This is a genomic window from Arthrobacter sp. 10N418 (genome assembly GCF_056394725.1).
Genome location: NZ_JBFTIK010000025.1, coordinates 1 through 44,349 on the forward strand (window position 1 = coordinate 1; position 44,349 = coordinate 44,349).

Sequence of the window (44,349 nt, forward strand, 5' to 3'; positions counted from 1 at the left end):
GAAGCACTCGAAACACCGTCCGTGACAACCGTGGCAGGGTTGGCCACGGGACCCTCACCGCCGGCAGCGGCGTGCGCGCCGCAGTCGGTGACCGCCGCCGGCGCCGCGGAACTGCTGGTGCGTGGGTTGGTGGCGGTGTTCATCACGGTCAGGAGGTGCTCGAACTGGTCGGTGGTCGCGAAGATCTCCAGGTGGTGCAGGCCGTGGCGCTGGCGTCGGATGAACGCGCCCTGGAGCTGGCGCAACAGCTCCTCGGAGGGCTCGGCACCGTCCTGGTCGATCGCATCCGCCCAGCGCCGCGCGACCCGGACCAGGAAGTCCGGGTCGTTCCCGGCCGCGGTGCGGGTCAGGGCGTGTTCCATCCGCGCCGCGGCCTCCGCGTCGCAGGCGTGCCGGACGCGGTCCAGGGCCAGCGTGATGATCGTCGCGGCCCGGGACGCGACTTCCCCGGCGGCGACCGCGGCACCGAGTTCCACGCGCACGGCAGGCAGCGGCTCCCCGGTGAATCCCTGCCGGGGCAGGACCTTCTCGGCGAGGGCGAGCCTGCGCCGGCCCTCGGACGCGCCGATCAACAGCCGGGCCCGCAGGAACTCCACCGTGTTCCGGTACCCGTCATCCACAGGATCGTCCGCACCCGGAGCACCCGGTGCAGCGGCGCCCGGTGCCGAGGATCCGGGCCCGGACCCGGGAGAATCGTCCCGCCACCCTGTGGTCCACGACGTGCCGGCCTTCGCGGCGTCCGCCGCAGCCTGCTTCCGGGTCCGGTCCACCGCGCCGGCCGCCACGAGCTGGAGATACTCCACATGCCTCGAGATCTCCTCCATCCGGCCGGCAAAGTCCGACGCCGCACGGAAACCAAACAACGCCGCGTCCTCCGCCGCCGTCGAGCCCACGCGTTGGAGCAGCGCGATGACGCTGTCCACACCGGACGGTTCGGCGGGGGCGGTGCCCTGCACCGGACTTTGCACCGGGCCCGGGACCGGGACCTGAAACGGAATGAAATCCCTGACGGCTTCCATGAGTCCATACTCCCAGTGGGTACCGACATTTAACGACGACTATTGGCGCCCCTTAGCGGGAGATTCACGGTTCCGTCAGCACGCGAGGCCACCCGAACTGGGTGTGAACTCCGGGGGAGAAGAGCACGGACTCGGGAGGCCCGACGACGGCGATCCCCGCCGCCGCGACCAGCTGATCCTCAAGCACCGTTAGCTCGGCGCGGAAGAGCAGCCAAGGGCTGTGGGTGTTGGGAATGTAGAGCGTCTTGCCCCGGAACCGCGAATGCAGACCGAAACGGGCCGTGAGGTGGAGGGACAGCGGATCATCAGCGACGTCGTCGGGGATTGGCGCGACGGAGAAATCACTCCGGGCGCCGTGGCGGAACCGGCGCACGGAATACCCGGTGGCACAATCCGTGCGGGCGGTGCCCGCCGCCGGCCCCACGGCTTGAGCTGCCGACGGACCGGCAGCCCCCGGACCCGCCGCCCCCGGCCCCGCGGACGCCGGCCCCACCGGCTCAGGCCCGCGGAAGTCCGCCCGCGACCACACATAGGGGATCCCCGCGGCGCGCGCGGCCAGGACCACCGCCAGGCGCGATGCGTCGAGGCTGAGGAAGACAACACCCCGCGTGCCGTCGGGTTCCCGCGAGTAGAGACGCACGTTGATCTCATTGAAATCGCCGAAATACGGTACACCGGGCCCCCTGCCGAGCCCCGCTCCCTGCATGCGGAATCCGATCAGCCCCACCCAGGCCGATTCGTCAAAGACATCCGGGACCGCGCCCGCGGGCATGAACCGGGCCGCATCGGCGTATGGGATGCGCCAGTGTAGAAAGACGGCGTCAGTCCAGCGTTGTCCCATGATGATTGGACGCGGCAGCTCAGGCGGCTCCGGCCAAGGATCCTTGCTGGTCGCAGTCATGCGCCCGAGCCTAGCCCCCGGGGCTGACGCCGAAAAGGCTGACCGCGAAAAGGGTGACCGTGAAGCGGCCGACTACGCCGAAGCCCACAGCCCGCCGGCGGAAGACTCCCGGCGCGCCGCCCTCAGCCCGCAGTCGTCGCCGGCACGGTTCCCGCCGGCTGCTTCTGCCAGGGCCACCGGCCGGTGATTTCCAGCTCGAGCGAGAAGCTCAGGAACGTACGGATGAGAACGATGATGGCCAGCACGCCCACGCTCTCGAAGGTCGGGGTGACGGCGACCGTCCGGATGATGTCGGCCGCCACCAGCAGCTCAAGTCCCAGGAGGATTGAACGCCCCAGCAATTGGCGGTAGGAGCGGTAGGTGGACAGGGGTGCGGAGCCTGGCGGAAGGCGCTCCGGCTGGTATCCCCGTAGCGCGAGCGGGATTGATACGAGGGCGCCGATCACCATGATGGCGACGCCGGCGAAGTCCATGAACGCGCCGACGGTTTCAATGATGTGCTGAAAATCCATGGTCTCCCTCAAGAGAAGCTGGGCGAAAATTCGTGCCGGGCGATGCGACGCCAAGGCAACGCGCGCCAACGGAGAGTTTACGGGTGCCGCACGCCGTCGCCGGCCAGGATGGCCCGGTACCCTTCCCGGAAGCTCGGGAACTGAAACTCGAAGCCCGTGCCGCGGAGCAATGCGTTGGAGCAGCGCTTGTTGCCGCCTCGCGACGGCTCGCCTCGCGTCGGCTCCCCACCGGCCGCCGTGCGAGCGGACGGCTCACTGCTCGAGCTACCCTCCGCAGCAGAGGTCAGCGGGGGTTCCGACGGCGGCTGGGGAAGTCCCAGCTCGGCGGCCAGGAAGCTCAGCACGTCGCCGAGTTCGGCCGGGTCATTGTCCACGCCGAGGTAGAGAGGGCCGGGTTCGGCATCCATGGTGCACAGATGCACAATCGCCGCCGCGGCGTCGTCGCGGTGGATGCGGTTCGTGAAGCGCGATTCAGCCGGGATCACAGCGGTTCCGCCACGTACCTGGTCGATTAGCCGCGTCCGTCCCGGCCCGTAGATGCCACCCAGCCGCAACACCACGGGCGTAATCCCGGAGCCGGACAGCCTGCTGTACAACAGTTCCTCCGCCTCGCGGATTATGCGGCCCGAGAACCCGCCAGTCGCCGGCGTCGTGTTTTCATCCACCCAGCCCCCTCCCGCGTCGCCGTACACGGCAGTCGAGGAGACAAAGAGCACCCGGCGGGGAACAACGCCGTCGCGCTCCCGGGCGGCCTCGAGGGCATCCAGCACGTTCGCCAGCCCATCCACATACGCCGCCCGGTAGGCCTCTTCCGTGGGTGACTCGGCCGCTATGGCGACGACGACGGCGGTGGTGTCCGCCGGGATGGGCGGGAGCTTACCGGAGCCCAGGTCAGCCTTGACGCCCTCGATGGCGGACGGAAGTTTCTCCGGGGACCGCCGCCAGCCGACCACCCGGTGGCCCGCTTCGATGAAGCGCAGACCAGCTTCGGTGCCCAAGTCGCCGCAACCGGCCAAGAGTACAGTCATGTCCCCAGTCTGCCAGTGTTGAAGGAGCGTCCAGGAACGGCTTGAGGAAAACTTGAAGTGATCTTGTTTTCGACTGTGGCCTTGCCTTGAAAGGAGCCGTGCATCGTTGTATTAGTCAGCCGCTACGGCCGGCTATCGCAACCACTTCGCCGGTCCCTGGGGCCCGGCCCCACGAAACGGATTTCTCATGGGTCTCAACCTCAAGTCCACGTCCAGCAAAGTCCTCGCATCAGCCGCGCTCCTCGCCGCAGCTGCCGGTGTAGCCGGCATGGGCACTTACGGTGGCTTCACGGCCACCACCAAGGCAGACACGGCCGTCAAGTCCGCCACCGTGAAGTTGACCGGCGCAGATACCAGCACCCTCGTACTGGCCGCAACGGGAGCCATTCCCGGCGACACGATGCAGCGTGCTGTCACGCTGGTCAACGCTGGCGATCAGGACCTCACTGGCATCACCCTTACGACGGCCGCGACGACGTCCTCTCTGCTGGACACGGACAAGACGAACGGTCTCCAGATGCAGATTGACCGTTGCCCTGTTGCCTGGACCCAGGCCGGCACGTCGCCGTCCTACACCTACACATGCGTGGGCGCCGGCAACCCCCAGGTCACGACCATCCTGGCTGGCACTCCGGTCGCTGGTACCTTCCCGTTGTCGACCCTGAACTCCAAAGTAGCCAGCGGCACAGACTTCCTTCGCGTCACACTCGCCGTCCCCGCGACTGCGGACGACAAGCTCCAGGGGCAGAACAGCGCTATTAACTTCAACTTCAGTGGTGCTATCCGCGGCACCACCAACAAGTAGCCAGACCACGAAGGGACCCGGGGCGGCCCGCATGCGGCCAGCCCGGGTCCCTCGCGTTTTTCGCAGCATCCGCACAGGCAGGAGGGACCACCCGTGAGCACGACGGATCAGCTACAACCCCGCATCTCAACCGATTTCGGTGGCCGCCGGGCCGGCGACGGCGTCCGGCACCCTGCGCCCCAGGGCCAGGGCCAGGGCCAGGGCCACGGGCGACGCCGGGCCGAGACGACGCCGGCCCGGGCGCGACGTCCGGCGTCGAAGATCGTTTCCGCTGCCGGACGGGCTGTCTTGACGCTCGCCCTCGTGCTTGCCGCCCTGGTGTTCCTCTTCCTTGCCGTGGGGCCGCGTTTCCTGAACTACCAGACTTCGACGATGCTCACCGGCAGCATGTCGCCGGGAATCAACCCGGGCGACGTTGTGGTCAGCGTGAAGACGCCGGTCTCCGAGCTGAAGGTCGGCGACGTCATCACGTACAGCATTCCGATTGACGATCACCGGATCGAAACCCACCGCGTGGCGAGCATCATCCGCGATACCTCGGGTGGGACCTCCGTGACCACCAAGGGCGACGCCAACCCCGGGCCCGACCCATGGGCCGCCGTACTTTCGGAGGACTACGTCTACACCGAGGCGGGTGTTGTGCCCCTCCTTGGCGATGGCATCCGGGCGCTCCGCCAGCCGCTCGTCCAGTCCGTACTCCTCTACGGCGCGCCCGCACTGCTCGTCGTCTTAGTGCTGCGGTCGATCTGGGCGAAGCCTGCCGGGTCTAAAACCGAGGAACCCGCACGCGAACCGACACCCGCAAGCGGAAGTGACCGGCCGTGAGGTACGGCAATGGCCTTGTCCTGGATACGGGACGGATCGACAGGCTCGCTGCTGAGCTGGATTCGCGATCCTGCGCGATGGGATTCGTCGGCCGCTTCCTCGAATGCTTGCCTGCCCGGCTGACGGGCGTCCACACCAGCCTCCGCGACGGCAAGAGCGAGGGCGCGCTGGTCGCAATCCTGAGCGTGGCGACATCGGCGGCAATGGCCGGAGCGATTCAGCTCGAAGGACAGAGCCGGGCCGTCGAGCACAGCATCCGGACCGGCGACCTGAACGCGGCGCGGGCTGCCGCGAGGACGCTGGACTCCGACGTCGCGGATTTCGCGCGGCAGGTCAGTGCGCTCCTGGTTTCGGCCAACCTCGCTGCAGCAGCCTGAGTCACGGCGCCGCCGCCGACTGCCTTCACCGGCGTTTCGTCGACTGCAGCTTCGCCGGCGGCGCCGGCGCCGGCTGCGCCGCCAGCGTCGAGGAAGGAAGCCGGAGGGTGACGACGGTGCCGCCGTCGGGATTCGAGTCGATGTCCAGCCGGCCGCCGTGGGCCTGCGCGATGCGGACGCATGTTGACAACCCCAGCCCTGAACCCGGCGGGTCGTCAGTGCGGTGCAAACGGGCCAGGGGCTCGGTGACGCGGGACCGGTCCTCCGCTGGAATGCCTTTGCCGTTGTCCGTTACCCGCAGTGCGACCCCATCGGGGACGGCCTTGGCAGTGACCCGAATCCTCGGTACCACCCCCGGGCGGCGGTAGGCCACGGCGTTGTGGATGAGGTTTTGGAGGAGGATGCGCAGCTGATCGGCGTCGCCCCGGAAACTGAAGTCCGTGACGTCGATTTCCGTGCCAGTCTCAGCGAGGACGGCAGCCAGGTCCTCTTCGACGTCGCCGACCAACGCCGCGAGGGATACCTTCCGGGGCCGGAGTGCGCCGCCAATGCTGGAAAAAGACAGCATGTCGTCCACCATGGCTAGCATCCTGCGCGACGTCCTGCCGATGATGCGGAACTCGTCCGCGCCTTCGGGGTTCTGCAGTTCCCCGAGCTCGGCGAAGCCGATAACGCTGGTCAGCGGGTTGCGCAGATCATGGCTGATGCGCCCGGCGAAGGATTCCAGGAGCTCGTTGCTGTGCCGTGCTTCCGCCAGGCTCCGGGCGAGCAGGCGGGCATGGTGCTGGAGTTCGAGCACTTCGACTACCTGTGCGGCGAGGATTTCCAGCGCCGACTGCTGGGCCGGAGCAAGTTCCGCGGGCTCGAACGAAGCGACACACAGCGCGCCGAGCACGAAGCCCTCGGCCGTGGTGAGTGGAACCGAAGCATAGAAGCGGACGGCGGCAAGCTCGCCCGTGACAAGCGGATGGTGCCGGAACAGAGCGTCCCGGGATGCATCCGGGACCACCGTCGTCTTGCCCGTGAGGAAGACCTTGCCGCACATGGAATCCTCCAGGGCGCAGGTCCCCGGATCGGTTCCAATGGCTGCAACGCAATGGAGCTCGTCGTCGCTGACGATGTTGATGATGCCGAACGGGACGCCCGTAATTGTGGTCGCCAGGACCAGCAACTTCTGGAGCTGGCCCCTCGTGTCCGGGGTGGGCGCGCCGGCGGTGGCCGGGAGCGGTTCCAAGTGCGGCAGCCCGTACTCGGCGAGAACGGGCAGTCGGGAAGTCACGGCCCGGTCGAGTGCCGCGATCGCCGAGATGTCCGCGGCCAGTTAGGCCACCGCTTCCACGGGCGCCATCCGGTATCCGACGCCGCGTACCGTGCGGATGAACCGCGGCTCGCGTCCCTTATCGCCGAGCTTCCGCCGCAAATTGCCGATATGCACTTCCACCAGGTGCTCGTCCATAGCCCATTCGTTACCCCAGACCTTGGTCAGGAGAGCTTTTCGGGTCCACACACGCCGCGGCGCACCGGCTAGTACTTCCAGAAGGTCGAACTCGGTGCGCGTCAGCACCAGTTCGACGCCGTCGAGGGACGCGACCCGCCCGTCGACCTCGACCACCAGCGGGCCGTGCCTGACGATGTTGGTGGCATCGCTGTGGCGGCGCTCGGCTCGCCTCTCGACGGCGGGCCCGGCGTCGGAGTTTCCCGCCGTTACGGGTGCGACGTCGGTCGCCCGGCGTCGCTGGGGTGCTTGCGTTGCGGAGGCGGCTTTTTCGGCCGATGCGGGCGCGACGTCGGTCGCCCGGCGTCGCGGACCGCCGTGCGTCTGTGAATCGCCGGCCGCAGCGGGCACGAAGTCTGACATGCGGCGTTGGGGTGTGGGGCGTTGGGGTGTGGGGCGGTGCCGGCGCAGGACGGCAGTCACCCGGGCCTGGACGGCACGGGGGCTGAAGGGCTTGCTGATGAAGTCGTCGGCGCCGATTTCCAGGCCGATCAGTTCGTCGATCTCGTCCGCCCGGGCCGTGATCATGATGACGTAGGCGTCGGAGAACTTGCGCAACCTGCGGCACACTTCTACGCCGTCCAGGTCAGGAAGGTTGAGGTCCAGGGTCACGAGGTCTGGCCGGTGTTCCTTGATGTTCCGCAGCGCTGCGGAGCCGGAGGCGGCCTCTGTTACGGCGAAGCCCTGCATCTCGAGTGTGCGGCGAACCAGGAGTCGGACATCGTCGTCGTCGTCGACGACCACAGCGCGGAGCTGACCCACCGAATCGAACATAACCCCAGCTTCTTAGATGAAGAGCCAATTACGTCACACCCACCCCATGTGTCACACAGTTTTCAGGCTAACACGGATTTTCTTGAGCAAATGTTGAAGTTGAACCCTGCCTCCAATTGAATCTTGGCTGTCAGAGTTGAAGCTACAAGGTCCACCACGCACAGGAAGCCCTCTCAGTGAACGTCGCCAAGCCCTCTCCAGCAGCCCCGCGGGTCCCATCCGTGTGGCTGATGCGGCTGCGCCGTCTGTTGGCGGTACCGGCGGCCGTGCTTCTGGTGCTGTGCGCTCCCGGGCTGGCCTATGCGACGTTTACCGCCAACACCGCCGCGACAATGAGCGTTGGAACCTACAAGGTCCCGGCCCCGGCTCCCCTCGACGGCACGCTCCAATGCATGAAAAAGGGCGCAACCATCAGCTTCACGAACGTCGACACCGTGGCCCGCGCGACGGGGTACACAGCCACGCTGACCGGACCTGGCGGGCTGCAGTCCGTGGCGCCGATTCCTGCCGGGGGCACCTATGGTGTCAACGTGACTGTGAGCAGCAGTACTGGCAACGGCCACGGCACGTACACCTTCACTCTGAGCGCGCAGGTCGGCTCGTGGACCGGAACGCCACTGACGCAGTCCGTCACCTGCTGAGCAGCACGCCGTCCAGAGCGCGGGCCCAGCGGCGCCCGACGCGGCCCACGGGCCGGCCGGCGCCGTGTCTACAGTGCGGGGATCGGGAAGAACACCCGCGGATCCTGGAGCAGCGCCGGGTAGTCGAAGGCCGAGCGCTCCATGATCTGGTCCACCGTGAAGTTCCGGGCGAAGTGTCCGTCCACCGTAATGGGACGGCCCTGGACCCTGCCCAAAGCGAAGGACGCGCCGCCGTCGAACGGGACGGCCACAACTGAGTTTCCGGGCAGTGTGGTGAACGCTTCTTCCTGGGCCTGGCGTTTCCGGGTGGGCTTCTTCACGAGCTGCTTCGGGGGCAACTTGCGCTGCTTGGCCGGGCGCCGCGCACCCGAGTCGGCGTACACGAACTGGTACTCGTCCTCGGTGGAGGCGGCTTTCGCCCGGCCGGCGGGTGGGAGGCTGACGGTGTCCAGCTGCTGAGGATCCTTGTCACCGAGGGGCAGCCGGAGCACCCACATGCGGTCCCCGATCGGATCTTCCGGCAGCAGCAGGTGCTTGGGCTCGGGCCAGACGTATTCGAGGTCCGCTTCCGTGCCGGGGAAGAGCGGCAGGTAGAACCGCGGGTCCTTGGCCACCAGCCTGGAGCGGTGGCTGAGGTGGAATTCGGGATTGCCCAGCCATGGCGGCATGGGGATTTTGGCAGCGTAGTCAGGGTGGGCCGCCTGGGGGGCGAATTCCATGATCTTCTCGCGCGTGGTGTCCTCCCCGCCGCGGGCCGTCCATTCGTCCACCATCGACAGGCCGTAAAGGGTCAGTGCGGGGACATAGCCCATCCACATCTGGATGGCCGGGTGGGACTGCCAGCCGTACTCCGGGATCACCAGGGCACGGAGTATCTGCAGCGTTTCAACGCGCTGCTTGCCGAGGCGGACGCGGTCCAGGACCGCGGCGCTCTGCTGGAAATCGGGGAAGGGAAGGAAGGTCTGCATCTTTCCAGTTTGAGGCCACGCGGCCAAAGCTCCAATTGCAACCGGCTGCGCGTGTGGATGTTCACATTTCGGAATGGAGCAGACAGCTCCTCGATGCGGCGCGTAATATAGCAGGACCCCACCAATGCCGCCCGGAGGACACGCCATGAATCTTGCCCCTGTGATGCCGTTTGTGCCGAAATACGGCAAACTGCTCGATCCGGACGCGAACGGCATTGTTGTGCTTGAGGAGTTCACCCTCGATCCTGCGGCAGCCCGAACGGAACAGCATGGATTCCGCGCAGCGATGGCGTCCGTGGCATTGACCATGCGCCGCCTGCTGGCGATCCGGCTGTTCATCGCCGTCGTGGCGATCGCCAACCTCCCGCTGTTCCTGCTCAACACCGGATGGCAGGTCTACGTGATCTCAGTAGCGCTGGTGGTGGGTGTCCACGCAGCGGTGTCCTGGCTGAACCGGCACGAACCGAAGCTTCGCCAGCGCCAACTGCTGGAGATGCACCTGCACCGCGAGCGCAGCGCCAACTACCGCAAAGTCCGCGACGCCGTGAAGTACGTCATCGATGCGCCGGCCCGGATGAACGAAAGCCTCTACCTCGAGCTGCTCGCCGCCAAGCGGGTGGCTCTCCACCTCGCCATGGGCACCGTGGCCCTGCTGGACACCAGCGACGACACTGCGTGGAAAGTCCGGATTGTCCGGGAACTCCCGCGCGCCGCCTGACCCCTCACACCTGAGCTTTACCCCCCGACGCGGCGGTCACGTCCGCGCGTGCTCAGCCCGAAAGCACCGACGCCAGGTACGGGGCCGTCCGGCTCTTCTTGGAACGCGCGACGACGGCGGGCGTCCCCTCCGCGATGATCTTCCCGCCGGCGTCGCCTCCCGCCGGGCCGAGGTCGATGACCCAGTCCGCGGCGGCCACGACGTCCATCTCGTGTTCGACCACAATGACGGTGTTGCCAGCGTCCACAAGCCGGTGCAGCTGCGCCATCAGGAGCTGGACGTCGGCCGGGTGCAGTCCGGTCGTTGGCTCGTCCAGCAGGTAGAGCGAGTGACCGCGCTGGGCCCGCTGCAGCTCGGTGGCGAGCTTGATCCTTTGGGCCTCGCCGCCGGAGAGCTCGGTGGCAGGCTGGCCCAACCGGAGGTAACCCAGGCCGACCTCGCGCAGGGTTTCCAGGCTGCGGGCTGCGGCCGGCACGTCGGTCAGGAACTCGGCGGCGGCGTTCACCGTCATGCCGAGGACGTCCGCGACGGTCCTGCCGCGGTAGGTGACCTCGAGGGTTTCGGGGTTGTAGCGCGAGCCGTGGCATTCCGGGCAGGGGCCGTAGCTGCCGGGCAGGAACAGCAGCTCGACGGCCACGAATCCCTCGCCCTGGCACGTCTCGCAGCGGCCGCCTGCGACGTTGAAGGAGAAGCGTCCGGCGCCGAAGCCCCGGGACCGTGCCTCCTCCGTGGCGGCGAACTCCTTACGGACCGCGTCGAAGAGACCCGTGTAGGTCGCAAGGTTGGAGCGCGGGGTCCGGCCGATCGGCTTCTGGTCCACTTTCACGAGCCGGTCGACCTGGTCCAGCCCGGAAACCGGGCCGACTGTCAGCGGTTCGTCAAGCTCGCCGGCGTCCGTGTCCGGCTCGTCCAGTGGGGCTTTCTCTGCCATGGCTCCGGCTTCCGGGTGCAGGCGGGCGCCGACCACGTCTGCGAGGACCTGGCTGACCAGCGTGGACTTGCCGGAGCCGGAGACCCCGGTGACCGCCGTCAGGACACCGAGCGGGAAGTTCGCATCGAGCTCGCGCAGGTTGTGCCGGCTGATGTCGCGGAGCTCCAGCCAGCCGCCCGGTTCCCGGAGCGCGCTGTCCGCCGCCCGGAAGGCGCGGCTCCCGCCGTCGTCGTTCCCTGAAGAGCCAGCGGTGCCGGAAGAGCCAGCCGTGCCGGCAGATCCTGCGGTGCCCGCTGCGCCACCGCCGGCCGAACTGTCCGGGAACAGGAACGGGCGCGTGACGGAGGCCTCGACGTCGGCGAGACCGGCCACAGGACCGCTGTAGAGCACCTCGCCGCCGCCTTCGCCGGCGCGCGGGCCGACGTCGACGAGCCAATCGGCGCGGCGCACGACGTCCATGTTGTGCTCCACGACGAACACCGAGTTGCCGGAGGATTTCAGCTGGTCCAGGACCGCCAGGAGGGGTTCGGCGTCGGCCGGGTGCAGGCCGGCGGAGGGCTCGTCGAGCACATAGATCACGCCGAACAGCCCGGAGCGCAGCTGGGTGGCGATCCGGAGGCGCTGCATTTCGCCGGGGGAGAGGGTGGGCGTGGAGCGGCCCAGGGCGAGGTAGCCCAGGCCCAGGTCCAGCAGCACCGTGACCCGCTGCAGGAGGTCACGGGTAATGGCGACTGCGACCTCATTGTTCTCGCCCGAGGCCTGTTTGCGGGAGGCGGTCCCGGCGGTCGTGAGCTCGGTGGTGGGGCGGATGATGCCGGCCAGTTCTGTCATCGGAACGGCGTTGAGGTCGGCGATGGTGTGGCCCGCGAAGGTCACTGCGAGGGCGGCCGGGGTCAGGCCGCTTCCGCCGCACCGCGGGCACGGGCCGGTTTCCATGAAGCGCAGCACGCGGTCTCGCATCGTGGTGCTCTTGGAATCGGCCAGGGTGTGCAGCACGTAGCTCTTGGCGCTCCAGAACCGGCCCTTGTACGGCTTGGCGACGCGGTCCCGCTGCGGCGTTACCTCCACCACGGGCTGTTCGTCGGTGAAGAGGATCCAGTCGCGGTGCTTCTTGGGCAGCTTCCGCCAAGGGGTGTCGACGTCGTAGCCCAGGTGGGTGAGGATGTCGCGGAGGTTCTTGCCCTGCCAGGCGCCGGGCCAAGCGGCGATGGCGCCGTCGCGGATGCTCAGCGAGGTGTCCGGGACCAGGGAGGCTTCGCTCACGGTGTGCGCGATGCCCAGCCCGTGGCATTCCGGGCAGGCGCCGGCGGCGGTGTTGGGCGAGAACGCATCCGAGTCCAGCGGGCTGGCGCCGTCCGGGTAACTCCCTGCGCGGGAAAAGAGCATGCGCAGGGAGTTGGAGAGCGTGGTCACCGTTCCCACCGTGGAGCGGGAGCTCGGGGTGCCGCGGCGTTGCTGGAGCGCGACGGCGGGCGGCAGGCCCGTGATCATTTCCACCTTGGGGTTGTGGCCCTGCTGGATGAGCCGGCGCGCGTACGGGGCCACGGATTCGAAGTAGCGGCGCTGGGCCTCGGCGTAGATGGTGCCGAACGCGAGCGAGGACTTGCCCGAGCCCGAGACTCCGGTGAAGGCGACAATTGCGTCGCGCGGCACGTCCACATCCACGTTGCGCAGGTTGTTCTCCCGGGCGCCGCGGACCCGGACGAACCCGTCCGTGGGGTGGTCGGAAACGGCACCCGGAAGTGTCAGTGCGGTTCGATTGGAAGCATGCTGTTCATTTTGCATTACTTCGACTCTATCGGTGCGGGCATATCCTTACCGAATGGAAAATAACGACGGCGGAGTTGCCGGCACTGAAGCGGCCGCGACCGACCCCGATAGCGGCGCAGCGATGGAGCCGGCCGATGTCCTTGACCAGGTCGGCATCACGCTGCCGGTCGCGGAACTGCACCTGCACATCGAGGGCACGCTCGAGCCCGAGCTAATCTTCGCGCTCGCGGAACGCAACGGAATCAAGCTGCCCTATGCCGACCTCCACGAGCTCCGCTCCCGGTACGAGTTCACGGACCTGCAGTCGTTCCTGGACCTGTACTACGCGAACATGGCCGTGCTGCAGACCGAGCAGGACTTCGCCGACATGACCCGGGCGTACCTGGAGCGCGCCGCCCGCGCCGGGGTTCGGCACGCCGAGATCATGCTGGACCCGCAGGCCCACCTCTCCCGCGGGGTGTCCCTCGCGACCTGCGTCAACGGTGTCGCCTCGGTGCTGGCTGTTTCCGAGCAGGAATTTGGCATCTCGACGCTGCTGATCGCGGCCTTCCTGCGGGACCTGACCGAGGAATCTGCGCTGGACGTCCTCGAACAGCTGCTGGCCATGGATGCGCCGATCGCGGGCATCGGCCTCGACTCGGCCGAGGTCGGCAACCCGCCGGCCAAGTTCGAGCGGCTCTTCGCCCGGGCCAAGGACGCCGGGCTGCGGCGCATCGCGCACGCCGGCGAGGAGGGCCCGCCGTCGTACATCACCGACGCGCTGGACCTCCTGGACGCCGAACGGATCGACCACGGCATCCGCTGCATGGAGGACCCGGAACTGGTGGAACGGCTGGTGCAGGGGCTCGTGCCGCTGACCGTGTGCCCGCTGTCCAATGTCAGGCTGCGGGCCGTGGACACCCTGGCCGGGCACCCGCTGCCCGCCATGCTCGCCGCGGGGCTGAACGTGAGCGTAAACTCCGACGATCCCGCCTATTTCGGCGGCTATGTGGATGACAACTTCGCCCAGCTGAAGTCAGTGCTGGGCCTGTCCGAGTTCGACTTCGTGCGGATGGCCGCCAACTCGATCCGGTCCTCCTTTGCCAGCGAAGAACGCAAGGCCGAGCTGCTGGCCGAGCTGTCGGCGTCCGGCCACTGACTGCACTACCTATAGCAACGCGGGGTCACCTACGGCCCATCCGGAGGCCTCGGATGGGCGCTAAGTGACCCCGCGTTGGTTGGTGAAGGGCGGGTTCAGACGGCGGGTTTAGACGTCGATCGAGCCCATGTGCGGGTACCGGTCGCCAGCGGCCGCGCCGGCCGGGGCCAGCTCGTCCAGGCGGCTGAGGTCCTCTGCGGAAAGCTCGACGTCGACTGCGCCCAGGTTCTCGCTCAGGCGGTCGCGCTTCTTGGTGCCCGGGATCGGCACGATGTGCTCGCCCTGGGCCATCAGCCACGCGAGCGCAAGCTGCGCCGGGGTGCAGCCCTTCTCGTCAGCCAGCTCCCTGACCCTGTCCACGAGTTCCAGGTTCCGCGTGAAGTTCTCGCCCTGGAAGCGCGGCGAGTGGCGGCGGAAGTCGTCCGCGGCAAAATCGTCCTCGCTGCGCAGCTGCCCGGTCAGGAAGCCGCGGCCGAGCGGGCTGTACGGGACGAACCCGATACCAAGTTCTGCGAGGACCGGGAAGACCTTGGTCTCCGGCTCCCGCTCCCACAGCGAGTATTCCGTCTGCAGGGCAGTGATCGGATGCACGGCGTGGGCCCGGCGCACGGTGTCTGCGCTGGCTTCGGAGAGGCCCAGGTGCCGCACCTTGCCGGCCTGGACGAGCTCGGCCATGGCTCCCACGGTGTCTTCGATCGGGACTGTCTTGTCCACGCGGTGCTGGTAGTAAAGATCGATGTGGTCCACGCCGAGCCGCTGCAGGCTCGCGTCGCAGGCCGCGCGCACGTACTCGGGGGAGCCGTTGATGCCGACCCAGGAGCCGTCGGGCTTGCGTTCGTTGCCGAATTTCGTGGCGAGGACGACGTCGTCGCGCCGGCCGGCGATGGCCTTGCCCACGAGCTGTTCGTTCGTGAACGGCCCGTACATGTCGGCCGTGTCCAGCAGGGTGCCGCCGGCGTCGAGGAAAGCCTGGATGGTGGCGGTGGATTCGGCGTCGTCGCCATGACCGTAGAACTCGCTCATGCCCATGCAGCCAAGGCCCAGGGCAGAGACGGTGAGCGAACCGAGCGTACGTGTTTTCATGGGTATCTCCTGAATCTTGGTGACAGGGAGGAACATCCGGCAGAAAGGCGGCGGAGCTGGCCCGGTCGCCACTATAAGCACGTCCGTCCCGGGGGCACAACGCCCTCGGCGGGCCCCGGGATGAGGAAACGCCGTAAAAGCTACTCGCGAGTAGTCAGGATTGGACCCTCGCTTCGTCCCGTTCGGACTGTCATAGTGGGTCACGACACACGGAGTTAACTGTTTCCAGTCGCGGAAACCCACAGATTCTTGGCAAAATGCAGGTGGATCAATTGCTTCTAAGGAGACCCATGGCGACGAACACTGCGGAAAACACCACCCTTCGGCTGAAGGCCGTGCTGGATGTCCTCACAGAGGGGGTGCAATCGAGTGAGAAGCTGAATGCCGGCGCCGTCCTGGGCGAGGCCATCGCACGCGTGCCGCTCAACGAGCAGGAGCGTGAACTCCTCAGCGGAGGCATTCCCCGCGGACACAAGACGCTGACCACGGCGACCGCCAAGCTGGTCAAGGCCGGCTGGCTCGTCAAGGGCCGTCCCGGCTGGTCCATCACGGATGACGGCCAGCGCGCCACCGTCGCGTTCGCCGAGCCTGCCGCGTTCGCCGCAGCGCTCGACGCCGGAACCCCGGTCCCTGCCGGCACCCCGCTTCCCGAGGCCCCGGCCCAGAAGCCGGCCGCCAAGTCGGCCGAAAAGCCGGCCGCGTCGGCTGTCGGCAAGGCCGCCAAGCTGATTGAGGACGCCGTGGCGCCTGTCGCCAAGGCCGTGCGCAGGCGCAAGGCTGCCGACAAGGCCCCCGCCGAAGCCCCGGCCGCTGAGACGGCTGCAGCCACACCCGCCGCCGCGCTCCCGGCCACGGAAACCATTGAGCAGCCGGCCGCCGTTGCCGTTGCCGGTGATTTCGACATCCTGCTCGGTGCGCCCGCCAACTGGGCGCCGCAGTACGACGAGTGCCAGATGGAGCTGGACCTGGTGGACCAGCTCTGGAAGCTCGCGGCGGAGATTCCTGCCGGCTCCTACAGCTTCAAGATCGCGCTCAACCGCTCGTGGGATGAGAACTACGGCGCCTTCGGCGTGTTCGACGGCCCCAACCACGAGGTCCACCACGGCGGCGGCCGCATGGTCATCCACTACGACCACCGCACGCACGACATCACCCTGGGGTAGTCCAAAACAACGCGGTGTCACCTACAGCCCATTCCTGGGGACAGGACGGGCGGTAAGTGACCCCGCGTTTCGTGGTTTAGAACCGTGTGGGGTCAGGGCGCGGCGTTACTGGCCCGGGGTCGGGAATCGGCAAAGGGTTGGGCGTTGGAAACGGTCCCGGTGCGGGGCCAGGTCCAGGCGCCGGGCCAGGCACCGGAGCCGGCCCGGGTTCCGGCGGGAACGGTCCGGGCGGCGGGACGGGCCCGGGTTCGGGCGGGAACGGGTCCCCCGGCTCCGGCGGCGGCGTCGTGGGCCCGGGATCCGGCGGAAACGGATCAGGACCCGGTACTGGTGGAATGGTCATGCCGCTCTCCCTCGCTTCGTTGGGTCTTCAGGCCTAACCGCTGCTGTGCCGGCGCAGAACCCTCAGCTCCCACGGCCGGAGCACGCCGGTTGCCGAGGCGGCGGTGCCGGGGTAGTTGCCCAGGACGGGTTCGGCTGTGTCCCAGTCTCCGCCGAGGGCCACCTGCTGGTCGGTGCCGGAGAAGTTGCCGAGGACCAGCAGTGCCGTGCCGGGGATCGTCCTGGTGAAGGCGTAGACGTGTTCGTCCTCGGGCATGAGCATGGTGAAGTCCCCGTGGGAGACGGCGGCTTCGGTGTGGCGGAGGTCGATGACCTGGCGGTAGAAGTTGTAGACCGAGCCGGGGTCCCCGGTCTGGGCGGCGGCGTTGATGTGGTTCGCGTTGGGGTTGACCGCGATCCAGGGCGCTCCGGTGGTGAAGCTGGCGTGCCGGGTCGCGTCCCACTGGACCGGGGTGCGGGCGTTGTCGCGGTTGAGCGGGGCGAGGGCGGCGAGAACGTCGGCGTCGGTGTGGCCCAGGTGGGTGGTGGCCTCGCGGTGGTGGTTGAGGACTTCGATGTCGCGGTAGTCGCTGATCGCCCCGAAGCTCATGTTGGTCATGCCGAGTTCTTCGCCCTGGTAGATGTACGGGGTGCCGCGGTGCAGGTGCAGGATCCCGGCGAGCATTTTCGCGGACAGTTCCCGGTATTGGGGGCTGTCGTCGCCGAAGCGGGACACAGCGCGGGCCTGGTCGTGGTTGCCCCAGTAGAGGCTGTTCCAGCCCGTCTCGGCGAGGCCGTCCTGCCAGCGGCCCAGGGTTTGCTTCAGCTCGGTGAGCCGGAGCTTTTTGGGCCGCCATTTGTTGCCGTTTTCCTGGTCCAGGGCGACGTGTTCGAACTGGAACACCATGTCCACCTCGGCCCGGGCCGGGTCGGTGAACAGGACCGCTTCCTCGACGCTGACGCCGGGCATTTCGCCCACGGTCAGCAGCGGCCCGGTCCGGTCCGCGAAGACTTCCCGGTGCATTTCCTGCAGGAACTCATGGATCCGGGGCCCGCCGATGTAGTACGGGCTGCCGTCGCCATAGAGTTTCCCGTCGGCCACGGGCCCGTCGGGCAGGGCGGTGTCCTTGGAGATGAAGTTGATGACGTCCATCCGGAAGCCGTCCACGCCACGGTCCAGCCACCAGTTCATCATCTCGTACACCGCGGCACGGACGTCCGGGTTTTCCCAGTTCAGGTCCGGCTGCTTCTTGGAGAACAGGTGCAGGTAGTACTCGCCGCTGGCCTCATCGTAGTCCCAGGCCGGACCGGAGAACGCCGAGCCCCAGTTGTTCGGCTCCGCCCCCGCCGTGCCCGGGACGATGCCTTCCCGCGGGGCCCGCCACCAGTACCAGTCCCGCTTCGGGCTGTCCTTGGAGGACCGGGACTCCACGAACCAGGGGTGCTCGTCCGAGGTGTGGTTGACCACGAGGTCCATGACGAGCTTCATGCCCCGGGCGTGCAGCCCGCCGGTGAGTTCCTGAAGGTCGGCCAGCGTCCCGAAGAGCGGGTCCACGTTCCGGTAGTCACTGATGTCGTAGCCGTTGTCATCCTGCGGGGACGTGTAGATCGGGGAGAGCCACAGGACGTCGACGCCGAGCCCGTGCAGGTAGTCCAGCTTGCTGATGATCCCGCGCAGATCCCCGATCCCGTCCCCGTCAGAATCCGCGAAACTCCGCGGATACACCTGATACACGACGGCGCTCTGGAACCAGTCGCGGGCCGGAGCCTCGGTTGATTCCGCTGTGGGTTGTTCGACCGTCATGGGGCTCCTCGGGAGGTCTGCAAGGTCTTGGGGTCAATTGTGGCGCTGTCCCACCAACGTCTGATTATTGACCAGTTCCTGCAGGCAGGGAAGACCCCCGACGCCGGGGCCCTGCCCGCCGTGGCCCCCGGGTCCCTCGCCGGCCTGCGGCCGCGCCGGCCCCCGCCAGCAGTGCCCGCCGGTTAGTTCTGCGCCGCGATCGACTTGTCCCTGTCCTCGAACACGTCCTCGCCCGGGCCGGAGAAGGCCTTGGAACGCTGGATGGCCTCAATCGAGCCCGTGAACAGCTGGGAATCGTGCGGGTCGGAAGGGTGCCGGGAGTGCTCGTCCGCGGCAGCAACCTTCGCCGGCCGGCCGGAACCGGACCGGACCGGAGCCATGGTTTCGACGCGAACGTGGGGGAGCGCCGTCGGGTGTTCCTGCTGGAGGAAGAGGACGAGTTCCTCACGGATCAGGCAGCGCAGGTCAAAGAGCGAGGCGCTGTCCGCGGCGCTGACCAGGATGCGGACCCGGACATACCCGGCTGTCGCGTCGGTGATCTGCAGGATCCCCACGCGCTTGTCCCAGAGCTCGGTGTCGGCCAGGACTTTTTTCAGTTCGGCGCGCATCGCCTCGAGCGGGGCGCGCCAGTCGAGGTCGAACTCGACGGTGCCCATGACCTCGGACTGGCGCCGGGTCCAGTTCTCGAACGGGGTGGTGGTGAAGTAGGTGGAGGGCAGGATCAGCCGGCGGTCGTCCCAGATGTGGACCACCACGTACATCAGGGTGATTTCCTCGATCCGGCCCCATTCCTTCTGGACCACCACGACGTCGTCCACGCGGATCGCGTCCGTGAACGCGAGCTGGACACCGGCAAAGACGTTCACGAGCGAGGTCTGCGCGGCGAGGCCCGCGACGATCGAGATCACGCCGGCGGAGGCCAGCAACCCGGCGCCGAGGGCCTGGATGGCGGGGAAGGTCAGCATCATGCTGCCCAGCGCCACAATTGCAATCAGTGCGACGCCGATCCGGCGCGCCAGGATCACCTGGGTGCGCAGCCGCCGGGCCCGACGGTTGTCCGCCACGTCCACCCGGTACCGCATGAGAACCATGGCCTCGATGATGAGCAGCAGGGCGATGGCCAGCCACGCGACGGAGGCGATGAGCCCGATCAGCAGGCAGTGGTCCACGTTGCGGCGCCAGTCGACGTCGGCGGTGGTGGTCACCAGGGCGATCCGCACGCCGATCAGGCACAACGTGAAGCGCAGCGGCAGGCGGGCGACGCGGGAGGTCTCGCGGAGCTCGGTCTGTTTGCGGTTGAGCCGGAGCACGATCCGGCGCACCAGCCAGGACGCGACGAGCCCGGCGGCCACGGCGAGCGCCATCGCCAGGAAGGGCACTGCGGGGGTGAGGAACTCTTGCATTACTTAAGCTTTGCAAGCTTCCGCGGGCAATTGAAATCGGGCAGGTGTCAACGTGGGACCCGTCACGCCATAGGTGAAGAGCCGGTCACGCCATACTTTCGGGCGGCGAAGGGTGCCGCCCGGCCGCCCGGAGCGCGGTGCGGATGTTGACCTTGGACGTGTAGGAAATCGAACCGTACTGGAACAGCCGCACGGCCAGGCGAAGCATGACGGCGGCGCCGACGTACAGGATGACGATCACGATTGCGGCCTCGAGCAGGCTCAGGGAGCCGAACCCGTTCCGCAGAAGCGCCGTGACCGGGGCCGAGAACGGGAAGTAGGTGAAAATCTGCACAATCACGGCATGCGGATCCGAGACCACCAGGGCCACGGCGTAGAACGGTACGAAGATCAGAGCCATCATGACCCCCATGAAGTTGCCGGCTTCCTTGGCGGTCGGCATCACCGCTCCGATGGCCACGAGCGTGGTGGTGAAGAGCGCGAACCCGCCCACCAGGATAAGGAAGCCGATGACCATCCGGGCCGGATCGAAGATCAGCGGCGGGAGGTCGAAGCTGGCCAGGTTCAGCTCCTGGGGGAAGAACAGCCGGCCGAGGAGGACCGGGGAGAGGAACACGATCATCTGCACCAGCCCGATGGCGAAGAGCGCGATCACCTTCCCCGCGATCAGGGTGGTGGGCTTGAGCGTGGTCAGGATCATTTCGGTGACACGGTTTTCCTTCTCCTCCAGGGTGGAGTTGAGCATCTGCCCGGCCAGGAGCACGATCAGCCCGTAGAAGATGACCAGGAAGATCAGCGGCGGAAGGACGGAGCTCAGCCCGCCGGATTCCTGGGCGCCGTTGTAGGTGACGGTCTCGATCCGTGCCTTCCCGGTCGCCAGGGTCGACAGCTGGGGGGAATCGATCTTCTGTTCGACGGCGCTGGTCAGCATGGCCTGGGCGACGGCGCCGTACTTGCCGTTCTCGAAGATCCCTTTGTCCGCCCCGTAGGCGCGGACCGCCGTGGTGTCCGGGTTGGCGGGGAAATCGAAGAAGGCGTCCACCGTCCCTGACTTCACGGCCCGGATGCCGGCGGCCGGTGACTCCGCAGGCCGCGCCCCGAAGGCTGCGGCGTCCTGGGCCGTGATGAGTCCGGAGGCGTCCGTGTAGGAGATGGAGAACTGGGCGCGCTTCTGGGCCGCGGACGCGGTGTCCGTGGTGGTGTTGCTGAGAAAGATCAGCCCAAACACGACCGCTATGACGACGGGCACGGCCAGGGTGCCGATCCAGAACCGCCGTTTGGTCACGGTGCGGACGAACTCGAAGCTGATCACGGTGCCGAGATTGTGCTGGGCCATGGCTAGCGGCCTCCGGGGCCGGCGATCGAGCCGGCGACCGCGCCGGCGACCGGGCCGCCCACCGGGGTGAAGGGTTTGTTCTGGTCGCCGTAGACGCGGATGAAGATGTCCTCGAGGGAGACCTTGGTGGTCGTGAAGCTGCGGACCGCTACGCCGTCGTCGATCAGACCTTTGAGGATGGCCGCCTCGTCAGTGGCGTCCGTGATGCTCAGCTCGGCGTAGTTGGTGTCCTCAAGCATCACCTCGTAGTGCGGCGACGGCGGGATGGCGCCGCTGAACCTGATCCGGATGATGCGGCCGCCGTACTTGTCCTGGACCTCGTCAATGGTGCCGTAGGCCTCGGCCGTGCCGTCTTTGAGCAGGATGACGCGGTCGCAGAGCCGTTCCACTTCCTCCATCTGGTGGGTCACCATGACCACGGTGGCGCCGGCCCGCTTCTGTTCGGCGATGATGTCCATGAGCAGGCGCCGGTTGACGGGGTCGAAGCCCTTGGTGGGTTCGTCCAGGATGAGCAGCTCCGGGCGGTTCATGATGGTGACGCCGAGCTGGACCTTTTGCTGCTGGCCGCTGGAGAGCTTGTCCAGCAGGGACCCGGACTTGTCGGCCAGCGCCACCCGGTCCAGGTACTCCAGGGACCACTGCCGGGCCGCACGCCGGTCCATCCCCTTGAGCCGGCCGAAGTAGGTCATGATGTCGATGACCTTTTCCTTCTTGTACAACCCGCGTTCCTCGGGGAGATAGCCGAGCCTGTCGCCGTGTTCGGGTTTGAAGTCCCGGCCGTTGATGTGCAGGATCCCGCCCGTGGGCTCATAGATGCCCAGCAGGGCCCGGATGGTGGTGGTCTTTCCCGAGCCATTGCTGCCCAGGAAACCAAAGGTCTCGCCGGCGTGGACGTCGAACGAGAGGTCACGGATGACGGTGGTGTCACCGAAGTCCATACGGAAGCCGCTGATGTGCACCCGCGGTTCGCCCATGGCTGGGTCCGGGTTGCGGCCTACACCGCGGGGAAGTGCCGGTGCAGGCGGTGCGCGGGCGACGGCGGACCGGTCCTGCTCCCGTGCAGCCTCGGGTACTGGGCGGTACGGGCTTCCCGGATCAGCCCGGTGCCGGCGCACTCGCGGACCGCCATAATGCCCGCGGCGGCCGAGCGTTTGTCGCTGTACGCCTTGGAGACGGCCAGTACGGTCCCGTCGGCGGCCAGCAGGCGGAACCGGACGTTGTCCTCCGCGTCGGTGAAGATTTCGAATTGTCCTGCCATCGTCTTGTCCTTTCAGGCATCCCGGCGCCTTCAGCGGGGTGTGCGAGGAACCGGAGGTTTCTATCCACCCTGACGGATCGAAGAGGACGGGGAAAGGGGCGAAAGTCCCATTGTGTCTGGCTAACGAGACTTCGCCCGGCGCTACATTGGGAGCATGGCTGAGTTTCCAGAGGCGGGTTCCGGAGACATCGTGCGCTTGAAAGCGCGCGTGGATGGCGTGGTGCAGGGCGTTGGATTCCGTTACTGGACGGCGCGGAAGGCAGAGGCCATGGGGCTGACCGGCACGGTCAGGAACAACGACGACGGCTCGGTCGGCATCGTGGCCGAGGGACCCCAGGCGGTGGTGCTGGAGTTCCGCGAGTGGCTGCGCTCGCCGGAGGCCCCCGGGGTGGTGGAAAGGGTCGCGGAAGCGATGTCCGCAGCCTCCGGGGAGTTCACAGGCTTCCGGGTGACGTTCTAGGGGCGTGAGTCCAAGGACCCTCGGCAGGGCAACGGATTCTGGGTACGGTTGCGTCATGCAAAAAATATCGATCGACGCCCTGGCACGGCAACAACTCGCGGCTGCCGTGGCGGCCGGCAGCGGCAGGGCCGCGGACACAGTGTTTGGCGGGCACGAGAAAGTCCTCCGCCAGACCGTCATGGCGTTCAAAGCGGGCACTCAGCTGAGCGAGCACCAGAACCCCGGCGAGGCAACCGTGTTCGTGCTCCGCGGGTGTGTCCGGTTGCGGGCTGGCAAGGAATCGTGGCAGGGGAAGGCCGGGGATCTCCTCATCGTGCCCGCGGGGCTGCACAGCCTCGAGGCCGAAGAGGACTCCGCGATCCTCATGACCGTCGCGAAAACGTCGGCCTGAGGCGCCTGCCTTCCTAGTTGTGTTTGGCCCACAGCTGCAGCCAGACGAGCAGGCGCGTTTCGGGATCGTTCAGGTCTATCCCGAAGAGGGCCCCTACCCGGGACAAGCGGTATCTGACGGTGTTGACGTGCACATCCAGGCGGGCGGCAGCATCAATAGCGTTGCCGCCGCAGTTCAAATACGCGTAGATGGTTTCTCCCAGGGCCTTATTGTTCCGCTCGTCGTAGTCGGCGATCCGGACGGCATGCGCACCCGGCAGCTGGCCCGTTGCCGTCAATGCAGTAGCCATCTGCCGCAAGTAAAGACGCGAGCCGACGGAATCGACGTCGGCAACGGCGTCGTCTGAGTCTCCCTCTATCCTGCCTTCGGCAATGCTCTGCAGGAGCTCGGATAAGACCAGTTCCGCGTTGATGCGCGATTCCCCGAGCCGATCGATCGGCGCCTCCCCACCCAATGCCGCCAGAACCGGACGCGACAGGAGCCGCCGCGCGTTCTGGACTATCTTCAGAACTGCGCCGCGTTGGAATTCCCGGGACGACTCCGTGGTTTGCGGCAGGACGACATACACAATGTGGTCCGAAAGCCCGCAGACGGCGGACGGCAGCCGGACGGCGCAGGCTGTGCGAACGGTGTCGAAAAACCGGAGACGGGACTGGAGCGTGTCCGGCGCGTTGGTTTCCGGCGGCCAGATACTCAGCGCAGCGATACGCACCGACGCCGCGGAAATCCCCAACCTGATCGCCGCCAACCCGGCCCGTTCCGGTTCAAAGAGGAGCGGCTGAACCAGATCAATTTGCCGGGTCAGGTTTGAGACGTACGTCGTTCGCTTGTGCAGAATGTGGAGAGCCGCGACGTTTGCCGCTTCCCGAAGAATCCGGCCCGCATCTTCGGACTGTTGGTCCGCGCGTTCCAAGAGCCACAGGGAACCGAGCACAGCCTCCCCGGCCCGGATGGCGATTGCAGTGCGTTTCAAACGCGGGTCCTCGCTTGCCACGTCCACTGCGTCCCTGCATGCGTGGACCCGCCGATAGTCCACGTCGGTTTGCGGGGAGTGCGGCACGTGCAGGCTCAGTATGGAACTGCGACGCGTCTCGTCGATGGGCTGCTCCGGCAGGGTCGAATAGGCCAGGATCGTCTGCTCGGGATCGGCGATGGCAATGGCTCCGCCCGCCTGCGCTGCCACAGTGTTGGCCAGGTCGAACAGGTCCCCGGGACGGATGTCCACCAACGTGCGGCCTGACTGCCGGTGCGGCACGACAGCGGCGTCCATGATCTCTGCGAGCTGGTTCCACGGCACCGAATCGGCGGCCCGGAACAAGGCCAGCCCTGTCTCCCGGGCAGCTTCCCGCAGGGCGAGGTCCGAAGCCCCGTTGCATTTGTAGACAATGGCCACGTAGCCGGCGTCGGCGAGCTCCCGGACCTTGGCGCTGAGGCGCTTGCCTGACAGCGACAGCCCAATCGCCAAGGCAACGGCGCCCGGAAACGTCGCCGGCGTCGCTGTTGAGTCGTAGAGAACGGAACCCGCGACGATTCGCTGTTCATCGGCTGGCATCTCTACGACGCTGACGATTTCCGATCCCGCCGAGCGGGCCACATTGGCCAGGGAGGGCAGGGCGTGGCCGGCACCAGATGCGGCACCCCTCACGCTTGCACCTGAAAGGCCGCTTGGTAGTTGCGAATAATCTCGGACCCCTGAATTTGTCGGTAACTCCATAGTGGCGGACGGCTTCTGTTCCTAGGCTGAACGATAACGCACGCACGCCGATGAAAGGCCTTAATTGAAATTTAGCGAAGCCAGGCAGCTAATGCAGGTGAAGGCTCCCGTGCTGTCCAGGCAGCGCCGGGTACTGTCGAACGCTTTCAACGTAGAGGAATACCGGCAATCGGCACGCAAGGTCCTGCCCGCCGGTATCTTCGATTACTTGGACGGCGGATCTGAAGACGAAGTGACGCTGCGCCGGAACCGTGCAGTCTTCGACTCGTGGGCACTGATGCCCAGCTGGGGCCCAGTCTCCGGCCCGGACACCGGAACGACGCTGCTTGGCAGGGAGAGCGCGCTGCCGCTTACCTTGACGCCGACCGGCGCGACCCGCCTGTTCCATCCCGAGGGCGAGCTGGCCGTCGCGGCTGCAGCCGAACGGGCCGGCATCCCCTACGGGCTGGCCAGCCTGAGCACGGTCGCCATGGAATCGATCGCGGAGCGCCACCCGGCCCTGGACCGCTGGTTCAACTTTGGGCTCGGGTCCGACGCGCAGGCGATGACCGACAAGCTGGCGCGCTGCCGGGCCGCGGGGTTCGACACCCTGATCGTCGGCGTCGATACCCGCGCCCTGGGCTCCAGGGAACGGGATCTTCACAACGGTTTCACCGCCCCGCCCGCGCTGACGCTCTCCACGATCGCGGACATCGCCCGGCGCCCGTCCTGGTGGGTGAACTTCCTGAGGGCCGACGGCATCAGCTTCCCCAACCTGGACCCGCACGCTCCAGACTCCTCCATGATTACACCGTCCATGTGGCAGCACATCCTTGGGCACTCAGATGCCACCAGCGGTTGGAAGGAACTTGAGGCGTTGCGCCAGGCCTGGCCCGGGAGGATCGTCCTCAAGGGCTGCGTCAACCCGGCCGACGTTGCCAAGGCCGCCCGAATCGGCCTGGACGCCGTCCAGCTGAGCAATCACGGCGGCCGGCAACTGGACCACATGCTCAGCCCCATGGATGTCCTGCAGGAATCGAGGCAGCGGGTAGGTGACTCGATCGAAATATACGTCGACTCCGGGATCCGGCGGGGAAGCGACATCCTGAAGGCCTTGGCGCTGGGGGCCGACGCGTGCTCGATTGGCAGGGCCTATCTCTACGGATTGGTCGCTGCGGGCTCGCCGGGCGTTGAACGCGTTATTAGCATCTTCGCGGACGAGCTGAAGCGTACGATGACGTTGGTCGGCGTGTCCAGCATTTCCGAGTTGAAGGCCCGCGGCGGAGAAATTCTTCGGGACATTCGTCATTCCGGAGAAATCCTTGAACAAGCAGCGGTAGGCACCACGCATTAACTATTCCTGAATAACCCGGCACCTTGTGCCCTCCCGCAGCGTTGCGGGAGCCCGACGAATCCCCAAAGAGCTAAGGAAACAATGCGCACTCGATACTTAATACCCGTTCTGACCGTAGTCACGGCGATGTCGCTTTCAGGCTGTGTCGACAACAGCAGCGCACCCGCGGCCACGGGCGCAGCCTCGGGGACCGCGGACGCCGTCGCCGTGAAAAAGAACGATGCCATTGCCGCGTCGCTCCCGGAGAAGATCAAGAGCGCCGGCGTCCTCAACGTCGGCATGGCGAACAACTACCCGCCGAACGAGTTCAAAGACGACAACGGTGCTCCGGCCGGTTGGTCCGTGGACCTGACCAACGCCCTGGGCCAGGTCATGGGCCTGAAGGTGAACTTCGACATCGGAACCTTCGACAACATTCTTCCGGCCGTCAAGGCCGGAAAGGACGACATGGGGATGTCATCATTCTCCGACACGCTGGAACGGGAAAAGCAGGTCGACTTCGTCAACTACTTCTCGGCGGGCATCCAGTGGGCTTCGCCGAAGGGCAAGACCGTGGACCCCAACAATGCGTGCGGGCTGAAGGTCGCCGTGCAGGCGACCACCTACCAGGACACGCACGAAGTCCCCGCGAAGTCCAAGGCGTGCACCGATGCCGGCAAGCCAGCCATCACCGTGTTCAAGTACGACGCCCAGGATCAGGCAACCAACGCCCTCGTGGTCGGACAGGTCGACGCCATGAGCGCCGATTCGCCCGTCACCCTTTACGCGATCTCCAAGACCAAGGACAAGCTGCAGACCGCGGGCGACGCTTTCGAGGTGGCCCCCTACGGCATCCCGATGGCCAAAGACAGCGCGTTCGCCCCGGTCCTCCAGAAGGCCCTCCAGTCGCTCATTGACGACGGCACCTACAACAAGATCCTCTCCAAGTGGGGAGTGGAATCCGGCGGGGTCAAGACGGCGACAATCAACGTGGCAGCCAAAGGCTGATCAACCATGAGTGAACCCGAGACCGGCAGGAAGACCGGGCCGGAAGCTGGCAGGGCGTCGCGGAGGGCTGCCGCCCCGGGCAGCGCAGTCGATCCGGCCGGCGCAACCAAACCGGCCGCCGCGGCCGGGCAGGGGAGCGGCGACGAAGCAGCCGAGGCGATCGTCGCGGTTCCGCTGCGCCACCCCTGGCGGAACGTGGTGGCGGTGGTCCTTGTGCTCATGCTGGCGGTCTTCGTCCTGGATGCGGCCCAGCGGCCGGACTACGGCTGGGCCGACGTCGGGAAGTACATTTTCGACCGCCGAATCAGCCAGGCGGCCTGGGTGACCCTATCGCTGACCATCTATTCAATGATCGGTGCAATCGTCCTGGGCTTGGTGCTTGCCATCATGCGGCTCTCGGCCAATCCCGTGCTGAAGAGCGTGGCCTGGCTGTACATCTGGATCTTCCGCGGAACCCCCGTGTACGTGCAGTTGGTCTTCTGGGGCATCGTGGCCCTGATCTACCCGGTGTTCACCCTGGGGATCCCGTTCACGACGCCGTGGGTCACCATCCCGAACGGGATCTTCACCAACCTCTTCATTACGGCGGTAATTGGGCTGGCGCTCAACGAGGCCGCCTACATGTCCGAGATCGTGCGGGCTGGCCTGCTCTCCGTTGACCAAGGCCAAGAGGAGGCCTCGACGGCGCTTGCCATGTCCTGGGGGCAGACCATGCGGTACGTGGTGGTTCCCCAGGCCATGAAAATCATCATCCCGCCGACTGGCAATGAGGTGATCTCGATGCTCAAGACCACCTCACTGGTGGCCGCGATCCCATTGAGCGTTGACCTCTATGGGGTGTCCCGTGGAATCTCCGCGGTGACGTTCACACCGGTGCCGCTCCTGATTGTTGCCTCGCTCTGGTACCTCCTCTTCACTTCGGCCCTCATGGTGGGCCAACACTTCATCGAAAAGCGCTTCTCCCGCGGAACAGGACGGCTCAAGACGGGCGCGGAGTCCCAGCCGGACCCGTCACTGTCAGCACCGGCCCCGCCGGCGGACCCGGGCGCTCCGCTCGGCACAGGTTTTGGAGGAAAAGGATGACCGGCATGCCCATGGTGCTTGCAAACCGGGTTTCCAAGAACTTTGGCTCCAACAAGGTTCTGCGCGGGATCAGCCTCCAAGTCGACGCCGGCGAAGTGCTCTGCATTGTCGGGCCCAGCGGCTCCGGCAAGTCGACCTTCCTGCGGTGCATCAACCACCTGGAACGGGTCGACGCCGGCCGGCTGTCCGTTGACGGGCAACTCGTCGGGTACCGCCAAAAGGGCGGCAAGCTGTACGAGCTCAAGCTCAAGGAAGCGGCCCACCAGCGCCAGGGAATCGGCATGGTCTTCCAGCGGTTTAACTTGTTTCCGCACCTGACGGCAGTGGAGAACATCATTCTGGCGCCCATGCGGGTGAAAGGCCTTTCCAAGGCCGCCGCCACCGCGCGGGCACTGGAACTCCTGGAGCGCGTGGGCCTGGGGGACAAAAGCGAGCACTATCCGGCGCATCTCTCCGGCGGGCAGCAGCAGCGGGTGGCCATAGCCCGCGCCCTGGCGATGGACCCCAAACTGATGCTCTTCGACGAGCCCACCAGCGCGTTGGACCCGGAACTGGTGGGCGAGGTCCTGGACGTCATGAAGGAGCTCGCGAAAAGCGGCATGACGATGATCGTGGTGACCCACGAGATGGGGTTCGCCCGCGAGGTGGCTGATTCCCTGGTGTTCATGGACGAGGGCGTCGTTGTCGAGGCGGGTCCTCCCCGCCAGGTGCTCGGCAATCCGCAGCACGAACGCACCAAGGCGTTCCTGTCGAAGGTCCTCTGACCGTCCGCTGAGCATGTCCCCCCTGCGGAGAGGCCAGCGGCCGGCGGCCTCTCCGCTCTGGTTCCGCACTCACGCGCGTGGAACACTGATCCCGTGGACAGCGCCGCGGCGAGCAAGATCTGGACCGACTACAACGCTGCCCAGGCAACGCGTCCCGTGCGTCCCCTCTGCGTGGACGCCATGGCGGCCGCCGGGCCGGGCGAGGACCGGCTCGCCCTTGATCTCGGCTGCGGCGCCGGGAAGGAAACGCGGGCCCTGCTCGACGGCGGCTGGCGGGTGCACGCCGTCGATTCCCTCCCCGACACCCGGGAGCGGCTGCTGGCCATCCTCCCGGCGGCTGCGGACGGACGCCTGAGCATCGACGTGACCCCGTTCGAGGATCTCCGCGCACTCCCCGGGGCGGACCTGATCTTCGCCGGCTACTCCCTGCCGTTCATCCACCCCGGCCGCTTCGGCGTCTTCTGGCGGATGCTGCTGCAGTCCCTGCGGCGGTCGGGCGTCATCGCGGTGAACCTGTTCGGCGAACGGGACTCGTGGGCCGGCACCCCCGAGTGGAACTTCCACACCGAGGACGACGCCCGGAGCCTCTTCGCCGGGCTGGAGATCGTGAAGTTCGACGTCTTCGACGACGACGGCCAGTCCTTCAAGGGACCCAAGCACTGGCATATCTTTGACGTGATCGCCCGGAAGCCGTGAGTGCCTGAACCACGCCCCAGTGTGGGGGCGCGGCGTCACTGAGTTCGTCGCCGCCCGTCCTGTGGGACAGACTGGTTGCCGTGAGCAACTCTCCCCGAACCGGCCTCGCCGTCGCAGGACTCAGTCTGGGCACGGCGCTGAACCCGCTGAACTCCTCCATGATCGCCGTCGCCCTGGTGGTGCTGCGCGCTGATTTCGGGCTCGACGTCGCCACGGTCACCTGGGTGATCACGGCGTTCTACCTCACCTCGGCGGCCGGCCAGCCGCTCATGGGCCGGCTGGCGGACCGCTTCGGCCCGCGGCGGCTCTTCATGCTCGGCATGGCGGTGGTGGCGGTGACCTGCGCACTGGCGCCGTTCGCGCCCAACTTTGCCCTGCTGTGCGTGGCCCGTGCCTTCATGGCCCTCGGCACTGCCACTGCCTACCCGAGCGCTGTCGTTCTGGTCGGAACGCTGGCCCGGAAGGCCAAGGTCCGGTCCACCCGTCCGCTGGGTCGGATCCAGATGGCCAACACTTCGGCGGCCGCCGTCGGGCCGGTGGTCGGCGGCCTGCTGGTCAGCCTGGTGGGGTGGCAGGCCCTGTTCCTGATCAACGTTCCGCTGTCGTTGGCCGCGATGTTCGTTGTCCAGCGGTTCGCCCCGGCCGACGAGGTCCGTGAGCGCGGCAAGGCTTCGGACCTGCTGCGGGATTCGGACATCCCGGGGATCCTCGCCTTCGTCGGCGCCCTGGTGCTGGTGATGATGTCGCTGCTGAACGTCCTGCCCGGGGCACGCTGGTGGCTGCTCGGGGGAGGGATCCTGCTGGGCGTGCTGTTTGCGTGGCGCGAACTGCGGTTCACCCCGCCGTTCCTTGACCTGCGGCTGCTGGGCCGGAACCGGCCGCTGCTGCTGGTCTATCTGGGCTTCGCGCTGTTCAGCGGCGTCTACTACTTCGCGTTCTTCGGGCTGCCGCAGCTGCTGCAGGAAGTCGGCGGCTACGACCCCGGCATCGTGGGGCTGCTGATGCTGCCGCTCGCCGCGATCTCGGTGGTGGCGACGCCGTTCGCCGTCCGCGCGATCGACCGGTTCGGCGTGCGGCGGGTGCTGATCGCCGGCGTCGTGCTGCTGGTCGGCGCGTCAGGGATGATGTGGCTGCTGACGGCGTCCCTGGCCGTGCCGCTGGTGCTCGCGCTGACCGCCCTACTGGGCGTGCCCTACTGCGTGGTGAGCATCGCATCCAGCCAGGGCATGTTCGTGTCCACCCAGCCGCAGGAACGCGGCGTGGCCGCGGGAATTTACCAGACCTGCCGCTACCTCGGCGCGATCACGGCGACCGTGCTGATCGGCATCTTCTACGGCACCGGCGTGAACCAGGCCAACTGGGGACTCATGGTGCTCGTGATGCTGGGGCTGGGCGCGGTGGTGTTCGTCGTGACCCTGGCGTGGCGGGAGCGTCGGGTCTGAGGGCCGCCGGCGCGGACTCCGACGCCGTCTCCTCGCCGGACGGGCTTTCGCAGTCAAAGTGATACTGCCGCAGGATGTTGGACCGGGACGGGTCCTTGAGCTTCGCCATCGCCGCGCCCTCGATTCTGCGGATGCGTTCGCGGGTCATGCCGAACGATTTCGCTACCGAATCCAGGCTCCGCCCTCCGCCACCGGTCATGCCGAAGCGCATCGCAATGACCCGGGCCTCCCTGTCCTCGAGCGTGCCGAGTACGGCATGGACCTGGGCCCTCATTTGTCGATGGAAGAGCGCCTCAGTCGTGTCGGTGGCGGAGGAATCCATCAGCTGTTCTGCCAGGGCTTCGTTTCCACCCTTGCCGTCGGACACCTGCCAGTCCAGCGAACAGACTGGCTGGTCCACGGCCAGCAGACACTCCACCTTCCCGATCGAAGTGTGTGTCAGCCGGCTGAGGTCCTCCCTGCTGCAGACGGTTCCTGTCATAGCGGCCGTCCGCTGCGCTGACCTCACTTTGTGCAGCTGCTCGACGACCGGACCCGGCAGCCGGATAAGTCGTGCCTGCTCAGCCAGGGCCCGGGTGATGGCGTTCCGGATGTGCCACGTGGCGTGGGTGGAGAATCTGAAACCCATGGTGAAGTCGAACGTGCAGACGGCCTTGTGCAGCCCCAGGTTTCCTTCCTGGATCAAGTCCTCAAGATCGAGGCCCCGATGGGTGTAGTGCTTGGCGATCGACACTACTAGCCGGAGGTTGGCGTGGAGCATCGCGTCGGCGGCTCGCTGGCCCAGAACGACGATGGTCCGAAGGTCCATCTCGTCGCGGCCGGGCCGCTGGGTTTCGTCCCTCAGGAGCTGTTCCGCGAAAAGCCCTGCCTCGATCTTCTGCGCCAGGTCCACTTCCTGCTCGGCGCTGAGCAAGTCGAATCGGCTCAGCCGGCGCAGGTAGTCCGCGACGGCGTAGTCGGTGAACCGGCCGCTTGCTGCCAGTACTTCCGGCCGGCCAGGGTCGTTCGGCTCGCATGATTCAGGGGCCGGGGCGGCTGCTGCAGGCGGGGAAGGCGTCCTGCCGTTTGCCTCGTGGACCAGGTCAGCCATGTCATCCCCTGTTGGACGGTTCAAGCTCGTGAAAGCAGACTATGCGGCCGGTATGACAATAATTCGCGGGCGAACGCGGGGCGACGGCGGGGCGGGCGAGGGGCGCGGCTGCGCTGAGCGCACGGACCTCAACGGAGGACCGGCCCAGGAACTTTCAGGCGGGATGCCAGGCGCCCCTGTTTCCGCAGACCGGCCAGGGCCATAATTGCCACTGCGGGGACCTCTCGCGCGGGTGATGGGCGGCGCGGCGTTGAAGAGTCCCAGGTGGCTGCTCCGGCTCGGCGCAAGGGGCAGCCACGGGCTCGGGACAAGGATTCCGGGGACCGAAACCGGGGGGAGCAACGCCATCGCTGCGATCATCAACGCACAGAAGGGAATCATCATGTTCAAGGATTCAAACATCATGGCTGTCCTCCCCGCGAAGGAATCTCAATGATGTTGTCAACGGATATTGGCGTGCCTGACGGTGTCCCGGCCGGGACACCGTCAGGAGCTTCTAGTCCATCCAGCCGGGGCAGCGTTTCCGGTCCTAATTCGGCAGTTCCGCCGCTGTGGCGGGAAGGTGGTCAGGGCCGTCGGACTTGCCGGAGTCCCTCCAATCTGCCTCGCCCCAAGGGTCGAAACACGTAGTAGGCCAGTGGAGCGCTTTGATTCACTTCCGTAAGGCGAGTAGTGCCCACTCGTGACCGTCCGAAGCTGAATACATAGGATGCGAGGTGGCCGCTGACGGACCCGCTGGTCATTTTTCGGAAGGGGGTCCGGTAGGTGGAAACGTTGATGGAGAGGCTAGGTACGGGATGGCTGGCAGGAAAATTTTGCTGGCCGCGGCGTTCGCGGCAGTAGGTATGCTCACGTTTGCAACGGGAGCAAGCGGCGCGACGCTGGGCCTCGGGGGCGAACAACTGATCGAGAACGGACAGTTCCAACAGTTCGTTCGAAGCGGTGAATGCGATGGTGGGCCAAGCTCAACATCTCCGCTGAGCTCCTCAACCGTCAGTTACACGTATCAGAATTCGGGCGTAGCTACAGGACCGTACGCGGGCATGTTCACCGAGACAGGCTCATTTACGCTGGGACCCGAGCAGTGGCTCGATCCGTCGAACCCGAACAACGGCGGCGCCGTTAGGCCCCTGCTCGCATTCAATGCTGAGTTCCAGATCACCACGTATGCGGGTGGGCAGGTCACGGGCACCAAGGCCCTCGCTGGGCTCCCGCAAGGGCAGACCACTAATTACGGTAACTGCGCCGAGAACCCCAGTCCCACCGAGACCCCCAATGACCTGCGCTACGACGTGTTCGTCGCGGATTTCTCCTATCAGGCCAGGGTCCAGTCAGCGGGTGGTGATACATGTGACTCCGGCTCCGGATTCCTCGTGGGTTCCAGAGAGACCTTCCGCCTCACGTCCAACGTCCTGCCAGGCCAGACAGTCGACAATATGAGCGAGAGCTTTGTTTCAACCTCGGCTGGACCGTGCGCTCCGCCTCCGCCGGCTTCGGTCTCGATGACGCCGCCGGACGCGGTCAATAACGTGGGCACGAGTCACACCGTGACGGCCACGGTGGATAACGCAGCGGGCGGACCCGTGCAGGGTGCGATCGTACGGTTCAACGTCCAGGGCTCGGTCACGACGTCGGGTTCGTGCACGACGGCGGCGAGTGGGCAGTGCTCCTTCACCTATCAGGGTCCAGATCTGCCAGGCGCGGATGTCATCACCGGATGCGCGGATTCGAACTCGAACGGAACGACAGACCCCGGTGAGCCGTGCGGCACAGCGACGAAAGCGTGGTTGCTGCCAACGACAACTCCCGGCCAGGTGACCGGCGGCGGCCAGCTGGCGGACGGCGCGAACTCCGATCAGGTGGCGTTCGGCTTTACCGCCAAGAGTGATGCCAAGAGCACCAAGGGAGAATGCAACCTCGTCGACCCTTCGATGCACACCAAGGTCAAGTGCCTCGACGTCACGACCCTCGTCGAGAGCGGTTCCCACGCGACGTTCTTCGGAAACGCTACAGTTGACGGCGTCGCCACTACCTACCGCATCGACATCGACGACAATGGAGAGCCAGGTCATGGCCGCGACATATTAAAGATGCAGACCGCTAGCGGCTACACGGTCGGCGGCGTCATCACCAGCGGCAACATCCAAGTGCACTAGATGTCACAACTGGTGGCCCGTAAGCATCGATCCCTCAGTGGAGCAGATCAGAGCGGGCTGGTATCAATCACGGTCTTGGGATGGGCGCAACCCCGCCCCACCCCCGCTCAGGCAGCCACGCGAACTGCCATCTCCGGTGCCGGAACGTAGGTGGTTCCGTCGCGGAGCATGGCCCAGAGAACGTTGAGGCGGCGCCGGGCCAGGGAAAGCATGGCCTGGATGTGGGTTTTCCCTTCGGCGCGTTTGCGGTCGTAGTACCTCCGTGAGGCGGGGCAGCTTTTCAGCGCCGAGAGCCCGGAGAGATAAAAGACACGCAGGAGCCGCCTGTCGTAGCGGCGGGGGCGGTGGTGGTTGCCGGTGATCCGGCCGGAATCCCTGGGTGCCGGGGCCAGGCCGGCGACGCCTGCGAACCGGTCCGCAGTGTCAAAGACGGTCAGGTCCCCGCCGGTGGCACCGAGGAACTCCGCGGCCGGGACAGGGCCGAAGCCTGGCATACTCAGCAGAACCTGGGCGTGCCGGTGTTCGGTGACCTTCTCGCTGATCAGCGCCTCGAGAACGGCGAGTTCTTTGTCGAGGGTGATGATTTCCTGTGCGAGTGCGGCGACGATCAGTTCCCCGACGTACTGGGCCGGGACGGTGGTGTGCTGAGACTTCGCCGCTTCGACGGCGGCCTGGGCGACCGCAGCGGAGGAGCGGGTGCCGTGCTTCTTCAGCCACGCGTGCAGCCTGGCCTGGCCGGTCCGCCGGATCCCATCCGGGGTCCGGTGTTTGGTCAGCAGCAACAGAGCCGCCTTGGAGCGGCTGTAGTCGAAGGCCCGCTCCCGCGCCGGGAAGTATTCAAGCAGTTGGGCCTGCAGCCGGTTGATCGCCCGGACCCGGTCCGCGGACTTGTCCGCCCGCCGGGCGGTGAGGATCCGCAACCCGGTACTGATCTCATCCCCCGCACGCAGCGGCTGCAGATCCCGGCGCATCCTGGCCTGATCGGCGATGACGGCTGCGTCTTTCGCATCGGTTTTGCCCTCGCCCCGGTAAAGCTTGGAGGCATGGTGGACGATCCGGCCCGGAATGTGGAGGATGTTCTGGCCGTGGGCGACGAGGATGGCGATCAGCAGCGCGGGTCCGCCGTGGTTCAGGTCCGTTGCCCAGATGACCTTGTCGCCGTCCCCGCCGGCGAGTTTGAGTACGGTGGCGATGAGTTCGAGCAGGGCCGGTTCGTCGTTGGGGATTTTCTGCGAGAGCAGCCGGTTTCCGTCGGCGTCGATCACGACGCAGTGGTGATGGGCTTTGCCGGCGTCGATACCGGCCCAGAGTTTCGCCAAAACAGCCTCCAGTCTGTCGTACGGGTGGAACCCGGCAGATAACCGCGCCGTCGTGTCCTTATCCGGCGATTCAAGTCGCGTCTCTCAATCAGCGGTCGGGTCATCGCGGAGAGTGCAGGCGGCCAATCCTTCGGAGCCGTCACGATCTGAATCGTCCGGCCACAGCAACAAAGCCATACCCGCCTCCCCGGGGTAGCCACGACCCTACAACGGCCACGGAACCACCCGACAACACCATAAGGACATCAACAGGGCGAAGGAGTTCTACCGGGACAAGCTGGGAATCGAACCCGCCGAATCCATGGAGGAGGGCAGCCTGACCTACAGCTGCGGCCAAGGAACCCGCTTCCTCGTTTACCAGACACCGAATGCAGGGACCGCCAAGAACACCCAACTGGCCTGGGAAACGGACAATCTCGAACGCGAGATGGAGGAACTGCGGGGCCGCGGCGTCGTCTTTGAAGAGTATGATTTTCCCGGCCTGAAGACAGAGAACGGCGTTGCCACAGCATCCTTTGGGAAGGCAGCCTGGTTCCTGGACAGCGAGGGGAACATCTTCAACATCGCCCAGCGCGCGTAGGCAGACTCGGGCACCGAGAACGCCGCAAGCTGCGGCCAGCTGCGAAGCCGAAGGGAACCGGTTCCCGTCATCGAGGCGGGGGCCGGTTTCAGCGCAGCTACGAGAGTTCAGAACGCTAGGTCCCACCCCGCAGGTGTCGGTGGTGCTGCTCGTAGCTGTCGAAAACATCCGACGACGTGGCTCCTGAATGGCCGAATTTGCCGCGAAGGACCTCCGCGAGTTCATCGAGCGCCACGTGGAGCATTCGTCCGGCAAACTGGAGTTCGGGACTCTCGCTGAGCCGGGCCTGTGATGCCAGTTCCTGGGCGTAGGCCACCGTGGCTGGCAAGGAGCCGCGCTGCTCCACTTCACGGAAGTAATAAGTTTCATGGAACGCCAGCAGATCTATGCTCACCGAGGCCACGTTTCCGGCCATTGACTCCAACAGCCCGGCAGCGTGCCTGGGGTCCAGCGACCATACACCGGTCGGACCTGCAGCCTCCCTGAACAGGTTCAGCTGGTGGGCAAGGCCCCGACGGCGGTTCAGGGCCGGGTACGTCTGAAGGATCCAAGTGACCGTTGCTGTCAGCAAACCGAAACCGGTGACGGCTTGGAGGGCCACAACCAGCCTGAGCAGCGGATGCACTGCAACGATATCGCCGAACCCCACTGTGGAGAGAGTGACCAGGGAGATGTAGAGGGCTTCGGCAAAGTCGGCCCGCAGTGGAATCCCGGGTCCGTAAACAAATCCGTCCGTCAGATGGGGCAGGTACATCAGGGCCCAGCCGATGGCGGCGAGGCCTGCCCAGGCGCCGATGACAGCCGCCATCGCCAAACGTGCTGCGATGAAGGAGCCCCGGCCCCGCAGTTTTCTCGACACGAGCCAGAATCCGCGGATGATTGTCCGGCCTAAAGGGCCGGAACCGTGCGGATAAAGAAGCGTACGAAAGACGTCGACGAGCATCAGCAGAACAAGGCCGGCCCCCAGAACCGTCCAGAGCGTGTCCTCGAAGTCCATGCCTCATCTTAGAGGCGGTACTTCCTGAGGAGCAGCCGGCGTGCGACCATCAAGGTGCCTCGAGCCCGTGGGTTCGTCGGCAGTATCGGCTCCCTCGCGCCTGGTGGGCCGGAACGACGTCAAGGGGGAGCGTTGTGGGCAGTGGATCAACGCCGACTAAAAAGTCTCTGCCGCGCTGGGCCAGAACCGCCGTCTTCGTCTATCTGTCGGTGACGTTTGCCGTTGCGGTCGTGGCGATGCTTGCCAGCGGCTTCGCGCTGGACCTGGTTCCGGGTTCAAGGAGAATTTGCTGCTCGCCGTGGTGGTTCTGACGCTGCCCGTTTCGTTCGCGTATTTCGTCATCGGTACTTTCGGCTCAGGCGCGGTATTGAGCCTGACTTCGCTCCTCTACTATTCCGGATACTTCCTCCTCGCGCTGGTCAACGCGGGCGTCTTCCGGTGGATTGTCCTGAGCGCTCGTAGGCGTGCACTTCTTGCGGCCGCCGGCACGCGCGGCGTCTCGGTCCCCTATCCGCGGGCGGAATTGCGCGGGGTCACTTCGGACGTCACAAAGCTCTGGTGGGCCGTGCCGCTGGCGCTGCTGCTGAGCCTGCCGCAGTGGATGGTGGCGGGTTTTGCCTGGTGCGGCATCAGCGGTTGCAGCGGCGGCGGTTTCGGCGTGGCCACCGGCTCTGAGTGGATTGCGGTCATCCTGAGCGCCGTCAACGGCGTCATCATGGCAGTGGCCTTGTTCGCGGTGCGTTTGCTGTATCCCGGAAGGAAGCGTGCCCTCATTGCTTTGGCGGCCGGGACGTTGTTCGGCCTGATTGGCGCTGCGGTCACCCACGGGTAGCAGGCGGGCAGGATGATGCAAGAATCCCAGGAGTTTCTCAAAGGCTTCATCAAGATACCCGTCGGCGCTCTCAGCGGCGGCCTGGGGCCCTAATGTTTCTGGCCATCACTGTTGGGCTCGCCGGTTTTTACGTCTTGGCCACCGGCCGCCGTTCCTGGGCACGGCCCCGGCCAGGCGCAAAGCGGAAGCCGCTGGACCCGGACCCGTCTGTGGTGGCGCAGGCTGTCACCGTGGCGGCTCCGAAGTCACAGCCGGCGTACGACACCAAGGCGATCGACTTATTTCAAGCTTTAGGCCGGTTACCTCAGGTAGACAGGGCCCAACGGCCTTGGCTCTGCGTCCGTAACTACCGTGGCATGACCGGGTGCCTGGGATAGGCTCCTTGGGACCTGAACAGGCATTGCTTGGGACCGATCAAGCATCACTGCAAAGGGCCGGGAATACCTTGGATCTACTGAGCGGCCTGAGCCGCGACGAACTCCGCAACCTTTCTTGGATTGCGGCCACAGTCTTCGCGCTTGTGGCTGGCCTCTGGCGTTGGCGCAGGCTTCATTTGACTGCGCTTGGAGCTGTTCTGCTCTTCGCGGCCCTCAACGCGGGTGCAGGGATCTACGTCCTGAACAATTTCCGTGATTCGCGCTGGTCGGCGGGGGGAGCCTCGCCGTTGAGCCCTCCGTCGTTTTCCCAGACACCCATCGTGGGACAGTACCTTGGCCCCCTAGACTCCACCCTGCAGGGAGTGGTCGGTGGGGTGAACGATTTCCTGGCATTCAAGCAGGCACTTCCCGTAGCGCTGGACTTCTTCGCCGTGTCGGGCTGGGCCCTGCTGCTTTCGTTCCCGCTCGCCATTCTCGCCGCAGTCATCAGTTTTGCCATGGCGAGGCGCCGATCGGCGGACTTCGAGAAATACCGTGCCACCGTTGACCGGCTCCAAGACGAGCTTGAGCAGGTCAAGCGGCAGATCTCTGCAGGGCATTCCGTCGGCACGGAAACCCCTGCACGGAATGCCCCTGAGCACGCAACTGAACGGTTGGCGACCTAAAGCGTGTAGTCCCGCAGCGCTCCTGCGGCACCCCTGTATCCTGAGAATGTAGTTCAAGGGCCCCAGCGGCCATCGACCAGGCCCGGTGCGCAGCCGGATCAGGGGTCTGGAAGCTGGGCCGCAGCCTTGGACGTCGTCGAATCGCCACCGCAATCGTCAGTCTGCGATCGGCTCCCGAATTCTCGGAATGGATCCTCTATCAGCATTGACACACCAGCCCCCGTGGGAATCCCCACTCCGGACCCCAATACCGTGCGCGCAGCTGCGGGGGATGAGCCGACCGTTGTGACCTGGGCCGAGGCCGGGATCAGCATGACCGCGCGATGGCGTTCGGCGAACGGCAGACCGGCGCCGACGCGCGTCGAAGTGGTCTCCGACTCCCTCACGGCCGATGAAGCGAACCGGATGGCGTCACATGGGATCGCGATGCTCTGGCACGGTGACTTCCACAACGCACGGCAGATCCTCAACGCCCTGGACCGGCGGATAGTCGCCGGGAAGAAAGAGATCGCAGCAACTCCGGCCGATATGTTCTATCGGCACCGCCAGTCCCGCTCGCACCGTGCACGGGTTCTCGGCCTGCTGCTGGCTCCTCTTGATCCAGGCCCGGTAATGCCGCTGCGGCGCGCACCGGACATCCGGCAGGCCGCCGCTGAAGCGTACGGTGAGATCGGTGAATCTTCCGTTGTGTCCCTGCATGAGCTTGTCGGGGCGATTGGCGCCCACGAGTGGCGGCGTAATGGCGTCTACGTCGATGGCCTGCAGGGCAGCATCCACCCGCACTACGGCACGTTCTTCCCCACCCGGAGTGAATATGTGGATCTCGTTGCCGCCGCTGCGCTGCCCTCGGACACGCTGGCGTTCGACGTCGGAACCGGCACGGGGGTGCTCGCTGCCGTCCTCGCGCGCCGTGGCGTCCACCGGGTGGTGGCGACGGACAATGAACCGCGTGCCATCGGCTGCGCCGCTGAGAATTTCCGGAACCTCGGTGTCCAGGACCGTGTTGAGGCCGTACTGACCGACATGTTCCCGCCCGGGCGGGCACCCCTGATCGTGTGCAACCCGCCCTGGATTCCGGCCACGCCGCACTCCACCCTGGACAACGCCGTCTACGACCCCGGGAGCAGGATGCTGTTCCGCTTCCTGAACGGACTCTCCGAGCATCTGGAGCCGGGTGGGGAGGGCTGGCTTGTCCTCTCCGACCTAGCCGAGCACCTTGGCCTGCGGACGCGTGAGGATCTGCTGGCCGCCATCACGGCGGCCGGGCTGAAGGTGGCGGAACGGCTGGACACCAAGCCAACGCATCCGAAGGCATCGGACCGCGACGATCCTCTGTTCGAGGCGCGCGCCGCCGAGGTTACGTCGCTGTGGCGGCTTGTTCGCCGCTAGTCACAACCTCCCGCCGCCGGGAATCACGACGGTGGCCAGCCCGCGTTGCCCGGCCCGTCGAATAATGCGCTGGTGCCGTGGACTGGGGCCCGTCAAGTAAATGCGGCCGGGGATGGAATTGCCTCTTTTCTCGGCATGCAGAACCCGGCGCTGCGAGCCGGAAATGCCGCCGTCGAGTACGTATGGGCAAGAACGCGTCCCAGTTCGCCGGTCAGTTGTAGGTGCATTCCCCAGACACCTCGCCTGAAGGCCGCAGGCCCGGAGAGGATCACAGTTCTCCACAGCAGCGCCCGAGGCCTTGGTCCAACGGCGGCCTGTCCGGGAGAGTAGCGGTTCCTGACAGTCGTTGCGTGCATTGGGGCGGTGCACCCGTGGACCTCTCTCTGACGTCATCCCGCGTCTGAACCGAGAACTGCTGGAGCGGATCCCAGCTGCCTGGGCACACTCTGTGGCATTACGTGAGGACTCGGTCATCCTGGGCGACCGGCGCCGACGTGCTCAGCTTCCAGCCTGCCGGTACGCTCTAGCCATTGCCGAGGGTAGCGCCGGCATTCCAAGTTATCGACGGCGGCCAAGACGGATCTGCCCCGTAGTATCTGCTCATGCCTCAGACTCGTTAGAAACGCACCTGGAAGTCCGTCGCCAAAGCCCACGAGAAGTCCAAGGACCTCGGCCCGCTGTACCCAGTAAAACCTGCCGCCCGCCACTTCGATGGTTCGCCGGAAGCCGGCCCAGGACAGGTCTACTTCACCCGTACTGGCGTCGTTCCATTCGGCGTGGTGCATCGCTGTAGGGACAGTGTGGGATGACAACTCGGACGGTCTGCTTGTTATTCAGGAGAGCGCTATCGGTGGACGCAGGGAGTGTATGTCCTGCACCGAGCCGCTGAGGGCCTAGTAGGATCCCGGCGGCTCAGTGCGGGTTGTTCGGTGCTTGCGGCCCCCGGGTACCTCGGCCGTAGTTCAGTAGGCTGCCCTCGAGACCGCAAAGGGAACTGAGACAGATCGCTAGAGACCCGCCTTGCCCACTCCGTATTCTGCCTGCTCCGGGGTGAAGCCCTCGTAGGCCAGCTGGTCGACCAGACTGGCATGCGAAAAGGCGCTCATCTTCAGGTAACTCTGGGCCGATTTGGCAGCCTGCTCGTTCCAGTCAACTGTCACGCGGTCAACAGCCCAAGTCGCATCTGCGGTCGAAAACTTCTCGTACTCCAGTTGCCCGATCAAACCGGTGCGCGAGAAGGCACTGAATTTGAGGTAGCTACCAGCAGACCGCAGCGCGTTCTGCTGGCTGGCGGTCCCGGCTTTAGCTGCGGCGTCGGCAGCGGCCTGTGCCTTGGCGGCTGCCGCGTCAGCGTCCGCCTTGGCCTTGACCGCGGCGTCGGCCTGTGCCTTCGCGGCCGCCGCGTCAGCGTCCGCCTTGGCTTTGGCATCAGCGTCAGCCTTGGATTTTGCAGCAGCCGCATCGGAGTCCGCTTTCGCCTTAGCGTCAGCATCAGCCTGGGCCTTGGCAGCGGCAGGATCCTGCGTCGTCGTCTCTGCCGGGGCAGATACGACGGGGGACGTCGGTGCGGTGACGGACGAGGCGGACGTCGTCGAGGTCCCGGCGCGAGCGGCCGAGTTGCCGACGATGCTGAGGAGGATGACGCAGACTGTGATGATCAGGGCGAGTTTCTTGTGCTTTGCGTAGCCCTCCAGGGGCAGGCCCTGCTTGTCGCGGGTCTTGTTGGTCAGCAGCAGGATGAGGTCGATGAGAGCCCAGATGCCGAAGCCGCCGAGGGTGACCAGCTTCAGGATGCCGGTACCGACCTTGCCCAGGTAGAACCGGTCCACGCCAAAACCTCCGAGGAGGAGGGCCAGCAGCCAGGTCACGAGGAAAGACTTCTCGCTCTGCTGCACCTTCCCGTAGCCGGGGGGCGCCGGAGGATAGGGGACGGTGTAAGGGGCTTGGCTCATGAGAGTCCTTCCATGGGACATCTGACCGGCGTGCAATGCGGAGCATGCGGGGCGGGTGCGGTGATGGACGTGCATGGCGGGAAACCAGCACGGGGCGCGGCCCGCAAAGGCGGTAACTCGCGCCAGCCGTCAGCTGAAATCATGATCGCTTCCCCCAATAGCCTCGCGGGCGAAAGCGCCCGTGAATCGGATGTTACACGTTAAATGCGAAATCGAATTCGATTACATTGTAAAAAGAGATTTCGGTCGTTTTCGTCGACGTCCAATGGGTGAATAAAGCCTGTTTCCGTCGCACAAAGACGTACGAACCAGGAACCGCCCGGATTACTCGACATGGGCATCCTGCATGTCACCATCCGGTTCTTCACCAGGAGCCTCGGCTGAGCACACGCAGACGGCCATGGCCTCCGCAGCGTCTGACTGAACCGGCCAGGACAATGCGACTCCCGCCGGCGGGCAGTTCGGGCCGTGCCACAACGAAACCGTTTTCACCTCACTAGCCGCGGTCCAGGCCCCGGTGGCGGCACGTGACTCTCGGCGCGGCCTCATCGCCGAGTCCGGCACTTGCTTCGGATTTTCTCCCCGCCGCCCAGTAGGGGAGGCTTTCGGTCTTTTCGGACCGGCATCGGCCAGGAGCGGGCGGCGGCGACGGCGCTGGGCACTCGGCCCGCGTGGACGAGTTGTAGTACGAAGCCAGAATGGAAGACAGCAGAAGCCAAAGCCGCCCTGGCCCTCTGCCCGGACGCTCCGCACGCCGCCATGCTCCAGGGCGTCGTCACCGCTGTGAAGGTCGGCCCCGGCACCAGGGTCGTGGGCCAGACGATGGAGCCCGGCACTTACAAGACCAACCCGGGGGCCAAGGACTGCTACTGGTCCCGCACCACCGGAGGCGGCGCGATCATCGCTAACGACTTCGTGGGGTTCGCCCCGGACGGCGTTAGCGTCACTGTCTACCCTGGTGAGGGTTTTGAGTCGTCGAACTGCGGTATCTGGACCAAGACCGGCTGACGGTGTTCCCTTGCCGGCGGACCTGACCGCAGACCGCCGGTTCCCGAACATTATTGTCTCTATCCCTAACAAAGCGTCGGGCGCGGCTGATAGTTCTATTAGACGCTCGAGTCCAGCAACCAAGCAGGATCGGATTTCCGCAAGTAATTGTGGCCCGGTACTTTCAGTGGCTGCCCCGGGCTCTTCCCGTAGCCGGCTTCTCCGGTACGGCAATCATCTAGGGGAGGACCCCATGAAATACCGCAGTATCGCAGCGCCCTTGCTCTTGCCACTGATCACGTTCGGAATCTACGCGCTCGTCTGGAGCGTCAAGACCAAGAACGAAATGAACAAGTCCGGCACCGCCATCCCGTCGGCCTGGCTGCTCATCGTTCCGATCGCCAACATCGTGTGGCTTTGGAAGTATTCGGTCGGCGTCGAAACGTTCACCCGCAAGAGCCTGGGCCGTCACGCAGCCTTCTGGCTGATGCTTCTTCTGGGAGCTATCGGCTCGGCCGTCGTCCAGAACAAGTTCAACAAGTTCAACATGTCCAACAACTTCATCGAGGCCCTCCCGGCCCAGTTGCCCGTCACGGCCTAGCCTCGACCAAAGACAAAACGCAGCCACATCTGGCTGCGATGAACCGCCGCCCCAAAAGGGGGCGGTTCTTTCTTATTCCCGCCAATAGCTGCCCGAAGACTCTGGTGACCTCATGTGAGCTGCTGCGGTGATTTCGGACAGCGGAATTAGTGGATTCTTCTACGCTGCCAGGGCTGGCTGTTGATAACCATAGTGGACTTCGTTAGGTCGACGGTAACCGAGCGCGGAGTGACGGCGCCTGCTGTTGTAAAACCCCTCGATGTA

42 protein-coding genes are annotated in these 44,349 nt (G+C 66.0%); 23 read left to right on the plus strand and 19 right to left on the minus strand.

Going from position 1 to position 44,349, the window contains the following annotated elements:
• The 4 genes from AC1DCZ_RS16605 to AC1DCZ_RS16620 all read right to left on the minus strand — a co-directional run.
• A partial coding sequence (locus tag AC1DCZ_RS16605) for a DUF222 domain-containing protein (protein WP_476975574.1) occupies nucleotides 1–1,019 on the minus strand: 1,019 nt, incomplete at its 3' end.
• Between the two features lie 64 nt (nucleotides 1,020–1,083).
• Nucleotides 1,084–1,920, minus strand: coding sequence for a YqjF family protein (locus AC1DCZ_RS16610; protein ID WP_476975575.1), 837 nt, complete (start codon nucleotides 1,918–1,920; stop codon nucleotides 1,084–1,086).
• Between the two features lie 122 nt (nucleotides 1,921–2,042).
• On the minus strand, nucleotides 2,043–2,432 hold the full coding sequence (locus tag AC1DCZ_RS16615; RefSeq protein ID WP_476975576.1) for a DUF1622 domain-containing protein: 390 nt from the start codon (nucleotides 2,430–2,432) through the stop codon (nucleotides 2,043–2,045).
• Nucleotides 2,433–2,509: 77 nt separating this feature from the next.
• On the minus strand, nucleotides 2,510–3,460 hold the full coding sequence (locus tag AC1DCZ_RS16620; RefSeq protein WP_476975577.1) for an SDR family oxidoreductase: 951 nt from the start codon (nucleotides 3,458–3,460) through the stop codon (nucleotides 2,510–2,512).
• A gap of 187 nt (nucleotides 3,461–3,647) precedes the next feature.
• Here AC1DCZ_RS16620 and AC1DCZ_RS16625 point away from each other — a divergent pair, with 187 nt between their 5' ends.
• The 3 genes from AC1DCZ_RS16625 to AC1DCZ_RS16635 all read left to right on the plus strand — a co-directional run bounded on the left by AC1DCZ_RS16625 (nucleotide 3,648) and on the right by AC1DCZ_RS16635 (nucleotide 5,467).
• Nucleotides 3,648–4,265 carry a TasA family protein gene (locus AC1DCZ_RS16625; protein WP_476975578.1) on the plus strand — a complete coding sequence of 206 codons (618 nt, stop codon included), beginning with the start codon at nucleotides 3,648–3,650 and terminating at the stop codon, nucleotides 4,263–4,265.
• 93 nt (nucleotides 4,266–4,358) lie between these two features.
• Entirely contained in the window at nucleotides 4,359–5,090 is a 732-nt protein-coding gene (locus AC1DCZ_RS16630) for a signal peptidase I (protein WP_476975579.1), read from the plus strand.
• A complete protein-coding gene (locus tag AC1DCZ_RS16635; protein ID WP_476975580.1) occupies nucleotides 5,087–5,467 on the plus strand; it encodes a hypothetical protein in 381 nt (126 codons plus the stop codon). The genes AC1DCZ_RS16630 and AC1DCZ_RS16635 overlap by 4 nt, the downstream gene beginning before the upstream one ends.
• A gap of 25 nt (nucleotides 5,468–5,492) precedes the next feature.
• Here the strand turns inward: AC1DCZ_RS16635 and AC1DCZ_RS16640 are convergent, their stop codons facing one another.
• Together AC1DCZ_RS16640 and AC1DCZ_RS16645 are read right to left on the minus strand one after the other, a co-directional pair.
• Nucleotides 5,493–6,746 carry a sensor histidine kinase gene (locus tag AC1DCZ_RS16640; protein WP_476975581.1) on the minus strand — a complete coding sequence of 418 codons (1,254 nt, stop codon included), beginning with the start codon at nucleotides 6,744–6,746 and terminating at the stop codon, nucleotides 5,493–5,495.
• A 42-nt stretch (nucleotides 6,747–6,788) separates the two neighbouring features.
• On the minus strand, nucleotides 6,789–7,736 hold the full coding sequence (locus AC1DCZ_RS16645; RefSeq protein ID WP_476975582.1) for a response regulator transcription factor: 948 nt from the start codon (nucleotides 7,734–7,736) through the stop codon (nucleotides 6,789–6,791).
• Nucleotides 7,737–7,912: 176 nt separating this feature from the next.
• Between AC1DCZ_RS16645 and AC1DCZ_RS16650 the strand changes: the two genes are divergently transcribed.
• Nucleotides 7,913–8,377, plus strand: a complete 465-nt coding sequence (locus AC1DCZ_RS16650; protein WP_476975583.1) for a hypothetical protein — start codon at nucleotides 7,913–7,915, stop codon at nucleotides 8,375–8,377.
• 68 nt (nucleotides 8,378–8,445) lie between these two features.
• Here the strand turns inward: AC1DCZ_RS16650 and AC1DCZ_RS16655 are convergent, their stop codons facing one another.
• A complete protein-coding gene (locus AC1DCZ_RS16655) occupies nucleotides 8,446–9,345 on the minus strand; it encodes an MSMEG_6728 family protein (protein WP_476975584.1) in 900 nt (299 codons plus the stop codon).
• Nucleotides 9,346–9,490: 145 nt separating this feature from the next.
• Between AC1DCZ_RS16655 and AC1DCZ_RS16660 the strand changes: the two genes are divergently transcribed.
• Nucleotides 9,491–10,063 carry a hypothetical protein gene (locus AC1DCZ_RS16660; protein WP_476975585.1) on the plus strand — a complete coding sequence of 191 codons (573 nt, stop codon included), beginning with the start codon at nucleotides 9,491–9,493 and terminating at the stop codon, nucleotides 10,061–10,063.
• Nucleotides 10,064–10,115: 52 nt separating this feature from the next.
• Here the strand turns inward: AC1DCZ_RS16660 and AC1DCZ_RS16665 are convergent, their stop codons facing one another.
• Nucleotides 10,116–12,779, minus strand: a complete 2,664-nt coding sequence (locus AC1DCZ_RS16665) for an excinuclease ABC subunit UvrA (protein WP_476975586.1) — start codon at nucleotides 12,777–12,779, stop codon at nucleotides 10,116–10,118.
• Nucleotides 12,780–12,816: 37 nt separating this feature from the next.
• On the opposite strand from AC1DCZ_RS16665, the gene AC1DCZ_RS16670 reads away from it, so the two are divergent.
• Nucleotides 12,817–13,902, plus strand: coding sequence for an adenosine deaminase (locus AC1DCZ_RS16670; RefSeq protein WP_476975587.1), 1,086 nt, complete (start codon nucleotides 12,817–12,819; stop codon nucleotides 13,900–13,902).
• 108 nt (nucleotides 13,903–14,010) lie between these two features.
• Here the strand turns inward: AC1DCZ_RS16670 and AC1DCZ_RS16675 are convergent, their stop codons facing one another.
• Nucleotides 14,011–14,985, minus strand: a complete 975-nt coding sequence (locus tag AC1DCZ_RS16675; protein ID WP_476975588.1) for an aldo/keto reductase — start codon at nucleotides 14,983–14,985, stop codon at nucleotides 14,011–14,013.
• Nucleotides 14,986–15,275: 290 nt separating this feature from the next.
• On the opposite strand from AC1DCZ_RS16675, the gene AC1DCZ_RS16680 reads away from it, so the two are divergent.
• Nucleotides 15,276–16,148: a pullulanase X25 domain-containing protein gene (locus AC1DCZ_RS16680; protein WP_476975589.1), complete on the plus strand. Its 873-nt coding sequence runs from the start codon at nucleotides 15,276–15,278 to the stop codon at nucleotides 16,146–16,148.
• Nucleotides 16,149–16,524: 376 nt separating this feature from the next.
• Here AC1DCZ_RS16680 and AC1DCZ_RS16685 read toward each other — a convergent pair whose 3' ends face one another.
• From AC1DCZ_RS16685 to AC1DCZ_RS16705, 5 genes are all read right to left on the minus strand, one after another.
• Nucleotides 16,525–18,273, minus strand: coding sequence for a glycoside hydrolase family 13 protein (locus AC1DCZ_RS16685; RefSeq protein ID WP_476975590.1), 1,749 nt, complete (start codon nucleotides 18,271–18,273; stop codon nucleotides 16,525–16,527).
• A 182-nt stretch (nucleotides 18,274–18,455) separates the two neighbouring features.
• Nucleotides 18,456–19,676, minus strand: a complete 1,221-nt coding sequence (locus AC1DCZ_RS16690; RefSeq protein ID WP_476975591.1) for a mechanosensitive ion channel family protein — start codon at nucleotides 19,674–19,676, stop codon at nucleotides 18,456–18,458.
• A gap of 85 nt (nucleotides 19,677–19,761) precedes the next feature.
• Entirely contained in the window at nucleotides 19,762–21,012 is a 1,251-nt protein-coding gene (locus AC1DCZ_RS16695; protein ID WP_476975592.1) for an ABC transporter permease, read from the minus strand.
• Nucleotides 21,013–21,014: 2 nt separating this feature from the next.
• Complete coding sequence (locus AC1DCZ_RS16700) at nucleotides 21,015–21,986, minus strand: ABC transporter ATP-binding protein (protein ID WP_476975593.1); 972 nt, start codon at nucleotides 21,984–21,986, stop codon at nucleotides 21,015–21,017.
• Nucleotides 21,987–22,006: 20 nt separating this feature from the next.
• Nucleotides 22,007–22,270, minus strand: a complete 264-nt coding sequence (locus tag AC1DCZ_RS16705; RefSeq protein ID WP_476975594.1) for a YegP family protein — start codon at nucleotides 22,268–22,270, stop codon at nucleotides 22,007–22,009.
• A gap of 154 nt (nucleotides 22,271–22,424) precedes the next feature.
• On the opposite strand from AC1DCZ_RS16705, the gene AC1DCZ_RS16710 reads away from it, so the two are divergent.
• Nucleotides 22,425–22,730 (plus strand): acylphosphatase, encoded by a 306-nt coding sequence (locus tag AC1DCZ_RS16710; RefSeq protein ID WP_476975595.1) that lies wholly within the window; start codon nucleotides 22,425–22,427, stop codon nucleotides 22,728–22,730.
• A 55-nt stretch (nucleotides 22,731–22,785) separates the two neighbouring features.
• Nucleotides 22,786–23,121: a cupin domain-containing protein gene (locus AC1DCZ_RS16715; protein ID WP_476975596.1), complete on the plus strand. Its 336-nt coding sequence runs from the start codon at nucleotides 22,786–22,788 to the stop codon at nucleotides 23,119–23,121.
• A gap of 13 nt (nucleotides 23,122–23,134) precedes the next feature.
• Here AC1DCZ_RS16715 and AC1DCZ_RS16720 read toward each other — a convergent pair whose 3' ends face one another.
• Nucleotides 23,135–24,766 (minus strand): PucR family transcriptional regulator, encoded by a 1,632-nt coding sequence (locus tag AC1DCZ_RS16720; RefSeq protein WP_476975597.1) that lies wholly within the window; start codon nucleotides 24,764–24,766, stop codon nucleotides 23,135–23,137.
• Between the two features lie 133 nt (nucleotides 24,767–24,899).
• Between AC1DCZ_RS16720 and AC1DCZ_RS16725 the strand changes: the two genes are divergently transcribed.
• The 6 genes from AC1DCZ_RS16725 to AC1DCZ_RS16750 all read left to right on the plus strand — a co-directional run bounded on the left by AC1DCZ_RS16725 (nucleotide 24,900) and on the right by AC1DCZ_RS16750 (nucleotide 31,140).
• The gene (locus AC1DCZ_RS16725) at nucleotides 24,900–26,168 is read left to right on the plus strand and encodes an alpha-hydroxy acid oxidase (RefSeq protein ID WP_476975598.1); all 1,269 of its coding nucleotides are present in this window, start codon (nucleotides 24,900–24,902) and stop codon (nucleotides 26,166–26,168) included.
• Nucleotides 26,169–26,249: 81 nt separating this feature from the next.
• Nucleotides 26,250–27,155 carry an ABC transporter substrate-binding protein gene (locus AC1DCZ_RS16730; protein WP_476975599.1) on the plus strand — a complete coding sequence of 302 codons (906 nt, stop codon included), beginning with the start codon at nucleotides 26,250–26,252 and terminating at the stop codon, nucleotides 27,153–27,155.
• 6 nt (nucleotides 27,156–27,161) lie between these two features.
• A complete protein-coding gene (locus AC1DCZ_RS16735; RefSeq protein WP_476975600.1) occupies nucleotides 27,162–28,238 on the plus strand; it encodes an amino acid ABC transporter permease in 1,077 nt (358 codons plus the stop codon).
• Nucleotides 28,235–29,002 (plus strand): amino acid ABC transporter ATP-binding protein, encoded by a 768-nt coding sequence (locus AC1DCZ_RS16740; protein WP_476975601.1) that lies wholly within the window; start codon nucleotides 28,235–28,237, stop codon nucleotides 29,000–29,002. The genes AC1DCZ_RS16735 and AC1DCZ_RS16740 overlap by 4 nt, the downstream gene beginning before the upstream one ends.
• 93 nt (nucleotides 29,003–29,095) lie before the next feature.
• The gene (locus AC1DCZ_RS16745) at nucleotides 29,096–29,698 is read left to right on the plus strand and encodes a class I SAM-dependent methyltransferase (RefSeq protein WP_476975602.1); all 603 of its coding nucleotides are present in this window, start codon (nucleotides 29,096–29,098) and stop codon (nucleotides 29,696–29,698) included.
• A gap of 80 nt (nucleotides 29,699–29,778) precedes the next feature.
• Nucleotides 29,779–31,140, plus strand: a complete 1,362-nt coding sequence (locus AC1DCZ_RS16750; RefSeq protein WP_476975603.1) for an MFS transporter — start codon at nucleotides 29,779–29,781, stop codon at nucleotides 31,138–31,140.
• Here AC1DCZ_RS16750 and AC1DCZ_RS16755 read toward each other — a convergent pair.
• A complete protein-coding gene (locus tag AC1DCZ_RS16755) occupies nucleotides 31,064–32,230 on the minus strand; it encodes a sigma-70 family RNA polymerase sigma factor (protein ID WP_476975604.1) in 1,167 nt (388 codons plus the stop codon). The genes AC1DCZ_RS16750 and AC1DCZ_RS16755 overlap by 77 nt on opposite strands.
• 797 nt (nucleotides 32,231–33,027) lie before the next feature.
• Here AC1DCZ_RS16755 and AC1DCZ_RS16760 point away from each other — a divergent pair.
• A complete protein-coding gene (locus AC1DCZ_RS16760) occupies nucleotides 33,028–34,386 on the plus strand; it encodes a post-COAP-1 domain-containing protein (RefSeq protein WP_476975605.1) in 1,359 nt (452 codons plus the stop codon).
• Between the two features lie 107 nt (nucleotides 34,387–34,493).
• On the opposite strand, the gene AC1DCZ_RS16765 is transcribed toward AC1DCZ_RS16760, so the two are convergent.
• Nucleotides 34,494–35,705: an IS110 family RNA-guided transposase gene (locus AC1DCZ_RS16765; protein ID WP_476975606.1), complete on the minus strand. Its 1,212-nt coding sequence runs from the start codon at nucleotides 35,703–35,705 to the stop codon at nucleotides 34,494–34,496.
• 244 nt (nucleotides 35,706–35,949) lie between these two features.
• On the opposite strand from AC1DCZ_RS16765, the gene AC1DCZ_RS16770 reads away from it, so the two are divergent.
• On the plus strand, nucleotides 35,950–36,285 hold the full coding sequence (locus tag AC1DCZ_RS16770; protein ID WP_476975615.1) for a VOC family protein: 336 nt from the start codon (nucleotides 35,950–35,952) through the stop codon (nucleotides 36,283–36,285).
• Nucleotides 36,286–36,400: 115 nt separating this feature from the next.
• Here the strand turns inward: AC1DCZ_RS16770 and AC1DCZ_RS16775 are convergent, their stop codons facing one another.
• Nucleotides 36,401–37,282: a potassium channel family protein gene (locus tag AC1DCZ_RS16775; protein WP_476975607.1), complete on the minus strand. Its 882-nt coding sequence runs from the start codon at nucleotides 37,280–37,282 to the stop codon at nucleotides 36,401–36,403.
• 134 nt (nucleotides 37,283–37,416) lie between these two features.
• Here AC1DCZ_RS16775 and AC1DCZ_RS16780 point away from each other — a divergent pair, with 134 nt between their 5' ends.
• The 4 genes from AC1DCZ_RS16780 to AC1DCZ_RS16795 all read left to right on the plus strand — a co-directional run bounded on the left by AC1DCZ_RS16780 (nucleotide 37,417) and on the right by AC1DCZ_RS16795 (nucleotide 40,545).
• Complete coding sequence (locus AC1DCZ_RS16780) at nucleotides 37,417–37,593, plus strand: hypothetical protein (RefSeq protein ID WP_476975608.1); 177 nt, start codon at nucleotides 37,417–37,419, stop codon at nucleotides 37,591–37,593.
• Nucleotides 37,569–38,114, plus strand: coding sequence for a hypothetical protein (locus tag AC1DCZ_RS16785; RefSeq protein ID WP_476975609.1), 546 nt, complete (start codon nucleotides 37,569–37,571; stop codon nucleotides 38,112–38,114). Before AC1DCZ_RS16780 ends, AC1DCZ_RS16785 begins: the two co-directional genes overlap by 25 nt.
• 553 nt (nucleotides 38,115–38,667) lie before the next feature.
• On the plus strand, nucleotides 38,668–39,156 hold the full coding sequence (locus tag AC1DCZ_RS16790) for a hypothetical protein (protein ID WP_476975610.1): 489 nt from the start codon (nucleotides 38,668–38,670) through the stop codon (nucleotides 39,154–39,156).
• A gap of 222 nt (nucleotides 39,157–39,378) precedes the next feature.
• Nucleotides 39,379–40,545, plus strand: a complete 1,167-nt coding sequence (locus tag AC1DCZ_RS16795; protein ID WP_476975611.1) for a methyltransferase — start codon at nucleotides 39,379–39,381, stop codon at nucleotides 40,543–40,545.
• A 1,007-nt stretch (nucleotides 40,546–41,552) separates the two neighbouring features.
• On the opposite strand, the gene AC1DCZ_RS16800 is transcribed toward AC1DCZ_RS16795, so the two are convergent.
• Complete coding sequence (locus AC1DCZ_RS16800; protein ID WP_476975612.1) at nucleotides 41,553–42,497, minus strand: Ltp family lipoprotein; 945 nt, start codon at nucleotides 42,495–42,497, stop codon at nucleotides 41,553–41,555.
• A 759-nt stretch (nucleotides 42,498–43,256) separates the two neighbouring features.
• Here AC1DCZ_RS16800 and AC1DCZ_RS16805 point away from each other — a divergent pair.
• Nucleotides 43,257–43,505: a hypothetical protein gene (locus tag AC1DCZ_RS16805; protein ID WP_476975613.1), complete on the plus strand. Its 249-nt coding sequence runs from the start codon at nucleotides 43,257–43,259 to the stop codon at nucleotides 43,503–43,505.
• 232 nt (nucleotides 43,506–43,737) lie between these two features.
• Entirely contained in the window at nucleotides 43,738–44,085 is a 348-nt protein-coding gene (locus AC1DCZ_RS16810; RefSeq protein WP_476975614.1) for a DUF4234 domain-containing protein, read from the plus strand.
• Nucleotides 44,086–44,349: the final 264 nt, after the last annotated feature.

What these genes read in the sequence shown, in the direction of transcription:
- AC1DCZ_RS16610 (WP_476975575.1), bottom strand. Translation starts at nt 1,920, where the DNA reads ATGACTGCGACCAGCAAGGATCCTTGGCCGGAGCCGCCTGAGCTGCCG.
- AC1DCZ_RS16615 (WP_476975576.1), bottom strand. Translation starts at nt 2,432, where the DNA reads ATGGATTTTCAGCACATCATTGAAACCGTCGGCGCGTTCATGGACTTC.
- AC1DCZ_RS16620 (WP_476975577.1), bottom strand. Translation starts at nt 3,460, where the DNA reads ATGACTGTACTCTTGGCCGGTTGCGGCGACTTGGGCACCGAAGCTGGT.
- AC1DCZ_RS16625 (WP_476975578.1), top strand. Translation starts at nt 3,648, where the DNA reads ATGGGTCTCAACCTCAAGTCCACGTCCAGCAAAGTCCTCGCATCAGCC.
- AC1DCZ_RS16645 (WP_476975582.1), bottom strand. Translation starts at nt 7,736, where the DNA reads ATGTTCGATTCGGTGGGTCAGCTCCGCGCTGTGGTCGTCGACGACGAC.
- AC1DCZ_RS16655 (WP_476975584.1), bottom strand. Translation starts at nt 9,345, where the DNA reads ATGCAGACCTTCCTTCCCTTCCCCGATTTCCAGCAGAGCGCCGCGGTC.
- AC1DCZ_RS16660 (WP_476975585.1), top strand. Translation starts at nt 9,491, where the DNA reads ATGAATCTTGCCCCTGTGATGCCGTTTGTGCCGAAATACGGCAAACTG.
- AC1DCZ_RS16665 (WP_476975586.1), bottom strand. Translation starts at nt 12,779, where the DNA reads ATGCAAAATGAACAGCATGCTTCCAATCGAACCGCACTGACACTTCCG.
- AC1DCZ_RS16670 (WP_476975587.1), top strand. Translation starts at nt 12,817, where the DNA reads ATGGAAAATAACGACGGCGGAGTTGCCGGCACTGAAGCGGCCGCGACC.
- AC1DCZ_RS16675 (WP_476975588.1), bottom strand. Translation starts at nt 14,985, where the DNA reads ATGAAAACACGTACGCTCGGTTCGCTCACCGTCTCTGCCCTGGGCCTT.
- AC1DCZ_RS16680 (WP_476975589.1), top strand. Translation starts at nt 15,276, where the DNA reads ATGGCGACGAACACTGCGGAAAACACCACCCTTCGGCTGAAGGCCGTG.
- AC1DCZ_RS16685 (WP_476975590.1), bottom strand. Translation starts at nt 18,273, where the DNA reads ATGACGGTCGAACAACCCACAGCGGAATCAACCGAGGCTCCGGCCCGC.
- AC1DCZ_RS16690 (WP_476975591.1), bottom strand. Translation starts at nt 19,676, where the DNA reads ATGCAAGAGTTCCTCACCCCCGCAGTGCCCTTCCTGGCGATGGCGCTC.
- AC1DCZ_RS16695 (WP_476975592.1), bottom strand. Translation starts at nt 21,012, where the DNA reads ATGGCCCAGCACAATCTCGGCACCGTGATCAGCTTCGAGTTCGTCCGC.
- AC1DCZ_RS16700 (WP_476975593.1), bottom strand. Translation starts at nt 21,986, where the DNA reads ATGGGCGAACCGCGGGTGCACATCAGCGGCTTCCGTATGGACTTCGGT.
- AC1DCZ_RS16705 (WP_476975594.1), bottom strand. Translation starts at nt 22,270, where the DNA reads ATGGCAGGACAATTCGAAATCTTCACCGACGCGGAGGACAACGTCCGG.
- AC1DCZ_RS16710 (WP_476975595.1), top strand. Translation starts at nt 22,425, where the DNA reads ATGGCTGAGTTTCCAGAGGCGGGTTCCGGAGACATCGTGCGCTTGAAA.
- AC1DCZ_RS16715 (WP_476975596.1), top strand. Translation starts at nt 22,786, where the DNA reads ATGCAAAAAATATCGATCGACGCCCTGGCACGGCAACAACTCGCGGCT.
- AC1DCZ_RS16730 (WP_476975599.1), top strand. Translation starts at nt 26,250, where the DNA reads ATGCGCACTCGATACTTAATACCCGTTCTGACCGTAGTCACGGCGATG.
- AC1DCZ_RS16735 (WP_476975600.1), top strand. Translation starts at nt 27,162, where the DNA reads ATGAGTGAACCCGAGACCGGCAGGAAGACCGGGCCGGAAGCTGGCAGG.
- AC1DCZ_RS16740 (WP_476975601.1), top strand. Translation starts at nt 28,235, where the DNA reads ATGACCGGCATGCCCATGGTGCTTGCAAACCGGGTTTCCAAGAACTTT.
- AC1DCZ_RS16755 (WP_476975604.1), bottom strand. Translation starts at nt 32,230, where the DNA reads ATGGCTGACCTGGTCCACGAGGCAAACGGCAGGACGCCTTCCCCGCCT.
- AC1DCZ_RS16760 (WP_476975605.1), top strand. Translation starts at nt 33,028, where the DNA reads ATGGCTGGCAGGAAAATTTTGCTGGCCGCGGCGTTCGCGGCAGTAGGT.
- AC1DCZ_RS16775 (WP_476975607.1), bottom strand. Translation starts at nt 37,282, where the DNA reads ATGGACTTCGAGGACACGCTCTGGACGGTTCTGGGGGCCGGCCTTGTT.
- AC1DCZ_RS16800 (WP_476975612.1), bottom strand. Translation starts at nt 42,497, where the DNA reads ATGAGCCAAGCCCCTTACACCGTCCCCTATCCTCCGGCGCCCCCCGGC.
- AC1DCZ_RS16805 (WP_476975613.1), top strand. Translation starts at nt 43,257, where the DNA reads ATGCTCCAGGGCGTCGTCACCGCTGTGAAGGTCGGCCCCGGCACCAGG.
- AC1DCZ_RS16810 (WP_476975614.1), top strand. Translation starts at nt 43,738, where the DNA reads ATGAAATACCGCAGTATCGCAGCGCCCTTGCTCTTGCCACTGATCACG.